The organism is Natrinema sp. CGMCC1.2065, assembly GCF_051225675.1.
Lineage (GTDB): Archaea > Halobacteriota > Halobacteria > Halobacteriales > Natrialbaceae > Natrinema > Natrinema thermotolerans.
On record NZ_JBPJSJ010000025.1, the window covers coordinates 1 to 51909 of the forward strand.

At 65.2% G+C, this 51909-nt stretch carries 47 protein-coding genes and 1 tRNA gene; 22 read left to right on the top strand and 26 right to left on the bottom strand.

What is annotated here, in order from left to right; translation table 11 throughout:
* From ACSBP4_RS17980 to ACSBP4_RS18000, 5 genes are all read right to left on the bottom strand, one after another.
* A partial coding sequence (locus tag ACSBP4_RS17980) for a PAS domain-containing protein (protein WP_435553037.1) occupies positions 1–1928 on the bottom strand: 1928 nt, incomplete at its 3' end.
* A 180-nt stretch (positions 1929–2108) separates the two neighbouring features.
* The gene (locus ACSBP4_RS17985) at positions 2109–2531 is read right to left on the bottom strand and encodes a universal stress protein (RefSeq protein WP_435553038.1); all 423 of its coding nucleotides are present in this window, start codon (positions 2529–2531) and stop codon (positions 2109–2111) included.
* Positions 2532–2667: 136 nt separating this feature from the next.
* Positions 2668–3363 carry a cytochrome c biogenesis CcdA family protein gene (locus ACSBP4_RS17990; RefSeq protein ID WP_435553039.1) on the bottom strand — a complete coding sequence of 232 codons (696 nt, stop codon included), beginning with the start codon at positions 3361–3363 and terminating at the stop codon, positions 2668–2670.
* Between the two features lies 1 nt (position 3364).
* Complete coding sequence (locus ACSBP4_RS17995; protein WP_006650326.1) at positions 3365–3907, bottom strand: TlpA family protein disulfide reductase; 543 nt, start codon at positions 3905–3907, stop codon at positions 3365–3367.
* Complete coding sequence (locus ACSBP4_RS18000; protein WP_435553040.1) at positions 3908–4624, bottom strand: SCO family protein; 717 nt, start codon at positions 4622–4624, stop codon at positions 3908–3910.
* 196 nt (positions 4625–4820) lie between these two features.
* On the opposite strand from ACSBP4_RS18000, the gene ACSBP4_RS18005 reads away from it, so the two are divergent.
* Entirely contained in the window at positions 4821–5951 is a 1131-nt protein-coding gene (locus ACSBP4_RS18005) for a DUF7350 domain-containing protein (RefSeq protein ID WP_049966313.1), read from the top strand.
* Between the two features lie 1858 nt (positions 5952–7809).
* The gene (locus tag ACSBP4_RS18010) at positions 7810–9015 is read left to right on the top strand and encodes a Cdc6/Cdc18 family protein (RefSeq protein WP_006650323.1); all 1206 of its coding nucleotides are present in this window, start codon (positions 7810–7812) and stop codon (positions 9013–9015) included.
* Positions 9016–9196: 181 nt separating this feature from the next.
* Here the strand turns inward: ACSBP4_RS18010 and ACSBP4_RS18015 are convergent, their stop codons facing one another.
* Complete coding sequence (locus ACSBP4_RS18015; protein WP_435553041.1) at positions 9197–10363, bottom strand: M24 family metallopeptidase; 1167 nt, start codon at positions 10361–10363, stop codon at positions 9197–9199.
* Positions 10364–10761: 398 nt separating this feature from the next.
* Between ACSBP4_RS18015 and ACSBP4_RS18020 the strand changes: the two genes are divergently transcribed.
* The 3 genes from ACSBP4_RS18020 to ACSBP4_RS18030 all read left to right on the top strand — a co-directional run bounded on the left by ACSBP4_RS18020 (position 10762) and on the right by ACSBP4_RS18030 (position 13788).
* Positions 10762–12420, top strand: a complete 1659-nt coding sequence (locus tag ACSBP4_RS18020) for an alpha,alpha-trehalose-phosphate synthase (UDP-forming) (protein ID WP_373633367.1) — start codon at positions 10762–10764, stop codon at positions 12418–12420.
* Positions 12421–12423: 3 nt separating this feature from the next.
* Positions 12424–13263: a trehalose-phosphatase gene (otsB, locus tag ACSBP4_RS18025; protein ID WP_435553042.1), complete on the top strand. Its 840-nt coding sequence runs from the start codon at positions 12424–12426 to the stop codon at positions 13261–13263.
* Positions 13264–13440: 177 nt separating this feature from the next.
* Complete coding sequence (locus ACSBP4_RS18030; RefSeq protein ID WP_006650319.1) at positions 13441–13788, top strand: winged helix-turn-helix domain-containing protein; 348 nt, start codon at positions 13441–13443, stop codon at positions 13786–13788.
* A gap of 129 nt (positions 13789–13917) precedes the next feature.
* On the opposite strand, the gene ACSBP4_RS18035 is transcribed toward ACSBP4_RS18030, so the two are convergent.
* The 4 genes from ACSBP4_RS18035 to ACSBP4_RS18050 form a co-directional block, all read right to left on the bottom strand.
* Positions 13918–14667 carry a peptidase M10A and M12B matrixin and adamalysin gene (locus tag ACSBP4_RS18035; RefSeq protein ID WP_435553043.1) on the bottom strand — a complete coding sequence of 250 codons (750 nt, stop codon included), beginning with the start codon at positions 14665–14667 and terminating at the stop codon, positions 13918–13920.
* 54 nt (positions 14668–14721) lie between these two features.
* On the bottom strand, positions 14722–15009 hold the full coding sequence (locus ACSBP4_RS18040; protein WP_373633320.1) for a hypothetical protein: 288 nt from the start codon (positions 15007–15009) through the stop codon (positions 14722–14724).
* A gap of 443 nt (positions 15010–15452) precedes the next feature.
* A complete protein-coding gene (locus ACSBP4_RS18045; protein WP_435553044.1) occupies positions 15453–17549 on the bottom strand; it encodes a bacterio-opsin activator domain-containing protein in 2097 nt (698 codons plus the stop codon).
* A 222-nt stretch (positions 17550–17771) separates the two neighbouring features.
* Positions 17772–18023: an MTH865 family protein gene (locus ACSBP4_RS18050; protein WP_006179648.1), complete on the bottom strand. Its 252-nt coding sequence runs from the start codon at positions 18021–18023 to the stop codon at positions 17772–17774.
* Positions 18024–18398: 375 nt separating this feature from the next.
* Between ACSBP4_RS18050 and ACSBP4_RS18055 the strand changes: the two genes are divergently transcribed.
* The gene (locus ACSBP4_RS18055; RefSeq protein ID WP_006179649.1) at positions 18399–18788 is read left to right on the top strand and encodes a hypothetical protein; all 390 of its coding nucleotides are present in this window, start codon (positions 18399–18401) and stop codon (positions 18786–18788) included.
* Between the two features lie 29 nt (positions 18789–18817).
* On the opposite strand, the gene ACSBP4_RS18060 is transcribed toward ACSBP4_RS18055, so the two are convergent.
* Positions 18818–20461 (bottom strand): cobyric acid synthase, encoded by a 1644-nt coding sequence (locus ACSBP4_RS18060; protein ID WP_435553045.1) that lies wholly within the window; start codon positions 20459–20461, stop codon positions 18818–18820.
* 111 nt (positions 20462–20572) lie between these two features.
* Positions 20573–21151, bottom strand: coding sequence for a hypothetical protein (locus ACSBP4_RS18065; protein ID WP_435553046.1), 579 nt, complete (start codon positions 21149–21151; stop codon positions 20573–20575).
* A 119-nt stretch (positions 21152–21270) separates the two neighbouring features.
* Between ACSBP4_RS18065 and ACSBP4_RS18070 the strand changes: the two genes are divergently transcribed.
* Positions 21271–21681 (top strand): helix-turn-helix domain-containing protein, encoded by a 411-nt coding sequence (locus ACSBP4_RS18070; protein WP_435553047.1) that lies wholly within the window; start codon positions 21271–21273, stop codon positions 21679–21681.
* A gap of 20 nt (positions 21682–21701) precedes the next feature.
* Here ACSBP4_RS18070 and ACSBP4_RS18075 read toward each other — a convergent pair whose 3' ends face one another.
* The 3 genes from ACSBP4_RS18075 to ACSBP4_RS18085 form a co-directional block, all read right to left on the bottom strand.
* Complete coding sequence (locus tag ACSBP4_RS18075) at positions 21702–23183, bottom strand: hypothetical protein (RefSeq protein ID WP_435553048.1); 1482 nt, start codon at positions 23181–23183, stop codon at positions 21702–21704.
* Positions 23180–23935 (bottom strand): ABC transporter ATP-binding protein, encoded by a 756-nt coding sequence (locus ACSBP4_RS18080; protein WP_006649403.1) that lies wholly within the window; start codon positions 23933–23935, stop codon positions 23180–23182. Before ACSBP4_RS18080 ends, ACSBP4_RS18075 begins: the two co-directional genes overlap by 4 nt.
* A 470-nt stretch (positions 23936–24405) precedes the next feature.
* Positions 24406–25095, bottom strand: a complete 690-nt coding sequence (locus tag ACSBP4_RS18085) for a cob(I)yrinic acid a,c-diamide adenosyltransferase (protein WP_435553049.1) — start codon at positions 25093–25095, stop codon at positions 24406–24408.
* A gap of 111 nt (positions 25096–25206) precedes the next feature.
* On the opposite strand from ACSBP4_RS18085, the gene ACSBP4_RS18090 reads away from it, so the two are divergent.
* Complete coding sequence (locus ACSBP4_RS18090) at positions 25207–25566, top strand: winged helix-turn-helix domain-containing protein (protein WP_006649400.1); 360 nt, start codon at positions 25207–25209, stop codon at positions 25564–25566.
* A gap of 20 nt (positions 25567–25586) precedes the next feature.
* Here the strand turns inward: ACSBP4_RS18090 and ACSBP4_RS18095 are convergent, their stop codons facing one another.
* Together ACSBP4_RS18095 and ACSBP4_RS18100 are read right to left on the bottom strand one after the other, a co-directional pair.
* Positions 25587–26804 (bottom strand): FAD-dependent oxidoreductase, encoded by a 1218-nt coding sequence (locus ACSBP4_RS18095; protein WP_435553050.1) that lies wholly within the window; start codon positions 26802–26804, stop codon positions 25587–25589.
* A gap of 101 nt (positions 26805–26905) precedes the next feature.
* On the bottom strand, positions 26906–28237 hold the full coding sequence (locus ACSBP4_RS18100) for a DNA methyltransferase (RefSeq protein WP_435553051.1): 1332 nt from the start codon (positions 28235–28237) through the stop codon (positions 26906–26908).
* Positions 28238–28606: 369 nt separating this feature from the next.
* Here ACSBP4_RS18100 and ACSBP4_RS18105 point away from each other — a divergent pair, with 369 nt between their 5' ends.
* A complete protein-coding gene (locus tag ACSBP4_RS18105; protein WP_373633312.1) occupies positions 28607–30550 on the top strand; it encodes a DNA cytosine methyltransferase in 1944 nt (647 codons plus the stop codon).
* A gap of 471 nt (positions 30551–31021) precedes the next feature.
* Positions 31022–31153, top strand: a complete 132-nt coding sequence (locus ACSBP4_RS18110; RefSeq protein WP_006649395.1) for a hypothetical protein — start codon at positions 31022–31024, stop codon at positions 31151–31153.
* Between the two features lie 55 nt (positions 31154–31208).
* Here the strand turns inward: ACSBP4_RS18110 and msrA are convergent, their stop codons facing one another.
* Positions 31209–31739, bottom strand: coding sequence for a peptide-methionine (S)-S-oxide reductase MsrA (msrA, locus tag ACSBP4_RS18115; RefSeq protein WP_049966299.1), 531 nt, complete (start codon positions 31737–31739; stop codon positions 31209–31211).
* A gap of 133 nt (positions 31740–31872) precedes the next feature.
* Here msrA and ACSBP4_RS18120 point away from each other — a divergent pair, with 133 nt between their 5' ends.
* The gene (locus ACSBP4_RS18120; protein ID WP_049966298.1) at positions 31873–32643 is read left to right on the top strand and encodes an enoyl-CoA hydratase/isomerase family protein; all 771 of its coding nucleotides are present in this window, start codon (positions 31873–31875) and stop codon (positions 32641–32643) included.
* Here the strand turns inward: ACSBP4_RS18120 and ACSBP4_RS18125 are convergent, their stop codons facing one another.
* Entirely contained in the window at positions 32644–33309 is a 666-nt protein-coding gene (locus ACSBP4_RS18125; RefSeq protein WP_435553052.1) for a 2,5-diamino-6-(ribosylamino)-4(3H)-pyrimidinone 5'-phosphate reductase, read from the bottom strand.
* 179 nt (positions 33310–33488) lie between these two features.
* Here ACSBP4_RS18125 and ACSBP4_RS18130 point away from each other — a divergent pair, with 179 nt between their 5' ends.
* From ACSBP4_RS18130 to ACSBP4_RS18145, 4 genes are all read left to right on the top strand, one after another.
* Positions 33489–34184, top strand: a complete 696-nt coding sequence (locus tag ACSBP4_RS18130; protein ID WP_435553053.1) for a metallophosphoesterase family protein — start codon at positions 33489–33491, stop codon at positions 34182–34184.
* Positions 34185–34193: 9 nt separating this feature from the next.
* Positions 34194–36674: a polyphosphate kinase 1 gene (gene ppk1 / locus ACSBP4_RS18135; RefSeq protein ID WP_435553054.1), complete on the top strand. Its 2481-nt coding sequence runs from the start codon at positions 34194–34196 to the stop codon at positions 36672–36674.
* A gap of 226 nt (positions 36675–36900) precedes the next feature.
* On the top strand, positions 36901–37128 hold the full coding sequence (locus ACSBP4_RS18140) for a DUF7511 domain-containing protein (protein WP_006649389.1): 228 nt from the start codon (positions 36901–36903) through the stop codon (positions 37126–37128).
* Positions 37129–37377: 249 nt separating this feature from the next.
* Positions 37378–38373 carry a phosphate uptake regulator PhoU gene (locus ACSBP4_RS18145; protein WP_006649387.1) on the top strand — a complete coding sequence of 332 codons (996 nt, stop codon included), beginning with the start codon at positions 37378–37380 and terminating at the stop codon, positions 38371–38373.
* Between the two features lie 98 nt (positions 38374–38471).
* Here the strand turns inward: ACSBP4_RS18145 and ACSBP4_RS18150 are convergent, their stop codons facing one another.
* The 3 genes from ACSBP4_RS18150 to ACSBP4_RS18160 all read right to left on the bottom strand — a co-directional run bounded on the left by ACSBP4_RS18150 (position 38472) and on the right by ACSBP4_RS18160 (position 42614).
* Positions 38472–38843 (bottom strand): 30S ribosomal protein S8e, encoded by a 372-nt coding sequence (locus ACSBP4_RS18150; protein WP_006649386.1) that lies wholly within the window; start codon positions 38841–38843, stop codon positions 38472–38474.
* Positions 38844–38923: 80 nt separating this feature from the next.
* Entirely contained in the window at positions 38924–40354 is a 1431-nt protein-coding gene (locus ACSBP4_RS18155) for a PQQ-binding-like beta-propeller repeat protein (RefSeq protein WP_435553055.1), read from the bottom strand.
* Positions 40355–40358: 4 nt separating this feature from the next.
* The gene (locus ACSBP4_RS18160; protein ID WP_006649384.1) at positions 40359–42614 is read right to left on the bottom strand and encodes an NADP-dependent malic enzyme; all 2256 of its coding nucleotides are present in this window, start codon (positions 42612–42614) and stop codon (positions 40359–40361) included.
* A 146-nt stretch (positions 42615–42760) separates the two neighbouring features.
* Here ACSBP4_RS18160 and ACSBP4_RS18165 point away from each other — a divergent pair, with 146 nt between their 5' ends.
* Positions 42761–43228, top strand: coding sequence for a phosphopantetheine adenylyltransferase (locus tag ACSBP4_RS18165; RefSeq protein WP_006179674.1), 468 nt, complete (start codon positions 42761–42763; stop codon positions 43226–43228).
* Positions 43229–43377: 149 nt separating this feature from the next.
* On the opposite strand, the gene ACSBP4_RS18170 is transcribed toward ACSBP4_RS18165, so the two are convergent.
* The gene (locus ACSBP4_RS18170; protein WP_435553056.1) at positions 43378–43686 is read right to left on the bottom strand and encodes a transcription initiation factor IIB family protein; all 309 of its coding nucleotides are present in this window, start codon (positions 43684–43686) and stop codon (positions 43378–43380) included.
* A 221-nt stretch (positions 43687–43907) separates the two neighbouring features.
* Here ACSBP4_RS18170 and ACSBP4_RS18175 point away from each other — a divergent pair, with 221 nt between their 5' ends.
* The 5 genes from ACSBP4_RS18175 (at position 43908) to ACSBP4_RS18195 (ending at position 48819) form a co-directional block, all read left to right on the top strand.
* On the top strand, positions 43908–44081 hold the full coding sequence (locus ACSBP4_RS18175; protein WP_006179676.1) for a hypothetical protein: 174 nt from the start codon (positions 43908–43910) through the stop codon (positions 44079–44081).
* A 57-nt stretch (positions 44082–44138) separates the two neighbouring features.
* A tRNA-Leu gene (locus tag ACSBP4_RS18180) sits at positions 44139–44223 on the top strand.
* A 719-nt stretch (positions 44224–44942) separates the two neighbouring features.
* Complete coding sequence (locus tag ACSBP4_RS18185; RefSeq protein WP_435553057.1) at positions 44943–47060, top strand: AAA family ATPase; 2118 nt, start codon at positions 44943–44945, stop codon at positions 47058–47060.
* A 177-nt stretch (positions 47061–47237) separates the two neighbouring features.
* A complete protein-coding gene (dacZ, locus tag ACSBP4_RS18190) occupies positions 47238–48050 on the top strand; it encodes a diadenylate cyclase DacZ (RefSeq protein WP_006649381.1) in 813 nt (270 codons plus the stop codon).
* A 1-nt stretch (position 48051) separates the two neighbouring features.
* Complete coding sequence (locus tag ACSBP4_RS18195; RefSeq protein ID WP_006649380.1) at positions 48052–48819, top strand: mechanosensitive ion channel domain-containing protein; 768 nt, start codon at positions 48052–48054, stop codon at positions 48817–48819.
* A 21-nt stretch (positions 48820–48840) separates the two neighbouring features.
* On the opposite strand, the gene ACSBP4_RS18200 is transcribed toward ACSBP4_RS18195, so the two are convergent.
* Positions 48841–49662, bottom strand: coding sequence for a nucleoside phosphorylase (locus ACSBP4_RS18200; protein ID WP_435553058.1), 822 nt, complete (start codon positions 49660–49662; stop codon positions 48841–48843).
* 59 nt (positions 49663–49721) lie between these two features.
* Here ACSBP4_RS18200 and ACSBP4_RS18205 point away from each other — a divergent pair, with 59 nt between their 5' ends.
* Positions 49722–50147 (top strand): DUF488 domain-containing protein, encoded by a 426-nt coding sequence (locus ACSBP4_RS18205; RefSeq protein WP_049966291.1) that lies wholly within the window; start codon positions 49722–49724, stop codon positions 50145–50147.
* Positions 50148–50229: 82 nt separating this feature from the next.
* Here the strand turns inward: ACSBP4_RS18205 and cdd are convergent, their stop codons facing one another.
* On the bottom strand, positions 50230–50619 hold the full coding sequence (cdd, locus tag ACSBP4_RS18210) for a cytidine deaminase (RefSeq protein ID WP_435553059.1): 390 nt from the start codon (positions 50617–50619) through the stop codon (positions 50230–50232).
* Positions 50620–50682: 63 nt separating this feature from the next.
* A partial coding sequence (locus ACSBP4_RS18215; protein ID WP_435553060.1) for a phosphomannomutase occupies positions 50683–51909 on the bottom strand: 1227 nt, incomplete at its 5' end.

Here is a 51909-nt window from a genome sequence, read left to right on the forward strand (position 1 = left end):
GCCGACAGCGCCGCGAGCGCGTCGGCGTCGACGCCGTCGAACGCCGTCGGCTCCGCGCCGGTCGCGAGGACGATCCCGTCGGAGCCGACCGGCACCGCGAGGACCCGCTCGGCCCGGAGCCCGGTCCGAGCGAGGACGTCCGTGAACGCCTCACGGTCGTCAACCGTCGGCTCGCCCGCCTCGAGGATCGGCTCGAGCCGCGTCCCACGGGGGTCGATCGCCGGCGGTTCGATCGACGCGTCGTCGCTGCCAGTGTGGTCGGCCGTCACGGTGGCTGCCGGCCGAAGGTCGTCGTCGGTTCCGCGGTACCAGACGGCGACGTCGGCCCCGGTCCACTCGCCGACGGCGTCGACGACCGCACGCCGAACGGCCGAGGGGGTTTCCGCACTGGCGAGTGCAGCGGTCGTTCGACGAAGCATCGACGCCGCGCCGTCGCTGGACTCGGCCCCATCGCGCACGACACAGAGCGTTCGATCCGCCGTCGATGGGGCGCGGTCGGCGTCGAAGTCGGGAGACAACGGTGCGATGGAAACGTCGACCGGCCGCGGCGGCTCGGTCGCGAGCGTCCCCGAAACGGGGTCGAGCCACCTGACGACCGGCGAGTCGGCCCGCTCCAGCACCGCCGCCGCGAGGTCGTCGTCGAACACCGATTCGAGGTCCCGGCCGACCAGCGACGCCGCGTCGGCCAACTCCAGCAGCGCCGGGTTCGCAAGCCGGATCGTCGACCCCTCGAGGACGGCGATCCCGACGTCGACGGCGTCGACGACCGACTCGAGGAGCGCGAGCCGATCCCGATCCGTCTCCACGGCCTCGGCGGGCCGGTTCCGGACGTGGATCGTCGCGCCGTCGTCACCGGGATGAACGGCGACAGTGATCGGGTCCTCGAGCGAGGGGGCAGTCGTCTGGAACACGGTGACCGAGCCGGTCCGCTCGGCCTCCCGGACCCGTTCGGAGAGGGACCGACCGAGGGCGTCCGGAAGCCGGTCCCAGAGGACGACGCCCGGCGGGAGCGGGTCGTCGGCCACCGTCGAATCGAACCGCCGGACGAATCGGCTGGCTGCCGCGTTCGCGTACTGTACGTCGTCGTCCGAACCGAGGACGAAAAGCGGGTCCGTCAGCCGATCGAGCCCCGTTCGGACGGCGTCGGGACCGCCGGCGTCGGCGGTCGATTTCGCGTCCGTCCGCGTCACGATGACCCCCTCGAGGGCCGGATCCGCGAGCCGGTTGGTACAGGTAAGCGTCGCGACCCGCCAGGTGCCGTCGGCGTGGCCGAGTCGGACTCGGACCCGTTCGGTCGTTCCAGTCGGTCCCGCGACGGCGGTGGCAACGGCGTCGCGAACCGCCTCACGATCGTCGGGGTGGACGAGCCGCGTCAGCGCCGTTCGCTCGAGTTCGGTGGGCGTATACCCCAGCCGCGACTCGACGGCCGGCGTCGCGTACTCGACGGTCCCCTCGGCGTCGACGACCCAGACGACCGCGTCGGCTGACTCGAGAATCGCGCGGTGCCGCTGGGCGGCCGCGGACGCGGCGCGGCGATACCGCTCGCGATCGGCGGCGTTCCGAACGCGGGTCCGCAGGACGGTCGCCGACGCGTCGCTCGCGACGTCGCTGGCTCCCGCCTCGAGCGCCCGGTCGGCGTCGTCCCCGTCGGCGAGCGCGACGATCGGTACGTCGTCGGCTCGGTCCGCCAGTCGCTCGAGGAGCGAGGGCGAGTCCGAGCGCTCGTCGGGGTCGAAGGGACAGACCAGACAGTGGACCTCGCGCTCGGCCAGTCGTTCGCGGGCAGCCGCGGCCGTTCGCGCCCGTAGCAGCGACTGCTCCGCGAACGCCCCAACGAGGGCGTCCATCGCGTCGTCGGCCGAAGGGGAGTCGCCGACGATCAGCACGCACGGGGAGTCGCCGACGGCGGTCTGCGTGGCGTCGCTCACTCGGCGACCACCTCCGACGAGTACCGCCGTGACGGCGAGACACGCCCCGCTCGAGCGGTCACGATAGCGATCCCGACGGCTCCGGGCGTGTTAAGTATCGATCTCGTACCGGTGGGTAGCACCGGATTAGGTTCGGTTGTCGATGTCGGTCGGCGAGCGGGGGACACCGCGAGGGCACGGTCAGGGTTGCTCGCGGACCGTCAGCACCGGCACCGGCGCGTTCCGGACGATCTCCTCGGCGACGCTGCCCGAAATCAAGTGATCGAGCCCGGATCGACCGGCCGTCCCGACGATGACCATGTCGACCGGGTTCACCTCCGCGTAGTCGACGATCTGTTCCTGGGGAACGCCGTGGCGAACGTCCGTCGTCGCCTCGACGCCGTCGCGTTCGGCCGCCGCTCGAGCGCGTTCGGCGGCTCCTGCGGCCTCGTCTTCCGGATCGTGTCGGAGTCGGTCCTCTTTCTCCGTCGCCTGTGGGCCGTCCTCCGAGACCGAGAGGACGTGCAGCGTCGCGTCGAGTCGGTCCGCGAGTTCGATCCCGTGGTCGGTCGCCCGCTGTGCGGCGTCGCTCCCGTCGGTCGCGACCAGCAGATCCTGATACATGTCCCCCGATTCGGGTGACGGCGGGATAGGTTCCGGACCTGCCGTTGCCTGCCGAGATGGGGGCGGCTCGAGCGAGGTGCGAAAAAGCGACTCGAAACGGCCAGGTCGGAACGCGGCCGGGGCGGGGCGCCGACGGTCAGGGAACCAGCGCGGCGAGGTCGATCGCGTCGAGGACGACGATCGCGAGGTACAGCTGTCCGATCCCGGCGACGATCATGACGACGCCCGCGATCCGTTTGAGCAGCCCGGTGTAGGCCGCGAGCCGGCCCGCGCCAGCGACCAGCCCCATCCCGGTCGCGACGGTCAGCGACACCATCAACACGACGAAGCTCCCGACGTAGGTCCCCAGCAGGACCGCCGCCGAGGTCGTCTGCAGCGAGAGCGCGCGGGTGACCACGCCGAAGAACACCGGCGCGACACAGCCGGCCGCCGCTAGCGCGTAGCCGACTCCGAAGATCCCGAACCCGAGGACGCTCGAGCGCCGCTTGGGAAGCGCGATCGAGGGCGACGGGGCGCGATCGAAGACGATCAGGAGGCCGAACGCGATCAGGACGACGCCGGCGAACACCTCGAACCACGTGACGGCCGACAGCGTCGAGTAGCCGACCCAGAACGTCGCGCCGAGCAGGACGCCGAAGGTGACCAACACGCCGAGGCCGGCGATCAGCCCCCGGCTGAGTGCGCCGCCGAGCGACGCACGGTCGCCGTCGGTCTGGCTGACGTAGAAGCCGACGTAGCCGGGCAGGAGCGGATAGGAACACGGCGAGAAGAACGTCGCGATCCCCGAGGTCAGTCCGAACGCGATCGACGTCGCGAGTGTGGTATCGACCATGTTAGTTTTCGATCGCTCGTTCGATACCGTCGACGAACTCGTCGGCGGATTTCCGCCCCTTGTCCGTCCACTGAACGCGTCCGTCGGCGTCGATCGCGACGGCGTAGGGGAGCCCCTCGATAGAGTACTGGGCGCTCAGGTCCCGGATCGGGTCGATTCCGAGCGTCCAGTTGCCGTCGTGTTCTTCCCACCAGTCGACGACCTCTTCTTTCGTGACCGAGCCACCGACGTTCTCGTTCGTAACCGACATGAACAGTACGTCGTCGCCGACTCGCTCGTGGGCCTCAATGAGATCGGGCATCTGCTTGGAACAGGGCGGACACCACGTCGCGAAGAAGTCGATGAACGTCGGCTGATCGGATGCGGGCACGCGTACCTCGCCGGCCTCGCTGCCCGGCGCGGCGATCGTTTCCACCGTCTGTGGCTCGACGGGGTCGGCGTCTTCGGTATTCCCGAACGAGGGGACGCCGCCGATAGCGACCGCACTCGCGCCACCGACTATACCGAGGCTACCGATTCCGGCGAGTAGCTCGCGCCTGCGCATCTAGCCGTTCACCACCGTTTCGAAATCGTCGATGAGGCTGGATACCTCGATCGAATGGCCCTTGGGATACACACGTTCGACGATCCCCGCTTCGTTGACGAGGAAGATATAGGGGAGATGCGGGAAGGTGTACTCGACGTTTTCGTAATCGTGCTCGTAGTTCTTTTTCAGTGACTCCTCGGGGAGCCCGTAGGTCTCACTGATGATCGATTGGGCTTTCTCGTAGCGCTCGGGCCGCATGAAATGCCAGTTGTCCGCCTCGTAATCGACGCTACGTCGGTCGGCGAACGTCCGTAGTTGCTCCGCGGTATCCCGTTCGGGATCGAACGTCATCGCGAGGAACGCCGCCTCGTCCTCGTAGCCGTTTTCGACCGCAGCCTGCTGTGCGCGTTGCAGTCGTAACGTCAGTGCGGGACACATCCCGTCCGGACAGTTCGTATAAATGAACGTCATCAAGACAGTCCGGTCCCCCTCGAACTGCTCGACGGAAATCGTCTCGTCGGAAAGCGGGTCAGGCAGCGTGACCGACGGGTATTCGTCCCCGTAGCTCGGATGCGTCGCTGCGCTGAGGTCAGTTTCCGGCGGCCCGAGAACGGCATCGGGATGGCCCGCGTCCCCATTGTCGTTCTCGTTTCCCCCCAGCGCCTCACCGAGACAGCCGGCAATACTGGTAAGTCCCGTTATCCCGGCCGTACCGAGGTATGTTCGCCGGTCCATAATCGACTCGAAGGGTGGGCCGATCAAAGGTTCATTGGTTCGGTTCCCGAAGAGCGGGCGATCCTCCGTCCACGGGACACGGATCCGACCACTGACACGACCGGTGAACGAGAGTCACCCTACGACCGGTAGACGAGAGGTCTCTTCGACCCGCGAACCAACAGGCGTTTCATCACCGGTTTCCAACCGTGAGTCAATGAACCGTCGGCGTTATCTCCGCGGCGTTGCCGGGGTTGGAGCGGTCGGAGCCGCCGGCCTCGCCGGCTGTCTCGAGCGGCTGGGCTTCGAAGAGGAATCGGCGTGGGCGAACCCGCCGCTGGTCGAGGACCGCCCGGACGCCGTCTACCTGCCCGCCTCTCGGGAGGAGATGGGCATGTACGGGATGGACAGCGACGGAGATTACGCCCTCGGGCTCTCGTACACGTTTCCGCATCGATTCTGGACCGTCGAGGCGACCAGCGAGGGCAAACAGCTCGTCGAGGTCGACGCCGACGACAGCCTCCATCTCATGCTGACCGTCTGGGACCGGGAGACGGACACCGTCCTTCCGGTGGATCCAGTCATCGAGGTGCGACAGGACGGGTCGCCCGTCGACGCCGGCATCTCGTCGCCGTGGCCGATGATCTCCCAGCGGATGGGGTTTCACTACGGCGACAACATCCGCCTCCCCGGCGAAGGCGAGTACACGGCTCGAGTCCGTGCCGGGCCCGTCTCGGCCGACCGAACCGGTACGTTCGACGGTCGACTCGAGTCGGCCGCGACGCTCGAGGTCGACTTCGAGTACAGCCGCTCGTCGATCAACGATCTCTCGTTCCAGACGATCGACGAGGAGCGGCGAGGGAACCGCGGAGCGTTGCCCCTCATGTCCCACGGTGATGGCGGGGACAGCGACGGGGCCGGAGACGGAAGCGGCGGGATGCCACCGATGGGGCAAGGACCGCCGATCGACGACCTCCCCGGCGAGTCGCTGGGGACCGAACGCAGCGGCGACGCGGCGATCACCGCGATCAGGACCGACGCCGAGCGGTTCGTCGGCAGCGACGGTGGCGAATACCTGGCGGTCTGTCTCAGGACGCCGTATCACGGTATCAGCCTCCCGCTGACGTCACTATCGGCGGCCCTCGAGCGCGACGGCTCGGTCCGCCTGGAAGAGCGATTGACCGAGACGTTAGACGGCGAGTTCGGTCACCACTACGGGCTCGCGGTCGACGATCTCGCCGCCGGAGACCGACTGAGAGTCACCGTCGATTCCCCGCCGCAAGTGTCCCGTCACGACGGCTACGAAACGGCGTTTTTCGAATTCGAAGACGTAACGTATACGGTCTGAGTCGGGACGGGGTTCGCGTCCGCTGAATCGACACTGCGGGTCAACCGCCGGATTCTCCGGCCGTGCTGCCGGAAACAGCTTCTTTCGGGATTCCGGCTCGAGCCGCTGCTATTTTCACGGCAAACCGACGCGGTCCACGTCCGGTCGGACGACTACCGAGTGTCGCGGGGAATCGTTTTCCAAGTAAATCCGATCGTAGCGGGCGAAATCGTTCCGAAACGAACCGCAATAGTTCGGTACGGCTCCGATAACTATCGGGGAGTATCGAATACGACCAAGGCATGTCTCTGTCAACCAATTCGGATATGGATATCGGCTGCCCGGCGTGCGACGCGACGGTCGTTGCGTCCGTGCCGCCGGGGCCGGGAATCCACGCGGAGAGCGATTCGAATCGGCTCCTGGGGAAGGAAACCCGGTGTCGGAACTGCGGTCACGAACTCGAACTCTACTACTATTGAGCGGGCCGTACGGAATCGGTCGACCGAACTGGTCGCCGTCGGATCGGAACCTGAACATCCGGGATCGTGACGACGAGCGAGAGGGCTGCAGTCGTGTGCCACTGGCCCGGACTCGAGGGGGCCGACTACTGGCTCGAGCGGACGTGTCTCACACCGGGTTTCCGGTGAAATTCGAGAGGGACGCTGGTACTGGCTCGACATGGCCATGTGGAAACACACCGAATTTCCGGTGAACAGGACCGAATTTCCGGTGAGCAGGTCCAAGTTTCCGGTGGACAGGACTGAGATGGAGGACAGAATCAGTGCAAGGGACGACTCGGTTCGGCACCGATACGGCTGCGACTCGTTCTGATTCATAGTGGAGTCGGATCGATGACAGCCGTGGGGTCGAATCAGCAGTAACCATGGGTTCGAACACCGGGTTTCCGGTGAATCAGCAGAGCGTTTCCGAATCCCCGTTCCGCGGCGGTGCTGTTCTTTTTGTACCGGTACTGTTCTGTCACCGATTCAGTGACGTGAGAACTACCGACTCGACGGATTTGGCTGGTCCCCGCTCGAGTTCGATCACCCATTGCTCGATGAGGGGCGCTCGATGAACCCGGCAGTTCGACCGGTCGCGCGGTCACACCGTGTTTCCGGTGAAACGGGGCGGCGGCCGCCGCTCGAGAGCGGAGTGGTGAGACACACCGTGTTTCCGGTGAAGCAGTCCGAGACTCATCGACTGATACCGATCCGGTGAATCCGCAAAGCCACTGTAGCCGCCATAGAGGGGTTAATCGACCGCCTCAGTGCCTAAGAGGCCGCTCTGAGTGGAGACGGAGTTAGAGATCGAGTAGAGACCGGGTAGAGACCGGAGAATATCTCGAGGGCAATTGACAGCCCTTGATATCCTTTGACTGCCCTCGTGAGTGGTGATTGGTATCCTGTCATGATTATAGCCACATATAAGTAATAGATATGAGTATAGTCCACTAAGTGAATCAGAAAGTACTCTCGAGAGAGATCGAGAACGGATCCAGTCGAATCGGTGGATCACGCCAGCGGCGTTTCCGAGGGTTAAACCGCTCGTTCCACCCGGCTCGAGCGGGTGTGTACGTCCGGAGCGACCGTATTTCGAGCCGCCCCACACCGTGTTTCCGGTGAAACGCACCCCGACTTCGACTCCACCCCAACCCCCCAGTCGCCCCGTTTCACCGGAAACACGGTGTGTGTGTGTCCGCGACCGATCACCGATCGCAACCGAGGTTCCGGTCTCGAGTCTCCGGACGAGGACGTCCCGATCTGATCGTCAGTTCGGTCCGTAACCGCCCGCTCGGTGCCGAACACGCTCCGTGCGATCGATCCCCAATCCGCCGGGGCGGAACGGAAGTGCTATTTCACCGGAAACACGGTGTCCGACTATGTCGAGTTCCGGCGACGACCTGTTCACCCGCGACGACCCGATCTTCGAGAACAAGGAGCTACTCGAGATCAACCACCTGCCCGAGGAGGGGCGGATCGTCGGCCGGGACGACGAGATCGCCGAACTCGCGAACGCGGTCAATCCGGCGATCTTCGGCCAGAGCCCGAGCAACCTCCTCATTTACGGGAAGACCGGGACGGGCAAGTCCCTCTGTGCGAAGTACATCTCCGAACGGCTCGTCCGGGTCGCCGAGGACGAGGGGATCACGTCGGCCTTCGCCTACGTCGACTGCGCCCAGGACAACACGGAGACACAGGCGGTCCAGACGATCGCCCACACGTTAAACGAGCCGGCGATCACTGATGTCAGAATCCCCGATAAGGGACTAAGTACGTCGACCTACTACAAGCGCCTCTGGACGGTGCTGGACGCCCAGTACGACGTCGCCCTGGTCATCCTCGACGAAGTGGACAAGCTCGACGACGACGACATCCTCATGCAACTCTCGCGCGCGGGCGAGGCCGGCAAGCTCGAGTCGTGCAAGATCGGGGTTATCGGGATCAGCAACAAGATCAAGTACAAAGACCGGCTCGACGAGCGGGTCAAGTCGAGCCTCTGTGAACGGGAGTTCGTCTTCCCGCCCTACGACGCGACCCAGCTCCGGGACATCATGGAGGCCCGCAGCGACGCGTTCAAGGACGGCGTCCTCGAGCCGTCGGTCATCCCGCGGGCTGCCGCACTCGCGGCCCGGGAACACGGCGACGCGCGGAAGGCGATCGACATCCTGCGCTACGCCGGGGAGATCGCCCAATCGGAGGGCCACGAGACGGTTCGCGAGGAGTACGTCGTCCAGGCCCGCGAGCGGGCCGAGACCGACCGGTTCCGGGAACTCATCCGCGGCTCGACGCCTCACTCCCGCTACGTGTTACAGGCCCTCGCGGTCCTGTCGCTCAACACGCCCGACGAGGACGGGTTCCGGACCACCCGGATCTACGACGTCTACGAGGAGATCTGCCGGCAGGAGGGCTCCGATCCACTCTCCCTGCGCCGCGTCCGCGATCTCCTGAAGGAACACGCCTTCCTCGACATCCTCGAGCAGACCCGTCGCAGCGGTGGGAGCGCGGAGGGCAGCTATACCGAGCATCAGTTGCTCGAGGACCCCGAGGTCGTCCGGACCGTCCTCGTCGAAACCGACGAGCCGTAGCCGAGCGACAGATCGGCGGGGCCGCCGTGGAACCGACCCCATACGTGGAACCGACCCCATATCGAATCGAGTTCCGTGCAACGGATCGAACCCTGGAGACCGCAGTCGGCCGACATTTCACCGGAAACCCGGTGTCCCGGCTGCAGGAGCCGATCGTCCGGCACCGAACTCTCCCGCGGCATCACTGCCCCGTCGCCCAGCCCCGCGGGGTGTCGTTCAGCCGTTCGGCTCCGTCCTCGGTCACGGCGACGAGGTCCTCGATTCGAACGCCGAACTCCCCCTCGAGGTAGATCCCCGGTTCGATGCTGAACACCATGTCAGGCTCGAGTTCGCGGTCGTTGCCCGCGGCGATGTAGGGCGGTTCGTGGACCTCGAGGCCGACGCCGTGGCCCGTCCGGTGGACGAAGGCGTCGCCGTAGCCGGCATCTTCGATAACCGACCGCGCCGCGCGGTCGACCGCCCCTGCCGTCACGCCCGGCTCGACCGCCTCGACGGCGGCGTTCTGGGCTTCTCTGACGGTCTCGTGGACGCGTTCGTACGCCGCGGGCGGCTCGTCGCCGACCACGATCGTCCGGGTTTGATCGCCCGGATACCGCCCTATAGTAGCTCCACTTCCCTCGAGGTCGGCCGCGACGAAGGCCCCGAAGTCCAGAACGACGGGGTCACCGTTCTGGATCTCCCGCGAGCCGCTGTGGTGGTGCGGTTGCGCGCCGTTCGGGCCGGCGGCGACGATGGTTTCGAACGCCGGTTCCTCCCCGCCGTCCGCCGCGAGCAAGCGATCGATCTCGGTCGCCAGTTCCGCTTCGGTGGTCCCGATCAGGTCCGTCCCCCGCTCACGGATTTCGAGCGCGACCCGATCCGCGACCGCGCCGGCTCGCCGCAGCGTCTCGAGTTCGACCGCGTCCTTCCGGATCCGGAGCGGCTCGAGGACGGTCCCCGCCAGTCCGAACGCGGCCTCGGGGAGCAACTCACGCAGGTCCTGAGTAAATGTCGCCCACATGCGGTCGTCGACGAGGACGGTCGGCGGCCCTTCGATCTCTCCCGCGAGCGAATACCCATCGATAACGGCCTCGATGGCTTCGAGCGGGTCGTCCGCATCGGTCCAGAACCGCCGCTCGAGGTCCGGAATCGGAAGCTCGGACAGTTGCGCCTCGTACATCGCCGGCGCGACGATCGCGGGGTCGCCGTCTCGAGGGACGAACAGCAGCAGGTGTCGCTCCGAGGGCGACTCCTCGAAGCCGGTCAGATAGGTCAGGTTCGGACTCGGGAAACAGACGACGAGGTCGGCCCCTTCCGCCGTGAGCCGGCGCTTGCAGGCTTCGATGCGGCGCTCGAACGGTGGTTCCATGAACGGGTGTTCGCTCGAGCGGTGAATCAACGTTTGGTTAGTCGGGTGTGAAGGCGGCTCCGGTCGTGAATATCGACTCCTGTCGTGAACATCGACTCAACGATATCGACCGTCCTGCTATCGTGGCAACACGGAGTGGCCACGCCCTCCCCAGCCGATTCGCTCGCGCGGTGTCGTCGGCCGTCCTCGTTGGCACTCGTCCAGCCGACAGCGCACGCCACCGCCAGTCGTTTTCCGATTCCGACGACTCGTCCCATCGCCGACCGCACCAGTTTCCCGACGTGACCGTTGCCGCGGGCGGACGGTCACTCGAGGGCGAACGCCGTCGGAAACGTATTAACCCCCCAGCGACCGCAGGCCGCGAAGCAACCCGTCGGGACGCTGTGTCATTACAGCGAATGCGAGTTCCCGAGCGGTTGTCGTCGACGGCTGTACGGAATCGACAGTGCCGGGCCGACGGTCGAGGCCGAACGGACGACGAGTCCGCGACCGGCGGGCCGAGCTGTCCCGGTTCGCTGATCGTCGTCTCGAACCGGCAACCGTATCGTCACGAGTACGACGACGCGGGGCCGCCGACTGAGACTGACGGCGGTGCCCACTCGAGCGCTACTGCCCAGACCCGGTCGATCACGGTCGACGAGCCGACCGGCGGGCTGACAGCCGGGCTCGATCCAGTCGTCAAGCGGACCGACGGGACGTGGATCGCCTGGGGCGACGGCGAGGCGGACTTCGACGTGACCGACGAGCGAAACTGCGTCGCCGTCCCGCCCGGGGAGGAGGACTACACCCTCCGCCGGCTCGATCTCTCGGAGGAAGCGGTCGACTCCTACTACTACGGCTTCAGCAATCGCGTCCTCTGGCCGCTCTGTCACGGCTTTCCCGATCTGATCGAGGACCGATCGAACGACTTCGAGTGGTACCGGACGGTCAACGAGCGGTTCGCCGACGCGGTCGCCGACCACGCGACGGCCGACGCCGTGATCTGGCTGCAGGACTACCATCTCGCGCTCGCGCCGCGGATGATCCGGGAGTCCGTGCCGGCCGGCGCGACCGTCGCCCACTTCTGGCACATTCCGTGGCCGTCGCCGCCGACGTTCCGGCAGTGTCCCGCCGGTGGCCACGTCCTCGAGGGACTGCTCGGCAACGACCTGCTTGGCTTTCACGTCGAGCAGTACGCGGATCGGTTCCTCGAGTGCGTCGACCGGTTCCTGCCGACGGCGACCGTCGACCACGAGCGCCGAACGGTCCGGTACGATGGGGGGCGAACTCGCGTCGTCGCGACGCCGATGGGAGTCGACGCCGCGGCCTACGACCGGGACGCTCGGTCGGTCGACCCCGACCGCCTCGCCGACCTGCTCGAGGAGTACGACATCGCCCCCGACACGACGCTCGGGCTGGGCCTCGACCGACTCGACTACACCAAGGGGATTCCCGAACGGCTGGCGGCCATCGAGCGGTTCTTCGAGCGAAACCCCGGCTGGCGCGGCGAGTTCACCTTCCTCCAGAAGGCGACCCCCTCGCGGACCGACATCGAGACCTACCAGCGCCACGGCGACCTCGTCCGCAGCGAGGTCACGCGGATCAACCGCCGCTTCGAGACCGACGACTGGCGGCCGATCGCCTACACCGAGGACTACCTCTCGACGGACGACATCTGCACGCTCTATCGGCGCGCGGACGCCATGGTCGTCAGCCCACTGGTCGACGGGATGAATCTGGTCGCCCAGGAGTACGTCGCGGCCAGCGTCGATGGCGACGATACGCTGGTGTTGAGCGACCGGACCGGCGCGCACGAACGACTCGGCTCCCACGCGCTGACGATCGATCCGATCGACACCGACGGGTTCGCGGCCCAGCTCGAGGCGGCGCTCTCGATGCCGGCCCACGAGCGCCGGCGTCGGATGAACACGCTGCGCCAGCGCGTGTTCGCCGGCGACCTCGAGTCGTGGATGGCTACGCAGTTCGACTGGTTCCGGCGGCTCCGCGACGAGCGGGGTCGGACCGACGCGGGCTCGGACAGCGATTCCGACTCGCGGGAACCCACGCCGCCGGTCTAACGGATGACCAGCTCCGAATCCGGAACCGCCGCTGCCGAGTCGTCGCCCCGGCCGCTCGAAGACGGATTCCCGGCCGTTCGGGAGACACTCGCGGACGCTGAGCAACTGCTCGTCTGTCTCGATTTCGACGGGACGCTCGCGCCGATCGTCGACGATCCCGACGCGGCCCGACCGACCGAGGACAACCGCCACGCCGTCGCGAGGCTGGCCGCCCACCCGGACGTGACGACGGCGGTCGTCAGCGGCCGGTCGTTGCAAGACGTCCGCGGTCGCATCGACGGGCCGGCGATCTACGCCGGCAACCACGGCCTCGAACTCGAGCGGCGGGGATCGATCGCCGTCCATCCCGTCGCGCGGAAACGGGCCGCTCGGATCGACCGCCTCTGTACGGTCCTCGAGACGACGCTCGCGTCGATCCCGAACGTACGGATCGAGAACAAGCGCCTGTCCGGGACGGTTCATTTCCGGTCCGTGCCGACGGCCGCCCGGCCGGTCGCTCGCCGGCTCACGACCGCCGTCTTCGAGGCGTTCAACGATGGCGCGCTCGAACTCTCCCGCGGGAAGCGCATCCTCGAGATCGGGCCGTCGATCCCGTGGGGGAAGGGGAACGCCGTCGAGTTGATCGCGGCCGACGAACCGCGGGGGACGGCCGCCGTCTACGTCGGGGACGACGTCACCGACGAGTCGGCCTTTCGTGCCGTCGAGCCGGACGGGATCGGGGTCCGGGTCGGCGGCGACGGCCCGTCGGCTGCCTCCCGTCGGGTCGAGTCGCCGGCGGGCGTCGCGTCGTTGCTCACTCGACTCGCGGACGGCATGTCGTCCGGTCCCGAGCGGCGACCCTGAGCCGGGCCCGAATCGCCGGGGGCCGTGCGGACATCCCGTCGTCGGCAAGGGGACCGGTTTCGCCACCCGAATAGACCACTCGAACCCTCCGAAACCAACACAAATAAGAAATTTGTTGTCCGGGGCCGAAAGTATTAGTTACCACTGGAAATACAATGGGGACGAGTGTGAACGTGTGTGAAACTCCGACAGCCAACTGATTTCCTGATCCTCGAGGCGCTCGAGGACGAGGGGCGAAACGTCGCGACGAACCTCGCGGCGCATACGGGAAAGAGTCGAAAGAACATCAACACCAGACTCCCGGTTCTCGAGGACTACGGGCTGGTCCGGAAGATCGGCCCCGCGGAACGCTCGGGACTCTACGAGATCACGTCGGCGGGGAAGGCGGCACTGGTGTATCGCGATCAGTACGATGAGGTCGACGACTTCGAGGCGCTGATCGAGGGGCCGAACGCCGGCACTGATGGAGAGGGGGAGCGGGCGAGTTTCGTCCGGGGGAGCGACGACGCCGACGACGGGGAGTAACGCTCGTTCTCCGCGCACCCGCTCCGTACCGATCGGACAACCCAGGGTTCCGTAGCCTGCGGACCGGAAAGCCTGCGAACCGAGTCGTCGCCGACTCGAGCGTCGGTCAGTCGCTGGCCTGGTGACGCGTCACCGGTCGGCCCCATCTCGTCCGTCGGCGGCGAGTTCCTGCCTGGCACACGCGGAAAAGGCGAAATCGAGTCGTCGCTCGCGACCGTCCGTCGGCGGAATCGCGCCTCCACACCGCGTCGGGGAGGGATCGAACCCCGGGTCCCAGGCGTAGGAACTCAGCATCGGCGTCGTGACGATCGCATCACCCGATCGAACGGCGACGCCGTGGCGGTGGGCCAGTCCGAGCGCGTGCCCGACTTCGTGAAGCAGTACGTGCATCGTCCGCGCCGCCGTCGTGACCGGGACGATCCAGTCGTCGCCGAGCAGGTCGTCGACCGACTCGAGCCGTCCGATGTGTCGCGCGCCGCCGACCGACGCGACGTGGGGGACCCCGTAGCCGGTCGGCGCGTCCTGCATTCCGTCGTCGGTCACCAACAGGTTGACGCCCGAGACGGGGTCGATGTCACGGCGGCCGAGCCGCCCCGACGCGAGCGCCAGCGGCCATTCACCGCGACTGGTGAGGCGTGCGGCATCCTCGGTCGACACCGCGACCGTGCCCCCCACGGTCGGCTCGACGCGCCGCCGCTCGAGCGCGAGCGTCCGTGCGAGGAACGCGCGAACGCGGTCGGCTACCCCGTCGTAGCGACCAGCCCGCTCGGAGAGCCAGATCCGGACCGCGAGGGCGTCGTCGTCGGCCCGCGTCGTATACGCCAGCGTGCCGAGCGACGCCATCGAGCCGACGGCCCCCAGAAACACGCGGCGCTTCACGGCGACGACTTTCGCCGCCGCCGTTCAGATTCTGCGGGTGAACAGAGACACGCATTAGGGTCGATCAGTGACACCGCGTCCGCCCGGCGGCCGTCGGGTATCGACCACGCGGGCGCGGCGACCGGTGACTCTGATCTCGAGTCCGGCCGGCAGTGCGGTCGGCTCGACCGGACGGAGCATGAGCAAGGCGTCCTCGGCGGTTTCGACCAGCCGTCTGTCCGGCTCTCGTTGGCGCAGACAGAGCGCCCACTCGCCGGACCGGAGCCGGGTTCGGACCTGCCAGTCGGTGTAGTACCGACCGTTCGATCCCCTGAGGACGGTTTCATACGGCGACGTCACCACGGAACGCCCACCCTCACTCGGCCCGCGAGCAGCCGCCCGGAAACGGATCTCGGCATTCTCGTCCGAGCCGACCGGGGCCAGCCCCGTCGCCGCTTGGCTTCATATACGCGACTGTTAAGCGATCATGAGTGTCGTGCAAACGAGAACACGGGACACCGAGATCACGGAGTATAGTAGCGGCTCCCGATCATGTCTGTGGATACCATTATCAGGATCGAGTGACTGGGTTCGACCGGCGTCAGTCGGAGTCGCCGCGCGATTGTGACACCATTCGAAACACCACCACCACCTACCGCGTCGGGATGCGGCGTCGCGCGGTTCCGCTGGTGTCCCGGGACCGAGCGGGTCGAAGACCGGCCCGTCAGTGCCCGGCCCCGTCTCCCGACGCCGCGGTTCCGTGTTCCGCCCGAGTGAGATCCCCCACTCGAGCGGCGGCTCGACGCTCACTCGGTGCTGCTGCCGCCCTCGAAGAACTCGCTGAGGATCGATTTGAGCCCCTTTCGCAGGTGCTGGTGCATCGTCGGCGGCGAGATGTCCATCGCTTCGGCGATGTCCTCGCCAGTACTCTCCCGGGGCCAGTCGAAGAAGCCGCCGTAGTAGGCGAGTCGCAAAGTCGTGAGCTGTCGGTCCGTGAGTTCGTCGAGGATCCGATCGCGGCGCTCCGCTGCCGTCCGCACCGGTCGGTCGACCTCCCGCCTTGCGACGAGTTCGGTGTTCGCGTAGACGACGGTCAACGCGTCCGCGATCTCCCGGATGTCGGCGTCCTGTGAGACTTCGACCAGACAGCGTCCCACGCCGTTCTCGACGACGACGTCACAGATCGTCGCGCCGTGGTTCACGAGCGTCCGAACACCCGATTTCGCGAGTCGGATCTCGACCGTACACTGGTCCTCGCCGTCGTGGATGAGTCGACACTCCTCGACCGAATCGTGGGCGTCGGCCTCGTCGCGGACCGTCTCGCCGTCGAGACCCTCGATCGTGACGTACTGGAACGTTCGCCCGCCAGCGGTCGTCCCCGCCCACTCGAGCGAACAGGTACAACCGTACTCCTCGGAGAGATCGAAGGAAAACGTGTCGCCGCCGTCGATGCGGAACTCGAGTTCGACGACGGTGTCGGCAAAGAGCAGTTGGCGGTTCTTGACGGCCATGATCGTAAAGCCGATCGTCTCGCCGAGCAGGCGGAACCCAGCCCGTTCGCGTTCGCTGAAGGCGTCGTCCCGACTGGCGAGTACCGTCAACACCCCGTAGGTCGCGTCCTCGTGGGTGATCGGGACGGCGATCGCCGACCGGACGTCGTCCTTGCGGGCCGCCTCCCGAAGCGGCTCGGGCGTCGTTTCGTCGTCGAGGATGTGGTTCGTCGTCTGAATCTCGCCCGTTCGGGCGGCTCTGGCGACCGGTCGCTCCCGACTGGTGGCGTACTCGATACCGTCGCTGACCCGATCGAGGTAGGTATCGGCCTCGCCCGTCCCCGTTCGATAGGTGAGTCGGCCCTCGCCGGTTCGTTCGGCGATCCACGAGCCACAGTACAGTTCCGAGTCGACGAGCTGTGTACAGACCTCGCGCTCGATGGCGTCGCGAGCGGGTGCCTCCACCAGCGTCTCGATCACCTGCCGAACCACCGCGTTGATCCGGTTTAACGTCTCGAGTTGGTCCTGTCGGGATCGGAGCCGCCGTTCGCGTTCGACCCGCTCGGTGATGTCCCGGGCCAACCAGACGACGGCGCGTCGCCCCCGGATCCGCTCGTCGATCGGGACGACGCGGGCTTCGAACCGTCGGCGGCCGTCGGTCGTCTCGGCGTCGTACTCGACCGACTGGACCTCGTCCGTTCGGAGGGCCCGATCGAGACAGTCCTGTAACTCCGCGGCGACCTCGTCCGGAAAGGCGTCGTCGAGTCGGCTGCCGCGCAGTTCGTCGACACTGGTCCGGTACAGTTCTGCCGACTCCGAGCGTACTTTCGCTTCCAGATAGGTCCCGTCCTCGCCGATGACGAAAGCCTCGTCGGGCAGTTCGTTCGCGAGGATACGGTGCGGCCGCTCGTCCGTCGTCACACGGTCCCGCGACCCGATCGTCGAGACGATCCGATCGATCGGGTCTTCGTCGCGCTCGCTCGGGACGTAGTCGGTCGCCCCGGCACGGAGTGCCACCGTAGCGAGTCGCTCGCTGCCGTCCTGTGGGGCGACGATCGTCGGCACGTCCGGCGTCTCGGCGTGGACCCGTTGTAACAGCGTCTGGATTTCGCCGGGACAGTCCAGTTCGAGGACCACCGCGCCCGGTGGCGATACCCCCGCTTCGTCTGCGGACGTCAGAGCCGCTTGCTCCGTCGCCGTCGACTCGTCGTCAGTCGCGGGACCCGAGTCGTTCCCCCCGTCCGTTTCGGGCTCATCGACCGACGACTCGAGGATCGACCCGATGTCGTCGGCCGTCGACACCGCTCGAACGGCGCGGTCGGTCGCCTGTTCGAGTCGGGGTCGAAGGCGACTCCGTTCGCTTCGAGCGTCGATCACGACGACGATCGGTCGTTGACAGTCTCCAGTGGCCATCCGTATCTCTCTCGTCGCGTCCGCCGACACCGCTACCGCCTCGCTCCTTTCTGTCACATCGTGACTGTGAAATAAAAGCTTGCTGGTCAGACGGGGTCGATCGGCGCGAACTCGACCGGGCGTGAATGCGCCACGTCGACGCCGGGCGACTCCCTCGAGCGGAGGCCCGCCGAGGGAGCTACGACGAAACCCAACCCCCCTATCCCGGCGTCCCGCGACCGATTAGAGTTCGCCTCGTTCCCGCAGCGCATCGATCAGATCGTCCACGAGGGGGTCGACGCCCTCGTAGGGGAAGTCACCGCCGTCGGTCTTGGTGTACAACTCCATCGCGGTCATCGAGAACTCCCCGGTCTCGAACCGCGTACTCGGGCCGTCAGGGAGCGCCGGGATCAGCGTCATGGGGTCCGAAACGGGATAGTCAGCGCCCTCGAACGCGTCGACCAGCTGTTCTCGGAGGTCTGCTTCGACTGTCATGTTAGGTCGTGATTATCCCGCGGGCGCATTAACTTCCGGGTGCGATCGCGGTCAGAGCCGGCGCATGCACTCGGAGCGGAGTCCCCGCTCGGTCGACTCGCCGGCCTGAACCGCGATCGAACCCGTCAGGGCGGTCGTTCGGTTGACGTCGGTCTCGTCGAGCGCCATCCCGAACACCAGCACCGCGAGCTGGATCAGCGGGGCCGCGAGCTACCATGGGAGGAAACTGAGGAGAACGCCGGGATTTTCGAGCTTCGATCCGCCGACAGGAACCGATCCCGTGGCTCGAGGATCGCCCTCACTTGCGACCGAAATAGTAGACCCCCAAACATATAGTCGAAACAGTGATTAATCAGCGGGGACGAGTGTTCCCCCATGGCGAAGGATACCGTCAGGTACCCCGACGACGTGGTCGAGGAAATCGACGCACTCGTCGACGACGGTATGTTCGAGAGCAAATCCGAGTTCTATCGCTTCTCCGCGGAATACGTCCTAACCCTGATCAACGACGACCACGACGTCAAGACGTTCAACTTCGACGAGATCAAGGGCGAACTCGATATCAGCGACCGCGACCACGCCGAAGCGCTCGGGGCCGACGGCGGGACCTTCTTCCTCGATGCCGTGATCAACGTCCGCAAACACGGGCTCCGGGGCAACTACGAGGCCGCGGAACGCTTCATCGACACCCACTACGACGAGACTGACCAGGAGTGTATCATCCTCGAGGAACTGCTCGGGACCTACCGCGACGAATCGGCGTAGCTGTCCGTTCGAAGCCCTTCTCCGGGTTCTCACTCACTCGAGAACGGCTCGCCGAGCGCCGCCAGATCGACGTTCTCGGCGACGAGCCGCGCCGCTCGATCGGACGGCGTCGCGCCAGTCCGTTCGGCTCCTCCCGACGGTGATCCGCCACCCACTCCGTTCGTCGGCCGGTCGACGCCGGCCGTCTCCGCGACGTACTCGAGAAAGGCCGCCCGGACCGACTCGTTGTCGAACAGGCCGTGCAGATAGGTCCCCAGCACGTGCCCACGGGCCGCGCTCGAGTCCCCGAGCGGCCGCGTCACGTCGCCGACCGCCTCCGTCCGTCCCGCGTGGATCTCGTATCCCGTCGCGGGGCCGTCCGCACCGGACAGCAGCGGCGACGCCGACCCGTCGACGGGCACCGCGGTCTGCTCGAGGCGCTTCTTACCCTCGAATCGGGTCTCGACCGGCAGCAGGCCAAGTCCCTCGACGACGTCGTCCTCGCCGGTCCCCTCGAGCGCGGCGTTGGTGATGCGCTCGCCAAGTAGCTGGTAGCCCCCACAGAGGCCGACGATCGGGCCGTCGAAGGCCGCGAGCGCGTCGGCGTAGCCGGCGGCCCGCAGTGCCAGCAGGTCGTCGACCGTGTTCTTCGTCCCCGGAAGGACGACTGCGTCGGCGTCGACGCCCGCGAGCGGATCGGTCGCGGCTGGGTCCCCGTCGCGGCCGCCCTCGTCGACCGGGAGATACACCACCGAGACGCCGGGTACCTCCGCCAGCGCCTCGAGGTCGGTCGCGTTCGAGATGCGGGGGAGCCGCGGGACGGCGATCCGGAGTCGCCGGTCGGCCGGCACGCCGTCGTCGTCCCCGACGACGCCGCGTTCCTCGCTGCCGGGGAGGCCGACGCTGTCCTCCTCGGGGAGTCCGGGGTCGTCGTACGGGAGTACGCCCAGAATCGGCACCCCGGTACGGGATTCGATCTCCTCGATGCCGGGCTCGAGCAAGGACGGGTCCCCGCGGAACTTGGTGATGACCGCGCCGACGATGCGGTCCCGGAGGTCGTCGGGGACGAGTTCGATCGTCCCGTAGAGACTGGCGAAGGCCCCGCCGCGCTCGATGTCGACCAGCAGGAGGATCTCGGCGTCGGCGAAGTCGGCCGTTTCGACGTTCGCGAGGTCCCGATCGTGGAGGTTGATCTCGCCGATGCTGCCCGCACCCTCGGCGATAATCACGTCGTTGTCGGCCGCCAATCTGCGGTACGACTCCGCGGCAGCTTCGCGCGCGCGAGTCCAGTACTCTTCGTAGTAGGTGCCGGCCGGCACGTGGTCGTGGGCCTCCCCCTGCAGGACCAGTTGGCTCTCGCCGTCGCCGCGCGGTTTGAGCAGGACCGGGTTGCAGTCGGTGGTCGGGGTAGTCCGGGCGGCTCGAGCCTGCACGAACTGGGAGACGCCGATCTCGCCCCAGCGGTCGCCGTCGGCGTTCGCGTTCGGATCACCGTCGCCGCCCGGGTCGGCGTCGGTTCCGCCCTCGCCCTCGGCGTCCGGCCGCACGACGACGCGGGCGTTGTTGCTCATGTTCTGGCCCTTGAAGGGAGCGACGTCGACCCCGCGGTCAGCGAGCAGTCGACAGAGCCCGGCCGCGACCGTCGACTTGCCGACGTGGCTCGCGGTCCCGGCAACGAGAAGCGTTCGTGTCATCCGCGTTGGCGGTAGTCGGGAAGCCGAGGGTATCGTCCTATCGGTTCGCGTTCAGCGTCCGATGCTGTCGCGACTCGCGGTCGTTTGCGGCCATTCCCGCAGGAACCGTCGTCATGGAAGCTCGGACGCACACTCGAGCAAATCGTCCTCCGTTTGCCAGGTGCGGAGTCGATCCGCGTCCGCGAGCATCTCGAAGATAGACGTCTGCATCCCGCTGTAGGGGCTTTCCGGGTCGGCTTCCGTTTCGATCTCGTCCGGTTCCAGGCCGTCGTACGTCCGCTTGAAAACGTACGTCTTTTCGAAGTACTGCTCCAGCGCAGTGAAATAGCCCTGTTCGACGAGAAACCCGCCGCTGTCGTGTTCGCACACGCCGACGATGTAATCGGCGTAGTCGGCGAGGAGACGGAACTTGAGGTAGGTATTCGTCCACTCGTTACGGATGTCGACCATCAGGAACGCGTAGCTATCCGTCCGTCGGTTGAGCCTGTCTTTGACGAGTTGCAGGCGATGGATCTCCGGCCGACCGTAGCTGCCGAGAACGAAATACGACCGCCCGATCGTGAGAAGCGGCGCCAGTTCCGTGACGCTGTGTTTGAGCGCTTCGTACTCCGCCGGCGTCAGCGACGACTCGTGGAGATACGACTCGGCCTTCGCCGCGAGGTCGTCGACCGTCACCGGCTCCTCGCTCATCGCTCGGTTTCACGCCCCTTCGAAACTTCAATTTGCCGACCGAACGAGGGACCGAGTCGTATACGACCGATTCGTATTTGAGCGAAACGCTTTTGCACGCACCGAACGAATCCATAGGTATGAGTACCCCGGACCGGCCGCCGGCGGACCTCCAGCGCGTCCGCGAGCGACTGAACGTCGTGACACAGGAGACGCGGTTCGCGCTCGTACAGGACCTCCTGGGTCATCCCGAAGGGCTACCGACGCTGAAGGAACTGGATTACGTGAACCCCAGTAAGAGTCGGACGACGATCCGACAACACCTCCAGCAGCTCATCGAGGCGGACATCGTCGAGGAGGTAACGCTCCCGAACGATCGTCGGCGGAACGATCTCCCCTACAAGTTCTACGGGATCAGCGACGAGGGGCGGGCGTTCCTCGAGGCACACGACCTCCTGCGGGCCGAAGAGACGTTACGGTCCGTCTACAATCGAGTCGAGAAGACCGACGAAATCGAGCGGTACGAAGCCGCACCACGACCGGAGCGATAGGGTCGGCGTCTCCGTAGCAGCTACTCCGTTCTGTATCTCGCGTCCCAGCGCGGTCCGGCTCGGCTCGAGAGGACGATCCCCACTGCCCCCATGACGAGCCCGCCGAGGACGAGGACCGCGGCCAGTTCCACGGACGGTGGGACGACGACGAAGCCGGCCACGAGCGTCGGCACGAGCGCGACGGCGACGCCGATCGTGAACGTCGCGAAGCGGACGGCGTCGAAGAGGAACTCGTTGGGATCGAAGCCGGCGATGAAGACGGTGAGTCCGTAGTAGTACAGCGCATAGCCGGCCAGCAGCACGGCCCCGACGACGGCGTCGAGTGGCGTCGCGTCGAACCAGACGACGGCGGCGAGATACGGGATCACGGCCGTCGGCGCGCCGACCAGGAGAAAGGCCGTTCGCTTGGCCCGGAAGACATCCGCGATCGAGACGGGGTAAGTGAGGTAGGCCTCGAGCGAGTCGAACTGGGTGAGCCAGTTGTAGGTGGTAAACGCCGAGAGCCCGAGGACGCCGCCGAAGAAGATCCCCGGCGCGGGCGCGACCCCGGTGATCGAGTCGACGACGCCGACCAGAGCGGCCACGAGCGCCAGCAGGATCGTCGACGAGACGAACGGCTTCCAGACCCCGCCCGAGGAGCGGGCGAGATCGAGCAGCGATTTCGTCACGAGGGGTGAATCGGCGACCGGTAGGGCCGCACTGAGCCGGGCGAACCGGTCGGTCGCGGTCCGCGAGGGCCGGCCGTAGGTCGGGTCGTACAGCAGGAGCGAGCCAGCCGCGACGACGAGGGTCGCGGCGGCCAGTCCGCCCGCGGCCGGGACGGTGCCCTCGATCGGGACGAGGAGGCGGCGAAGGACCCCGCCCGAGCCGAGCGCCCAGCCGCCGACGGCGGCGAGCCCGATTCCCAGCCCGATGGTCCACGGCGGCACGCCCCGCGTCCGAACCGCGATCAACGCGACGGTCGTCGCCATGCCGACGGTAAAGACCAGAAACAGCGACGCCCAGAACGCGACGAGCGAGAGCGGCGTCGTCGCGGAGAGCCCCTCGGCGACCGCGCCGCCGAGCGCCATCGGCAACACGAACGCGACCCCGTAAAACAGCGCGTCCTTCAGGAGGAAGACGCCGAGCAGCCGCCGGCGCGAGAGCGGCAACGTCGTCGACGAGGACAGCAACAGCGAGAGTCGGCCGAAGACGTTCTCGAGCATGTCCGAGCCGGCGAATCCGGCGGTGCCGCTGTAGAGTCCGAAACCGGCCGCGAGGACGTGGAGACCGACGACGACCGTCCCGGACGCGGTGCCGGTCTCGACGAGCGCGACCGAGCCGCCGACCGCGAGAGCGGCGATCACGAGCGGGAAGAGGGCGAACCGCCAGCCGCCGAACAGCTCGGTGTGCATGCGCCACTCCTCGCGAAAGAGGATCGCGAGCAGTCGACGCGTCGACAGGCCCGAACCGGAACGGCCCGTCCCCGTCGGGCCGGCCGGGTCCGTCGTCTCGCCAGTCATACGTCCAATTGCTCGAGCGTCGGCGTGTCTCGCGCGTCCTCGCCCTCGACGCGGTCCAGGAAGACCTCGAGCAGCGACTCGTCGGCCCCGTCGTCGGCGACGGACCGCTCCGTGACGAGTTGACCGTCGGCCACGATGCCGACGCGGGTACAGATCTCCTCGGCGACGTCGATGTTGTGCGTCGAGACGAAGACCGCGTTGTCGCCGGCCGCGTAGGAGACGAGGAACTGCTTGACCTGTTCCTGGACGAGCGGGTCGAGGTTCGCCAGCGGCTCGTCGATGAAGACAACGTCGGGCTCGTGGAGGAACGCCTGCGCGATCATCACCTTCTGTTGTTGGCCCCGGGAGAGATCGGTGTGTAGGGTATCGAGTTTGCTCTCGAAGCCGAGCCGCTCGGCCCAGCGGTCGGTCCGCTCGGCGACCCGCTCCGCCTCGAGGTTTCGCACCTCACCGACGAACTCGAGGTACTCGCGCGGCGTGAGAAAGCTCGGCGGCGACTCCTGTTCCGGGAGGATACCGACCCGCCGGCGCGTCTCGATCGGGTCCGTCGTCGGATCGGTCTCGAGAACGCTGACCTCGCCCGAATCGGGCTCGATCTGGCCGGTCAACACCCGGATCGTCGTAGTCTTGCCCGCCCCGTTCGGTCCGAGAAACCCGTACAGCTCCCCTCGCTCGACGGTGAACTCCATGCCGTCCACGGCGTCGACGGCGCCGTAGGACTTCTCGAGTCCGGCTACGTGAATCGCACCCATTGAACGCGAAACCGTTTGGAGGATTTGATAATAACTGTGTTGGTAGGGGAATAGTGACAGTGGTAGGGGGCAGAGACTCTTTATTCGGGATTGCGTCTGAAACTGAACGAGCCCCGCGGTAACTACGCGTGCATATGTATCAGCGTATGGTTTTTTACACGCTCTTGTTCAAGCAACATCATAGCGATGGTGTTGGACTCATACTATCGTTTGGAGGCGTGGGCCGAAGACCTCCCCCGACTGAAATTTGCCATCGCCGTTGGTATTGCGAGCTTCTTCGGGGTGTTCGTTGGGAGTCTGTTATTGCAGGGACTGACAACTGTCCACGCAGTGATGATGGGAGTTACGGTGGTAATCGTCTACTATGCGTTTGACCCACGATAGACTCACCCTCTGTACTGAACGCGGGTTTCAGGAACGCAGTTAAATACGGAAATCACAGTACAATTACGGGTACCGAAGATACAGTATCAGAACTCGGTGCCCTGTCGCGCTCGCTGGCCGTCGTCGATCGGGTGTTTCTCCTTGCGGACGTTCGTGATCAGGTCCACGCTGTCGGCGAGATACGCGGGCTCGGTGTGGCTCCCCGAGAGGACGAGTTCGAGATCGTCGGGCTTGGCTTCGACCAACCCCAGCACGTCGTCCTCGGACAGCAACTCCCGGTCGGCGGCGTAGAGGACTTCGTCGAGGATGAGCATGTGCATCCCGGCCTCCGGCTCCGCCTCGAGATCGATCGGTGCGCCGAGGTCGGCCTCGCTGGCCGCCTCGAGCAGTTCGTGGGCGCGCTCGAGTCCGGCCTGCGCTTCGGCCTCGTGGTCGGCCTCGTCGCTGCCGTCGGCCATCCCGTGCCAGCCGTAGTGGCCGAGGTTCTCGTAGCTGATCCCCGGCAGGGCGGCGATGGCGTTGTACTCGCCCCGGACCGCGTCGACGCTCGAGGCCCCGCCTTTCATGAACTGGAGCATGTGGACGCGGTAGCCGTGGCCCGCGGCGCGCATCCCCATCCCCAGCGTCGCGGTCGTCTTCCCTTTCCCGTCGCCCCACCAGACCTGCACGCGGCCGAACTCCTCGGGCGCGGCGGGTTCGATCCGCTCGGCTTCGGGCGTTCGACCCTTCCCGGGCGTGTTCTCGATCGCGGACTCGACTGGCTCCTCGTCGCTCATACGCGGGCGGTCGGGCCGCGCCCACATGTACGTTGCTCCATCGCAGGCGGCATTCTGTGACATACGTAACCAAACGTGTCTTCCGTGTTCGCTCCTAACTCGCGGTCACCGATGTCCCTCGAGTTCTCCTCATCCGACGAGACGCCCGGCTTCGAGTGCGTGATCGCCGCGCTCGACGACTGTGCCTGTCGGGAAATCATCGCGATTCTCGAGGAGCCGATGACCGTCGAGGCGATCGCCGAGGCGACGGAGCGCCCGCTCTCGACGACCTACCGGAAACTCGATTGCCTGACCGAGGCCGGTCTCGCCGAGGAGGCCGTCGGCGTCCGGGAGGGCCGCCACCGGAAAGCCCGGTACGTGGCCAACCTCGAGCGGATCTCGATCGGGCTCGACGAGGACAACGAGTTGCGCGTCGACGTCGATTACGCTTCGGGGGCCAGCATCTGGTCCGAACTGCAGGGCGGCCACTGACCGATGGTTCTCACCTCGCGTTAGCTCCCGACGAGATCCGTGTCCGTCGGTCCCTGTCCGTCGAACTCCCGGACGAACTCGTCGAGCCGGTCGGGATCGGACGCCGCCGGCAGCCGCTCGTCCGCGGTGGAACAGTCCGCGTCGACCTCGAGTCGCTCGCAGACGAGGTCCGCGGTCGCCTCGGCCATCCGCCGATAGGTCGTCAGCTTCCCACTGACGATGCTACAGCAGTTCTCGACGCCCGCCTCGGCGTGATCGAGCAGGTGGAATCCACGCGAGATGCCGCGCCCACCCCGCGTGGCTTCGTCGGGTTCGTACAGCGGGCGGACCCCCCACCACGTCCGGACGTGGTCGGCATCGGCCACCGGCGGGAGCATCGCCGCACACTCCCGGACCGTCTCGGCGATCTCCCAGTCGGCCCGCTCGTAGTCGTCGGGATCGTCGACCGCCACGCTCGTCGTCCCGAGGACGACCTCGCCGTCGTGGGGGACGACGATATCCCCGTCGGCCGGCTCGCGACACCGGTTGAGAACCGGCTCGAGGCCCGGGTATTCGACCGAGACCATGACGCCGCGAGTCGGTCGCATCTCGACGGCAGCGCCGGCCATCGCCGCGACCCGACCGGCGTGGGGCCCGGTCGCGTTCACGACGTACTCCGGACTGAGCGTCGCCTCGGCGTCGCCGCCGAGCGTGACGGACCTGATTCGGCCGTCCTCGGTCGTCATCGACGTGACCGGTGTGTGCGGACGGATTCGCGCGCCGTGGTCGCGGGCGTCGGCCGCGTTCGCCGCGACCAGTCTGGACGGGACGACGACCCCGTCCGGGACTTCCATTGCGCGTTCGACGTCGGTCGCCAGCTCCGGGACCGCTTCGCGGGCGGCCGCGCCGTCGACGACGTCGGTCGGGATACCGACGTTCTCACAGGCCGCTCGCTTCGCCTCGAAGTACGCCGGATCGTCGGCTGCGAGTTCCACGAAGAGTCCGCCGGTGTCCCGAACGCACTCGCCCGCGATCCGGCGGACGATCCGGTTCTCCTCGAGACACGCCCGGGCCTCCGGCCCGTCGGCCTCGGCGTAGCGTGCGCCGCTGTGCAACAGGCCGTGCGACCGGCCCGAGGTACCCGACGCGAGCCCGTCGCGCTCGACGAGCGTGACGTCGACGCCCCTGCGTGCGAGGTCTCTTGCGATTCCCGCCCCGGTCGCGCCGCCGCCGATTACGAGGACTGTGGGTCGCTCCATACCCGATCGAGGGCGTCCACACTGACGTAGCTTTCACCGATCGAGCGAGACGAAGAGCGAACGGGTCGTGATCCGCTGTAGTCTCTCGACTCGAGGACACCCTACACCCGGTCCTCGAGGATCGACGCCAGTTCTTCGACCCACTCGCGCGTGGGCTCGTTGACCGGAGCGCGGTCCCGTCGTCGCTGACAGAGCGTCTCGGCGTAGGCCTCGAGCCAATCCGTCGCGGCGACGCCGCGGTCGTCCAGCGCCGACCACCAGCGCCGCCAGAACTCGTCGAAGGTCGTCACGCTCACGGTCACGCCGAACTCCGCCTCGAGGGCCGCGAGCCGGTCCTCGATGGCGTCGTCCCGGACCGGCTCCGAACTGGTCACGAACGCGACCGACTCGGTTTCCGGGTGGGCCTCGAGCTTCCCCCGGATCTCCTGGAGTTCGTTCAGCAGGTACGCCTTGCCGTACTTCGCGTCGTAGGCCTCCCGAACCCTGAACTCGTCGTCGGGGTCGACGACCTCGATGTCCGCGATGTTACCGTGTTTCTTGTCGGCCGAGCGCATCTGCGTGAGCGGCTTCAGGCGGCCGTCGAGCAGCCCCTCGTCCTCGAGGACCTGTGCCAGCGCGTGCATGGCGACCTCGTAGATGCGGGCCCCGTGCTGAGACTGCGCCAGGTGAATGTCGATGACCTGCTTGACCGTTTCGGGGGACGGCTCACCGGCGACGAACCGATCGACCAACTCCAGGGCGTCCTCGTAGACCTCCTCGGCGCGCTCGCCGCGGTTCGAGAGGCTGACGATCATGTACTCGAGCGCCTCCAGCGCATCGACCGGGTTGTCGTCCTCGAGGGCCTCGACCAGGTCGCCCCACTGTCGTTGGGCTCCCCGAATGTTCGCCTTGTACTGTTTCGAGTAGGGGTAGTTCTCCGCGAGCGAGCGGGTCATCATCACGCCGTCGGCGTTGACCCGCAACAGGTCTCTGTCCCGGAGCGCCGGGGCGACGTAGTCGCTGTCGATCGTCCGCATCGACAGCCCCTCCCGCCACGAGAAGTGCGCGCTGTTCCGGCTCCCCTTGTGGAGTCGGACGCTCTGTGCGGGCTCGAGGGACTTGATTACCAACTGAGTAACGGTCAGCCCGGCGATCGCACGCCCTCGCTCGCTGGTGATCGACTCGACGATCTCGTCGATGAGGGGCCGGATCTCCCCGTCCAGCGCGATCTCGTTCTCGGTTCCGGGATCGGTGACCCGGTCGAGGACGTCCTCGAACCAGCCGTCCTCGAGGTCGGCTTTGATGCGGTTGTACCGTTCTCTCGCGGCCTCCGACTGCTTTCCTTCCCGATACTCGGTGGTGGTCCCGTCCTCGTCGACGAACACGACGCGGTCGGCGTAGTACCGCACGTGCGGCTCGACCCCGTCGTTCGCGTTCGATGCACTGTCAGTCATCTCTATGTGTCTGCTATGTTCCCCAATATAACTTAAACGTAATGTCCACTGTAACTTCCGGATTAGTATATAAGTGCATAGTAGTACAATAACCACGCCTACTGATTACAGCGCAGTGTCGTCGGCGAACGGACCCGGTTGCTATCGACCGACCTGCGGTCGTCGCGACAGCCTCCACGTGGCGCGAGACTTCGTGGCTCAGAGCCGTGAGAGACGGCTTCGAGGGTGAGATCGACGGCTCGACCGAGCATGGTGAGGCGACGCTAGGTCCGTCGGATTCGACCGGTCCTCGAGGTGCGAAACCACAAGCACTACACTCTTTCAACGCCGGAAACCTATCAACGATGACGCTGCTACCGGGTGGTGGAGATGAGTGACCGGATTCGTGTTGCCAGTCTGTTTACCGGCGCCGGCGGTCTCGATATCGGCTTTAGCACGCTTTCGGAGTTCGACGTCCGCTTTCATACCGACATCGACGATATCGCTATCGACACGCTTCGGACGAACGCCGAGCGGGGCTCCTACATCGACGACGACGCGATCATCGAACGAACGGACATCACGGAGTACGATGGCGGCGACCTCGAGCCCGACGAGGTCGATCTCGTCATCGGCGGCCCGCCGTGTCAGCCGTTCTCCGCGGCGGCTCGCCGTTCCGGCGGCTTCGCCGGTGCCGACAGCGAGGACGGACAGCTGTTTCGCGCGTACGTGAAACTGCTCGAGCGGTGGCAGCCGACGGCCTTCCTCTTCGAGAACGTCTACGGGATCACCTCCGACGAGGAGGACTGGCAGATGATCGTCGACGCCTTCGAGAACGAGGCTGGCGATCCCGGGTATCGCCTGACGGCCCGGACGCTCGACGCCGCGGACTACGGCGTCCCACAGCACCGCGCCCGGACGTTTATCATCGGCGTCCGGAAGGACGTAGACGAGGAGTTTCGCTTCCCGCGACCGACCCACGGTCCCGACTCGCCCGCCGACCGCGACCTCGTGACGGCTGGCGAGGCCCTCGCGGATCTGGAGACGGCGGGCGCGGCCGAAGATCCGACCTACGAGATCACGTCGAAACACGCCCATCTGCTGGCCGATATCCCGCCGGGGCTCAACTACAGTTTCTACACGGAGAAGCTCGGCCACCCGGAGCCGGTCTTCGGCTGGCGCTCTCGCTTCTCGGACTACCTCTACAAGGCCGATCCCGACCGGCCCGTTCGGACCCTGAAGGCACAGCCGGGCGCGGCGTCGGGCCCCTTCCACTGGGAGAACCGGAAGTTCACCGAAGCGGAACTCAAACGCCTGCAGGCGTTCCCCGACGACTACGTCCTCGAGGGTTCGTACGGGCAGGTCGTCAAACAGATCGGCAACTCGGTCCCCCCGCGGATCGCCGAGGTGCTGGCGAAAGCGATCGCCGAGGAACTGTTCGGGGCCGATGGGTACGACGACGTGGTGCCGATGCCCGACGGGTACGACCTGAACTTCCGCTCGAGAAAGCGGACCAGTACGGAGGAGTACCGCCGGAAGGCGCGCGAACGGCTCGAGGAACTGGGGCTCTGGGACCCCCGCAACGAACGAAGCGGCCAGCAACGCGGGTTAGAGGAGTACGGCGACTCGAGCGACGACGAGACGGAGCCGGAAGCGACCCGCCGACGGGCCACGCTGCACTACCGCGACCACTTCGAGCGCGAGCGGTTGAGCTACGGCACCGCCGTCGAACCGGACGGTGCGGGCCGGACCTTCGATACGGAAAGCGACGTGGACGGCGCGACCCTCCGCGTGGACATCGAGCGACAACACGGCGGCGAGGGGACGATCGAGATCGTCCTCGAACCGGACGACGGCATCTGGAACGGGATCGGCTCTCTCGAGGTGACCGCGACTGGAGTCGATCTCGACGATGTCTTCTACGTCTGGGATATCGCCGCAACGGACGTAATCGAGCGAACGCGATACGAGAAGTTCATCGACGTCGTCGGGCACTACTCGACCACCCGGCTGGACTACTCGTCGTCGCTCGAGTTGACGGGCGTCGACGCGGGGCTGGTCCCGCGGACGCTTCAGTTTTTCAGCCGAGCGAGCAACTGCAACACGGAGTTTACCCTGGACGAACTCGGCCGTCAGTTGAACGCGACCCACGAGGAACTCGTGGACGCGCTCCGGCAACTTCGCGGGTGGCGCTACGAACTCCGGACGCCGGCGACTCACGAAACGATGCCCGAGGGGAAGGTCCTCTGTACGTACCCGTTCCCTGACATGAACGAACGGTCCCATTTCGATTCCGAGATCGAACTCGACGCGCTCGAAACGCGAACGAACTAACCCCCGACTGCGAGGACGACTCGAGTCCCTGCCACTGGCTGTTCGCGGGTGCATCCAACTACCGGCTAATATTACAACGGCGAACGCCACGTCTGACCCCCGCTAAACTGGGTCCGGATCGCGGTTCGTCCGACAGGGGGCGTGGCGCAACTCCCGCGCTCAATATCGTCGCAGCGAGCGATCGTGATGACACGGCGATCGACCCGGACGATGGAGTCACCGTCGCTGTAACCGGTTACTCCCCCGAAGACTGCCATCTTCTTTCGACAGAGATAGCGGCAGTAGTTTCCGAAACGCCCGAGTCGAGGTATCGCTTGCTCGGGAACCCGTCTTTATCCGTCCGACCGCGTAACCCGAACCCATGACAGCAGACGCGACGAAAAAACGGGGCTCCCGAACCGCGGCCACACCCGCTTTGCAAACCGGACCGGCCGCAATCACGTCGAGCCCGCGGTCGGAGGTGCCCGCGGAATGAGCGACACTGCCGAGTCCGGCGGTTCGGACGAGGAGTCCGATCGAGACGACGGCCACCTCGAGGACGTCGACGTCGGTGCGGGGTGTACCGAGATCTGGGAACACCTCGCCGAGGAGCGCGAGGACTGAGCGCGCCCGTTCACGATCGATTGCCCCCGAACCGCCCCGTGACCGAGCGGTCTCGCTATTGGTTCAGCGCGATTTTCTCCTCGAACCGCTCGCGGACCTTCTCGACTTTCGGGGCCGCGTGCATCTGGCAGTAGGCGTCGGTGGGGTTCTTCTCGAAGTAGTCCTGGTGTTTCTCCTCGGCGCGGTAGAACGTCTCGAGAGGCTCGAGTTCGGTCACGACGTCGTCGTCGTACTCGGAATCGAGGGCCTCGATGTAGGCCTCGGCCTGCCGGTGTTGCTCGTCGTCGTGAGCGAGGACGATCGAGCGGTACTGGGTTCCCACGTCGGGGCCCTGTCGGTTGAGCTGTGTCGGATCGTGCGTGGCGAAAAAGACCTCGAGCAGTTCGTCGTACGCGATGGCGTCGGGGTCGTACTCGACTTGGACGACTTCGGCGTGGCCGGTGTTGCCGGAACAGACCTCCCGATAGGACGGGTCCTCGACGTGGCCGCCGGCGTAGCCCGAGGTGACGGCGTCGACGCCTTCGAGTTCCTTCATCGCCGCTTCGGTACACCAGAAACAGCCGCCGCCGAACGTGGCTCGTTCCATACCCCACAGTAGGGCACGACCGAGGAAAGATGTGACGGGTGGGTTCGTTCGGGCTCCGCGACCCGACCGCTGCTGACCTCGCGAGCCGAATCGCGTGCCAAGGGATTTGACGGTGGCCGACGAACGCCGGGATATGTCCTGGGACACAGTCTCCCTCGAGTACGACGACGATGTCGCAACGCTGACCGTCGACCGACCGGACGCCCTGAACGCCCTGAACGTCGAGACGCTCGAGGCGATGGGGGAGGCGATCGAAACGGCCGCCGACGAGGGCGCACGCGCGCTCGTCTTGACGGGGGCCGGCGACGCGTTCATCGCCGGCGCGGACATCAAATACATGCAGGATCTCGGTCCCGAGGCGGCCCAGAAGTGGGGCGAACTTGGCCACGACGTCGCCGACGCGCTCGAGGCGTTCCCCGCGCCAACGATCGCCGCGGTCAACGGCTACGCGTTCGGCGGGGGCTGTGAGATGGCGCTGGCCTGTGACCTCCGCGTGGCGAGCGAGTCGGCGCTGATCGGCAACACCGAGATCGATCTGGGAATCATCCCCGGCTGGGGGGCCACCCAGCGGCTGCCGCGGCTGGTTGGCGACGAGACCGCTCGCCGGATGATCTTCCTCGGTGAGCGCCTCGACGCCGCGTCGGCCGCGGAGGTGGGGCTGTTCGGCGAGGTCGTGGCGGACGACGAACTCGAGGGGGTCGCCGCGGAACTGGCCGATCGGCTCGCCGCGAAACCGGCCTTCGCGATGCGAACTGCAAAAGCGGCGATTAATCAGGGCTACGAAGGCTCACAGGAGAGCGGCCTCGCGTACGAGCAACGCGCCTTCGCGAGCCTCTTTGGGACCCCGGACCAGCGCGAGGGGATGGCCGCGTTCGTCGAGGACCGCGAGCCCGACTTCGAGTGATCAGCGGTCTTCGACGCGCCACGTGAGCAGAACGCCCTCGTCGAGCCGGTCGACGGCCTCGAGCGCGAGTTCGGGGAAGTCGGCGACAAAGCCCTCGCCGTCGGCCAGCGTCGGGGCGTCCCGGCCACCGATAATCGTCGGGCCGATGAACACCCGTAGCTCGTCGACCAGCCCGGCCTCGAACAGCGAGAAGATGAGTTCGCCGCCGCCCTCGACCATGACCTGCTCAAGGCCCGCCTCCTGCAAGGCCGCGAACGCCCGTAGGAGATCGACCCGCTCCTCCCCCGCGGTGATCAGTTCGGCGGCGTCGGCGAGTGCCGCGCGGCGGTCGACGGGCGCGGCCTCGCTCAGACAGCAGTAGGTCGTCGCCGCGTCGTCGAGGACCGCGGCGTCGGTCGGGGTCCGCCCGCTCGAGTCGACCACGACCCGTGCGGGGGTTTCAGGATCGCCCCGCTCGCGCCGTCGTTCCCGCAGCCGCTCGTCCTTGACCGTCAGGTGCGGATCGTCCGCGAGGACGGTCCCGACGCCGACGACGACGGCGTCGCTTTCGGCCCGGACCCGATCGACGCGGGCGAAGTCCTCGTCGCCGCTGATCGCGAGTTGCTCCCGGCGTCGCGAGGAGAGTTTCCCGTCCGCGCTCATTGCGGCGTTGACCACGACGTGCATACCGCTGCTGCGGGCGGCCGGCTAAAGAAATCCCCGCCTCGCGGGCCGCTGCCGTCGCGTCGGGCGCTGCCGCCGGGGGCCGGCCCGTCTCTCGTGTCGGCTATACGGCGCTATATAGCATCGCGTACCCAACATATAAACGACTTATCCGGTCTCGCCGGACGATTCGGACGATACGCGTGACGACCGCCACCACCCCGTCCGACGACGCGGTATCGTTCGACCACCGCCATCTCGACCTCGAGAACCACGGCGACGTCTACGTCATCGGCGACGTTCACGGCTGTCCGGACGCGCTCGATGCGCTGCTCGAGCGACTGGACCTCGGCGGCAACGACCTCGCCGTGTTCGTCGGCGACCTGGTCCGAAAGGGACCCGACAGCAAGGCCGTCCTCGACCGGGTGCGCCGGTCGCCGCGACTGCTCTCCGTTCGGGGCAACAACGAGCGAAAGCTCATCGAGGGGGCGGCCTCGCTGTCGGCGCTGGGGCCGGCCGACTACCAGTACGTGGAGTCGCTGCCGACCGCGATCTCGTGGGACGGCGGCCTCGTCGTCCATGGCGGGGTCGACCCGGCCCGCTCGCTGTCGGCGCAGTCCCGCGAGGACGTACTGACGATGCGGTCGCCCGAGGGTGACGGCTACGACGGCCCCTTCTGGTTCGACGCCTACGAGGGGCCGCCGCGGGTCTTCTTCGGTCACACCGTCCTCGAGACGCCGATCGAACGGGAGTGGGCGGTGGGGCTCGATACGGGGTGTGTCTACGGCGGCAGTCTCACTGCGTACGACGTCGGGAACGAGCGGTTCGTCAGCGTCGACGGCCCCGACCACGTCGAGCGATCGTCGTCGAAGATCGTCACGCCGGACGGCAGTTGCTAGGGGGTCGGGATGAACGAACGAGATGCGACAGCCGACGACGAGCGGGGTGGAACGACCCCGGAGGAACAGGCAAACGACCAGTCGACCGCCGACGGCTCCGAGTTCGCGTTCCGATCGCTGCTCGACGACGAAGGTGTGACCGCCTCGAGTCCGGCCGAGCGGACCGACGGCGGCGCCGAATCGGAGACCACTGATCGCGCCGGAGACCAGGAGTCCACAGCGGACACCGTGATCGAGGCCGAGTCGGACGCGGGAGCGGGCGCGCCCGGCTCGCGGACCGACGGTGCCGCGGAGACCGACGACGGCAACGCCGAGACGCTGCCTCTCCCCGAGCCGATCGGCGATACTTCGGCCGACGGCGACGGGACCGATCCAGTCGAAGGGAACGACCCGTCGTCCGGCATCGCCGACGTCGACCTCTCGAGCCCGGAGTACTACCTGAATCGCGAACTCAGCGAACTGGCCTTCCAGCGGCGGGTCCTCCACGAGGTCCTCGATTCGGACAACCCGCTGTTGGAGCGCGTGAAGTTCTGCTCGATCGTCACGCGGAACCTCGACGAGTTCTTCCGCAAGCGCGTCGGCGGCCTGAAACAGGGGATCGCGGCCGGCGTCACCGAGGAGACGCCCGACGGGCGCACGCCCCGCGAGCAGTGGGACGCCGTCCTCGAGGCGGCCCGGCCGCTGCTCGAGCGGCAGGCCGAGTGTTACTGCGAGGAGATCCGTCCGGCGCTGGCCGACGAAGGCATCGCCATCGTCGATTACGACGACCTGAGTGCGGCCGAGCGGACGACGCTTCGCGAGTACTTCGAGAGTTCGGTGTTGCCGACGCTGACCCCGCTGACGTTCGATCCGGCCCATCCCTTCCCGTTCATCTCGAATCAGAGCCTCTCGCTGGCGGTGCTGACGCGGGAACGACCCGACGCGGAACTGACCTTCTCGCGGGTGAAGATCCCGCGCAACCAGCTCCGGTTCGTCCAGCTCGGCGACGACCGGCGGTACGTCCTCCTCGAGGACGTCGTCCGGGCGAACCTCGATCTGCTCTTTCCGGACGTCGAGGTGGTCGACACTGCCCTGTTCCGCGTGACCCGCAACGCCGAGGTCCGGCGCAACGAGGAGGTCGCCGAGGACCTGATCGAGACCATCGAGGAGGTCATCGAGGAGCGGCGGTTCGCGGCCGCCGTCCGCCTCGAGATCGAACCCGACGCCCCGCAGGAAGTGCGCGAGATCCTCACGCGGGAACTCGAACTCGACGACCGGGAGGTGTTCGAACTCGCCGGCCCGCTCGATTACCGGGACTTCGCCGACCTGACCGAACTCGACCGCCCCGACCTGAAGCTTCCCGAGTGGTCGCCACAGCCCCATCCGCGGCTGGGCCGGTGTGACGACGCGACGAACGTCTTCGACGCGATCAGCGACCGCGACGTCCTCGTCCATCACCCCTATCACTCCTTCGAGGGAACCGTCCAGCGGTTCCTCGAAGCCGCGGCCAACGACCCCGACGTACTGGCGATCAAGGCGGCGATCTACCGGACCGCCAGCGACTCACGGGTCATCGAGAGCCTGATCGAGGCCGCCCACAACGGCAAGCAGGTCGCGGTCATGGTCGAGTTGAAGGCCCGCTTCGACGAGGAGAACAACCTCGAGTGGGCGAAGAAACTCGAGGAGGAGGGGATCCACGTCGCCTACGGAACGATCGGCTACAAGACCCACACCAAGACCTCGCTGGTCGTCCGCGAGGAGGCCGACGGCGTCCGGCTCTACTCTCACGTCGGGACCGGTAACTACCACTCCGAGACGGCCAAGAGCTACGAGGATCTGGGGTTGCTGACCGCCGATCGGGACATCGGACAGGACCTCGTCAGGCTGTTCAACTACTTCACCGGCCACTCGATGTATCGGGACTACCGGGAGCTGTTGATCGCGCCGGGGAACATGCGCGATCGGTTCGTCGAACTGATCCGGGCCGAGGCCGAGCGGGCCCGCAACGGCGAGGACGCCCGGATCGTCGCCAAGATGAACCGGTTGGAAGACCCCGAACTCGTCCGGGAACTCTACGAAGCCTCAATGGCCGGCGTCGACATCGATCTGATCGTCCGCGATATCTGTCGGCTTCGACCCGGCCTCGAGGGCATCAGCGAGACGATCGACGTCTACAGCGTCGTCGGCCGCTTTCTCGAACACTCGCGGATCTTCTACTTCCGGGCCGGCGGCGAGGACCGGTACTACATCGGGTCGGCCGACTGGATGACCCGTAATCTCGACAACCGGGTCGAGGCGGTGACGCCGATCGAGGATCCGCGGCTCCGGGAGCGACTCGAAACGATCCTCGAGACGCTGCTCGAGGACGATCGGAACAGGTGGATAATGCGGTCGGACGGGAGCTACGATCGCTGCCGATCGACGGACGGTTCGTCGACCGACGTTCACGAGACGTTCATGCGGTCGGCGTTACGCCCCGCGGGTCGGGGGCGGATCGATCTCGGAGACTGAACGGTGGGGCGATCGCCGACTGCTGATTGCCAGTTTCAGACTACCAATCGCCGACTACCGATCACCGACGGTTCCCTTTTCCATTTCCGAAACGAGTGCCACCAGCGACGCGGCCCGTCCCTGCCGATACCGAGTCGTTCGAGGCCGTACGGATCCCTCAATAGCACAACTAGCAGCGGCTTTGTACGTTCCGTCGGTCGACTTCGATACGCGCTCTCCCCCGACCATGAACGGATCAACCGGCGGCTACGGCGATCGTTCGACGCGGCAACGGCTCTCGACGGCGACGCAGTACGCGACCGAGACGGCCACCCTCGAGTCGATCGTCGTCCGATACGAGGACCGGGCGGACCGATGTACGATTACGCCGCGTGAGTGTCCGGCCGACGATCAGCTGACGACGTGGCTGTCGGCCGATATCGAGGCGTTCGTCGATCTCGAGGACGTTCGCTGACGACGACCGGCCCGGCGAATCGATCACGATTCGCGCCGACTGTACCCCCCTCTTCGTCGGAGTGATCCCACTCGATATGTATCTCTACAATTTCTATATAGCACTATGTTTGATAACTATTGTCGATAGATTCGTACTGATGAATAGTTATCTGAGACGGCCTAAAACGTCCGATAGTGGCACTATCTCCCTGGCTAATTCTCTCTATAGACTAGTGGATTTATATTGTTGTAATCAAAATCGGCCCGTATGGAGACGCGAAAGGTCCAGGTGACCGGTGGGTCGACGTATACCGTTTCGCTGCCGAAGACGTGGGCGACCGACAACGGTGTCAGCAGCGGTACGACCGTCGAATTCTATCCCGAAGACGACGAACTGCTTCTCACGCCGGAACGCGAGACGCGCCGGCAGGAAGGCACCCTCGACGTCTCCGGCCTCGAGGGCGAACAGCTCACGCGGGCCGTGATGACGATGTACGTCAGCGGCTTCGACGTGATTTCGCTCGAGGCCGGCCGGATCACGACCGAGCAACGAAGCGCGATCAGGAGTGCGACCCAGCGACTCGTCGGCGTCGAGGTCTTGGAGGAAACCAGCGATAGCGTCGTCATTCAGGACTTGCTCGACTCATCGGAGCTGTCGATCGTCAACGCCGTCACCAGGATGCGGCTGATCGCCCAGTCGATGCTCGAGGACGCGGTGACGGCCCTGATCGAGAACGACGACGCGATCGCCGAGGACGTGATCGAGCGCGACGACGACGTCGATCGGCTCTGGCTGGTCGTCTCGCGGATCTTCCGCGCGACGTTGCGCTCACCACGCGCCGTCGAGGAACTCGGCGTCTCCCGGGAGGACTGCTTCGACTTTCACTCGACCGCCCGGCAACTCGAGCGGATCGCCGACCACGCCGTCAAGATCAGCGACATCGCGCTCAAACTCGACGACCTGTCGGCCGACGTCGCTGATGCCGTCCACGGGCTCCACGCCGAGGCCGCGTCGGTCCTCGAACAGTCGACCGACGCCCTGTTCGCCGAGGAGTCCGACGAGGCCACCCGCCTCGGCCACGCGGCGCTCGAGGCCGTCGTCGAGATCGACGAACACACCCGCAAGATCGACGACATGCTACGGGATCTCGAGCCCGCACAGGCTCAATCGCTGGGGCTGATCGTCGACTCGCTCTCGCGGAGCGCCGACTACGGCGGTAACATTGCCGAAACTGCGCTGCAGAAGGCCGCCCCACGGCCCTGACGACCGCGGACGATCGATTATCGGGGGACGGTACGCTCGTGGTGTAAACGGCAGAGCCGCAGCTGACCGCGCTGGCACAACGGAAGAATCAGCGGGCGTTACTCGAGGAGAACGGCGTTGACCTGACCGGTCTGTCCGGGTCGGGACGTAACGCGGGCCTGCCCTTCGCTCGTCTCGATGACGGCACCCTTCGTGATGATGTTTCGGCGGACGTAGTTCGGGTTGGCGTCGTTCTCGACGACGTCCTCGATGTCGGCCGAAACCGTCTCGTCGCCCTTGTTGACGCTTGCGACGTTGGTCGCCAGCGCACGGGTCTTCGTCTCGTTCCCGCGGGCATCGACGGTGCGGAACCGCGGTTCGCCGACCTGCGTCTCGGTGGGCAGCCGACCGAGTTCGTTCTTCCGGCGCTTTCGAACGTTCTTCAGTCGACCGCCGGTTCGCTTGCGCGTAGAGCGTCCCTGATCCTGCATACACGTACCCAGCCCCGGCGCGTATTTATATGCAACGAGATACACCCCGGCTGCAGGCCACCGGCGCAGTCGCCGGCCGGTCACTCGTCGGCGACAAGACAGTACGCGCGGCCGGGCTCCTCGAGGATCGTCTCCTCGTCGGCGTAGTAGTTCGAGAAGACGCCGCGCTCGGCGTAGTAGATCCGCCCGTCGCGGGGGATCGCACCGCTCGTGACGTGCCCGCGATTCCGGACTCGCCAGCGTCGGTCGCCGGTCTCGCGATCGAGCGCGTACAGGTGCGTGTCGTAGGAGCCGACGAGAATCGTCTCGGCGGTGGCCGTGATCGAACCGATGACGTGTCCGTCCACGTCGGCCGACCACAACTCCTCGCCGGTATCGGTCTCGAGCGCGTGGACGTGGTGGTCGTCGCCCCCGACGTAGACGATCCCTGCCTCGGGGTCGATCGCCGGGTTCGACATGACGACGTCGCCGGTGTCGAACGACCACTCCTCGCTGCCGTCCGCGAGGTCGAGCCGGTAGAACCGACCGTCCCACGAGCCGACGAACGCCGCGCCGTCGTAGACCGGGATCGTCCCCTTGATCTGTGCGCCGAGGTTGAACCGCCCGCCTGCCATCGACTTCCCGTCGGGGCCGCCCTCGCCGCCCGCCTGAAACGACCACGCGAACTCGAGGGAGGGGAACTCCCAGCAGTAGACGACGCCGTCGTTCGACCCCGTGACGAGCCGGCCGGCCTCGCAATCGATCGCGGGCGAGGGGTGGGGCATCCCCCAGAGGCGGTCGTCGCTCCAGACCGGCGTGCCGGTGGCGGCGTCGACCGCCCAGAGCGTGCCGCTTGCCGGGTCGCTGTACTCGGCGAGCAGGTAGAGCGTTCCGTCGACGTACGCGGGACTCGAGCCGATCGCGATCGCGCCGCCGAACTCGCGGGCGGTGGTTCGCCACTGCAGGTCGCCGGATGCGATATCGACGGCGTAGAGCGCGCCGTCGTAACCGCCGATGTAGGCGGTCCCGTCGACGATCGCCGGCGTCCCGTGAAAGCCCAGGCTCCGGCCGGCGCCGGTCTCGAGGTGCCAGCGCTTCTCGCCGGTCGGCGTGACGGCGTCGATCCGGCCGGTGTCGCTGGCCACGAGGACCGTCTCGCCGTCCGGCGTCGGTCGCGGCGTCGACTTGGCCGCGGTGTGTCCGATCCGGTTGGTCGAGAACGACCAGTCGACCCGCACCGCGTCCGGGACGGTCTCCTCGGGGTAGTAGCCGTACCGGCGCAGGCCCCGACGGAACATCGAGGTGCCATCGTCGGCCGGCAACGGAACGTAGCCGTCCGCGTCGCTCGCGGCGGCAGTGATCGCCGAACAGTCCGTCCGCGAGCGGTACCGCCGGTCGGCACAGCCGGCCAGTCCGACGATCCCGGCCGTGCCGGCGGTGCCGAGCAGTTGCCGTCTGGTGACGCGCGCAGCCGCGGCTGTCCCGCCGTCGTGATCGGCGTCGGCTCGAGGGTCCGCGGCGCGGTCGCTCACGCGTCTACTCCTGTTGGGCGTCGACGACCGCCACGCCCGCGAGGTTCACGATGTCTTTGACCTCGTCGCCCCGCTGGAGGACGTGGACCGGCTTGTCCATCCCGACCAGCATCGGCCCGATGGCGTCGGCACCGCCCAGTCGCTGGAGGAGTTTGTAGCCGATGTTGCCCGACTCGAGGTTCGGGAAGACCAGCACGTTCGCGGGTTCCTCGAGTTCGGAGAAGCCGTACGTGCCCTCGAGGATGTCCTCGACGACGGCGGTGTCGGCCTGCATCTCGCCGTCGACCGTGAAGTCGACTTCGGGGTCGTCCTGCAACATCCGCGCCGCCTTGCGCGGTTTGCGGGTCCCCTCGTTGTCGACGCTCCCGAAGTTCGAGTACGAGAGCAGTGCCGCGCGGGGTTCGATGTTGAACCGCCGTGCCAGTTTGCCGGTCTGTTTGGTGACCTCCGCGAGGACCTCCTCGTTGGGGTCCTGGTTGACCGTCGCGTCGGCGACGAAGATCACGCGGTTCTTGAACGTCAGCATGTAGACGCCGGCGGCGTAGTCGACGTCGTCGTCGGTGCCGACGACCTGCAACGGCGGTCGCAGCGCCGAGGGGTAGTGGTGGGAGAGGCCGGTCAGTAGGGCGTCGGCGTCGCCCTGTTCGACCATCACGCTCCCGAAGTAGTTCGAGTCGCGCTCGACGAGTTCGCCGGCCTCGCTGCGCGTGATCCCCTTGCGGGCCCGCAGTTCGTGGAGCCGGTCGGCGTACTCCTCGTAGTCGCCGACCGAGGGGTCGGCGACGGTCGGATCGAAGTCCAGCCCGAGGTTCGCCGAGGTCTGCTTGATCTCGTCCTCGTCGCCGATCAGGACCGGCAGGGCGATCCCCTGCTCCTGAATCTGGTAGGCCGCGCGGATCATCTTCTCGTTTTCGCCCTCCGCCAGAGCGACCGTTTTGGGGTCGCTCTTGGCCTTGTTGAGGACGACCCGCATCATCTCGCGGGACTTGCCCAGCCGGGCTTCGAGTTCTTCCTCGTAGGCCTCGAGGTCGATCTCGGTACGAGCCGCACCGGACTCCATCGCGGCCTCGGCGATCGCCGGCGCGACGCGGAAGAGGACGCGCGGGTCGACGGGCTTGGGAATGATGTAGTCGGGGCCGTACTGGATCGGGTCGTCGCCGTAGGCCTTGACGACCGCGTCGGGAACGTCCTGGCGGGCGAGTTCGGCCAGCGCCTCGGCACAGGCGACTTTCATCTCCTCGTTGATCTCGGTCGCGCGCACGTCGAGGGCCCCGCGGAAGATGAAGGGGAACCCGAGGACGTTGTTGACCTGATTCGGGTAGTCCGACCGGCCGGTGGCCATGATGACGGTGTCGTCGCGAGCGGCCTTGGCCTCCTCGTAGCCGATCTCCGGATCCGGATTCGCCATCGCGAAGACGATCGGGTCCGACGCCATCGACTGGATCATCTCCTGGGAGACGATGCCGCCGATCGAGAGCCCGACGAAGACGTCGGCCCCCGCCATCGCGTCGGCCAGCCCGCCCTCGGGCACGTCGCGGGCGAACTGCTGTTTGTACTCGTTGACGTCGCCGTCCGCGGCGCGGTCCTCGGTGATGATTCCCGAGGAGTCACACATCGTGATGTTCTCCTTCCGGACGCCCAGCGAGACGTAAAAGCGCGCCGTTGCGATGGCACTCGCGCCGGCTCCGGAGAAGACGACCTCGAGTTCCTCGAGGCTCTTGCCGGCGATGTCGGCGGCGTTGAGCAGCGCGGCCCCGGAGATGATTGCGGTGCCGTGCTGGTCGTCGTGGAACACCGGAATGTCGATCTCCTCGCGCAGCCGTTCCTCGACGGTGAAACAGCCGGGTGCTTTGATGTCCTCTAAGTTGATCCCGCCGAAGGTCGGCTCCATCATCTTGATGGCCTCGACGAGCTTGTCGGGGTCCGAATCGTCGAGTTCGATGTCGAAGACGTCGATGTCGGCAAAGCGCTTGAACAGCACGCCCTTGCCCTCCATGACGGGTTTGGAAGCCTGTGCGCCGATGTCACCCAATCCGAGAACCGCCGAACCGTTCGAGACGACGCCGACGAGGTTGCCCTTGGCCGTATACTGGTAGGCGTCAGTCTCGTCCTCGTCGATCTCGAGACACGGCGCGGCGACGCCCGGCGAGTACGCCAGCGAGAGGTCACGCTGGGTGTTCGTCGGCTTCGTCGTCGAAATCTCGATCTTGCCCGGTGGATCCGTTCGATGGTACTCGAGTGCGTCCTCGTCTAATCCCATATCGGGGACACTGTGGGCGACTACAAAAAACAATGCGAAGGGGAGTTTCGACGGCTGTCGAAATAAACTGTTCCGCGGCCGCAGTTCGCCCGGACAAAAGACGGGGATTCGACCGTTTTATACACTCCGCGGAAGTGTGGTGGGGTATGGACGTCGCGCTTGGTGGGACCTTCGACCCCGTTCATGACGGCCATCGGCGGCTGTTCGAACGGGCGTTCGAACTCGGGGACGTGACTGTCGGCTTGACCAGCGACGACCTCGCCCCGAAGACACGAGACGTCGACCGGCGGGTTCGGTCGTTCGACGAACGGAAACGAAACCTCGAGTCGGAACTCGAGTCGATCGCGGCCGATCACGACCGCACGTTCGAGGTCCGGCTGCTCGAGTCGCCGACGGGGATCGCAACGGAACCGCAGTACGACTATCTCGTCGTCTCGCCGGAGACCCGCGAGGGCGGCACGCGGATCAACGAGATCCGCCGCGAACGCGGCCACGACCCGCTCGAGGTCGTCGTTGTCCCCCACGTACTGGCCGACGACGGCGACATCATCTCGAGTACCCGGATCGTCCACGGCGAAATCGACGAACACGGAAACGTCGTCGACGGGGAGTAAGCGTCGTCGCGGAGACCAACCCGTCGACGACGGGCGTCAAGCCAACGGCCGATTGCCGTCGGACAGTACCGGCCGATACGGCTTCGTATCGTACAATTACGCCGGGACAGCCCGCTTCTGAGTCGTGGAACGGTCGTGCTACGAAACGATTACCAGCGCGGCGGCTCGAGACCCGCCGCCTCGAGCAACTCCTTCCAGCGCGATTGGACCGAGAGCCGGGAGACGTCGGCGGCGTCGGCGACCGCGCCCTGAGTGCGGCCGTCGCCGGCGACGAGCGAGCCGGCATAGAGGCTGGCGGCCAGGACCGCCCGCTTCGATCGATCCGACTCGGGCACGTCGGTCAGAAAGAGGTCGACCGCACACGAGCGAGCCTCCGTCGACAGCTCGAGGCGGTCGGCGATCGTCTCGAGTTCCGCGAGCCACGGCTCGTACTCGACCCGGTCCCGGGCACTGTGCATACTTCCGAGTACCTGCTGAGCCGATATAAACGTGCGGTCACGGCGAGCCGTTCGACGAGCGGCCGATCGGCTCGCCGCCCCAACGAGAGACTACCGACGCAACGGTCGGCTACGATTCATGGAGTGTGTGGACCGTTCGCGGCGGATTCGACTAGGAGCCGACTACTAAACCGCGTGTCGCCCCAACGGTCCGTCGACGTGCGGCGTGTCGAGTCCACCTCATGACAGAGCCAACCTGCAAACTCGTCTGTACCGGCTGCGGGCTCGAGTTGGCCTACCGGGAGCGCTCGCTGGCCGAACGGGCCGCGGAGTTACACCAGCTTCGGGATTCGGAACACGTGACGTTTATCGTCCCACCGGACTGGTCGCCCGAGGAGCCGGTGACCCACTGTTGAGCGCCGCTTGGCGCGGACCGACAGGTACTTACTCGATTCGTGAAAACTCGAGAGCGAGCGCGGGTAGCCAAGCCAGGCCAACGGCGCAGCGCTTAGGACGCTGTCCCGTAGGGGTCCGCCGGTTCGAATCCGGTCCCGCGCATTCTCCGCGAACAACTTCGTGAGCGAAGAATGCAGTCAGCGGATTCGAACCCTGCAAGGAACGCGCAGCGACCACCGGGAGCGAGCATTTCTTGCTTCGGTTCGAATCCGGTCCCGCGCACTTCCAACCCTGTGCTATCATTCGGTTTTCGCTCTGCATATTGTAATCGTCCCATTGGATAACGAAGACCGACTGTCTGAGAAGAAGTTCGTGGGCTACCACAGCTACCGCGAACAACTTTAGAATGGTTACTCCACTTGGGGAAGTCCGGACAAGGCCCTCCGCTACTCAGCAGACTATGAGAGTGGCTACAGGCCGCCGCGTTCGACTGATGGTCTGGGATTATCACAACGAATATTGGATAGAAGAGGAGAATCAAGGGAATACCGAAATAGTATTTCAAATATCTGGCCAACAAGTACGGGAATAACCATGTTTGGGAAATCATCATCATCATCATCATCATCATTGTTGGCAGAAGCCTTTCACTACTCCCCGAATATCGCGTAAATATTTTAATGAGTCTAAAACTCAAGTATAGTAAGATGGTTTAAAATCTATTTACAAATCTAGCTGTTCAGATTTCTTTCTTCCTAGCTAGCATACATAAAATCTATTCAAATATTTTATTATTGTTTTAGGCTGTATTTCAATACTGAAGAATCGCTTCTGACGGTAGATGGAAATGACTTTCTGCTATAAGATATTTTGATGCCCATATGCTAAAGTCAACAAAGGTACAGAACTACCGTTCAATAGTGGATTCTGGGACTGTTGAGTTAAACCAGAAAATGACCACTATTGTCGGTGGAAACGAAGCAGGGAAAACAAACTTCTTAAAATCGCTGACTTTACTGGGAGATCCGAACGAAATACCTAGAGAGAAGTTATGTGACTACAATAGTGAAAAAATAACTTCAAAGAAAATGGGTGATATACAGGTATTAGAGGTTGAATTACCTTCACAGTCATTAGCGTCAGACTCTAATGCTCATCTCTTCCATCGGAGAAGATATGTACGCGAGGAAGGTTCGAATGATGCCTATTTTATAGAACCGTCAGAGAGCGATGGGTCTTTGGCAACTGTTAAAAGGTATGCTGATGGTACTCATAAGGCAACATTCAACGATCAAGAGGTTGAAAAGAGATATCTTACATCTCTTCTCACAAGTCGAACCCAGCAGTTGGGTAATCAAATCACGGTGGAACAGATCTCGTCTGAATTAGGAATGAGAATCCGTCGCCTAAGAAGAACACCTTTTGAAGAAGACGCTGAGACAGACTTTCAAGATTCATTAGATGATTTGCAGAATTATATTCGTGAGAATAATGAGGTGATTGCAGGGCAGTATGATGAGGAAGAGTCAGCTGGTAGTCATAATGCCGAAAAGCTTATAAGTGAAATAATAGGCATAATAGAATCGTCTCGTGAAGAAAGTGGTATACGAATATATGAGTCTGATTTGCGCCACCTTCCAGATATCCACTACTATGGAGAGATTGATGAGATAAAAGATGAGGTCGCTATTGAGGAACTTAGAGAGAACCCAGAAGAGAATGCTGCCTACTCCGCGATACTGAGTTATGCAGGATTAGAACCGGAGGAATTAGACGACCTATCGTCTGGAGAAATAAGGGATAGGAGACAACGTGCTGGAGAAGAATTTTCGGACCTATTTAATCAGTATTGGAACCAATCAACTATTGATATTGAAATTGAACTTTCAGGTGGTAGGGTCTCACTCCAATTCTATGATGAGTCAAATAAACGAAAAGCGGCATCTGATAGGAGTAGGGGCTTAAGGCGGTTTGTCTCCTTCCTCGCACAGGTCATCTCACAATCAGACTCTCAGTTGGAGAATTCAATAGTTTTGTTAGATAGTCCTGGAGTCCATTTACATCCAGAAGGACACAGAAACTTGCGGAATTCACTAAGTAGATTAGCTGAATCTAATCAGTTAATATTTGCTACACATGCACCATATATGATTGATACGCAAAATCTCACAAGAATTAGAGTTGCACGCCGTCCGGGAGACGGGTCAGGGACAAAAGTACAAAAGTTAGGCCACCAAGAGACACCAAGTGACGATTCATTAGCCTCCGTGAGAGCATCATTGGGGGCAACCTTTTCGGATTCACTCTTTTCCAGTTCGAAGACAGTCTTGGTGGAAGGGTTTGAGGACCGTCTATATCTGAATAGTTTCTCGAAGCTATTCGACAAATTAAATGATGGTGAGTCTTTCCATCCGAATATCCAGATTATAGATTGCGGAGGTGCAACTAAAACGACTTACATGGGTAGATTAGTTGATGCTGAAAATTATGAATATGCTGTTTTCTTAGACGGGGATGAGGAGGGTCGGGTTGCGAATGACCAATTAATAGAAGACGGAGTTCCATCTAAGCATGTCCTCACAGTTTCGGATATACTAACTACTGATGCTGAAGTTACAGTGGAGGACCTATTCTCTCGGGAATTTTTCTCTAAAATTACTGCGGAAGTACATGGACTGTCCTTAGACGACATTGAAGAAGAATTTTACAACTCCGACAAGAGTGTCGTAGAATCGTTGAATGGTGAAATCAAACGAATCCAGGGCATCTCTGACGGCGGTCTGGTAGTGAAAAAGAAAGAAATAGCGAAGCGGATAAGCGAGAAGATATTAGAAAAAGATGATATCGGCCTCGATGATGAAACGATTGACAACTTTTCCAACCTGATATCGGAAATAAATCGAATTGTTGCAGATGAAGACGATATTAGTAGTGGTGAACAAACTGGTGAGGGAGAAGAGGATGAAGAAACCAGAACTGAGCTCGAGAACGAAGAATAGGGCCAACATCGGAGGATGAGGCGAATACTACCGATCGCAATAGCGGTCGGCGACCGTCGACTACCGTACGTCTGACGGCCGCTTGGATCGTTTCGACCGCTCACTGCAGAGAGAAACGACGGACAAGCGTCAGACGCTCCATAACGCTTATTCGGGCAGAAACAGGTTGTATGTTCAATGGCCGGGTTAGACGACGTCTTCGGGGACCTCTTTGCGAGTGTCGATGCGGTCGTACTCTTCTCACCCAGCGGCTCCTACTACGAGCAGTTCGTGGACATCGAGGACCTCGACGTGATCGTCGTCGGGACCGAAAACGCCGTCGGTGCGGAGACGTTCGTCGAACTCCCCCTCGAGTTCGGGAACATCTCCGAACGGATCCGATACGGCCTCGAGGGGGCTCTCGAGCAGGGCGTGATCGAGGACGGCGACGAGTTGGCCTGTGCAAGCAGCGTCTTCAGCGATGGAATCGATACCGTCTCCCGAGTCCGGGCCGACGCGGAGACCCGGACGGGGATCTACGACCTGTTCGTCAAGTCCCGGGCCGATCCGGAAGTAGTCAAGTCGGTGCTGGAAGTGGCGATCGAACTAGGCAAGAAGGGCCAGAAGGGCAAGCCGGTCGGCGCGCTGTTCGTCGTCGGTGACGCGGGCAAGGTGATGAACAAGTCCCGCCCGCTTTCCTACAACCCCTTCGAGAAGTCCCACGTTCACGTCGGCGATCCGATCGTCAACGTGATGCTCAAGGAGTTCTCGCGGCTCGACGGTGCCTTCATCATCTCCGACGCGGGCAAGATCGTCTCGGCGTATCGCTACCTCGAGCCCTCCGCGGAGGGGGTCGACATCCCGAAGGGGTTGGGCGCGCGGCACATGGCCGGCGGCGCGATCACGCGCGATACCAATGCGATCGCGATCGTCCTCTCGGAGAGTGACGGCCTCGTCCGGGCGTTCAAGGCCGGAGAACTCATCCTGGAGGTCGATCCGGAGGCGTACTGATATGGTAGAGTGGCAGCCGCTTCTGAACGAACCGGCCGTCATAGCCGCGGCGGTACTGACGCTCGGCCTCGCCGTCGGCTATCTGGTCGGTCGGCTCAACGAAGAACTGCTCTCGGCGTCGGGCGTCCCGGAGGCCGTCGAGGGAACCCCCTTCGAGCGGACCGCCCAGTCGATCGGTACCTCGACGGTCGAGATCGTCGCCCGCCTGAGTTCGTGGTTCATCTACGGCATCGCGGTGTTGACCGCGATCCACATCGCCCAACTGCTCGACACCGACGCCTTCTGGCTGCGGGTCACCGAGTTCGTCCCGCAGCTGTTTATCGCCGTCCTCGTCCTCATTCTGGGGTTTATCGTCGCTGACAAGACGGAACTGATCGTCAGCGAGTACCTCCGTGGCGTCAAGCTCCCCGAAGTATCGGTCATCCCGAAAGTGGTCAAGTACTCCGTCCTCTATGTCACTTTCATCATCGCGCTCGGGCAGGTCGGCGTCCACGTTCTCGCGCTCTTGATCCTGCTGACCGTCTACGCCATCGGCATCGTCATCGTCGGTACCGTTGCGTTCAAGGACTTCCTCGTCTCGAGCGCCGCCGGAATCTATCTGCTTCTGAACCAGCCCTACGGGATCGGCGACGAGATCCGGATCGGCGACCAGACCGGTATCGTTCAGGAGGTCGATCTGTTCGTCACCAAGATCGAGGACGACTCCGAGGAGTACATCGTCCCAAATCGGAAAGTCTTCGAGGACGGGATCGTCCGGATGCGGGACTGACTGGGCCGACACGGGAACCGACTACTCGAGCGAGAGGCCGGCGTGCCAGCGGTCGGCACCCGCCTCGCGTTTGACGGCATCCATCTTCGCCAGCAAGTGCGTCGCGAGCGTCGCGGTCTCGGCGGCACGGGACTCGCCTTCGGTCCGGAACGCGCCGGTCTCGCGGTTGGCATAGACGGTACAGACCGCGCCGGCCCGGAGCCCGTAGAGGTTCGCGAGGGTCAGGATCGCGCTGGCCTCCATCTCGATGTTCTTCACGTTCGCCGCTTTGAGTTCGTCGACTAACTCGTCCGAACCGGCGGCCTCGAAGCCGTCGAACCCGGGCCGGCCCTGGCCCGCGTAAAAGGAGTCTGAACTCATCGTCACGCCTGTGTGGTAGTCGTAGCCGAGCCGTTCGGCGGCGGCGACCAGCGCCGAGACGACCTCGCCGTCGGCGGCGGCCGGGTAGTCCTCGCGGACGTACTCGTCGCTGGTCCCTTCCTGACGGACTGCACCGGTCGTGATCACCAGATCGCCGACGGCCATCTCCGGTTGGATCGCCCCGCAGGAGCCGACCCGGAGGAACGTGTCGACACCGATCCGGGCCAGTTCCTCGACGGCGATCGCGGCCGACGGGCTACCGATCCCCGTCGAGGTGACCGAGACCGGCGTCCCCTCGTAGCTCCCGGTCGCAGTGCGGTACTCGCGGTGCCGAGCCACGAGGTCGTGGTCGTCCCAGAACGCCACGATCTTCTCGAGGCGTTCGGGATTGCCCGGCAACAACACGGTGTCGGCCACGTCGTCGGGGCCGACCTCGAGGTGGTACTGTTCGTCGGCGTTCGGGTCTTCGCTGTCTCGAGTCATCGAATAGCGGCGGTTCGGTGCGACGCTGTATATAAACCCGGGGCGGCCGTAGCGACGGTATGGCACGCGGGACGCTCACGGACACCTATGTCGCGGCGATCCAGCACGACCTGGCGGAGCTGCCGGCCGACGCGACCCGGGTCGGCGTCGTCCGCCGGCCGACCTCGTGGTTCCACGCGGCCGTCGACGAGAACCTGCCCGAACTCGGGCCCCCGGAACCGCTCCTCGAGTCGATGCGCGACGCCGAGGAGGACATGAAGATACAGGGGCTTTGCGAGGAGGGTGCCCACAACGCCGCGTGGGAGCAGGTCGGGTTCGGCGAGGCCTACCGGGACCATCTCGAGAGCGACGACAGCGCGCGGGCGGCGATCGAAACGCTCTCCGAGCGGTTGGCAGCGGGCGAGTCGCTGGCGCTGGTCTGTTACGAAAACACCGAGAAAAAGCGGTGTCACCGGACGATCCTCCGGGAGTACCTCGAGGGGTAAGTCGAATCCGTCTCGGGGCCGGCATCGATCGACCGGCGGCTCCGAGCCGCGACGGCGGGTTCGACGGCAGTGGCCCGAGCCGTCACTCGAGCGTCTCTTCGGTGATCGTGTTCGGCAGCAGTTCGCCAAGCGTGTACTCTGTCACCTCGTTCCCGCCCTCGTCACAGATCACGGCGAGGTCGTCGTCGCAGAACTCCGCCAGCGTCTGCCGGCACATCCCGCAGGGCGTGACGCCGTCGCGGCGGTCGGAACTGACCGCGAGCCGGGCGAACTCGCGGTGGCCGTTCTTGACCGCCTCGGCGACCGCGACCTCCTCGGCGTGGAGGCTGTTGCTGTAGTTGGCGTTCTCGAGGTTGCAGCCGGTGAAGACCTCGCCGTCGGCCGTCTCGAGGGCGGCACCGACGCGGTACTCGGAGTAGGGGACGTGGGCCCGTTCCTGTGCGTCGCGGGCGGCCGCGATCAAGTCGTTCATGGGACCCGATTCGACCGGCGGGGACCAAAGGATGTCGGCTCCGACGCCGGTCGTCGACGACCGCTACCGGACGTCCTCGATTGCCGCTTCAATGACCCCGCTGGCCTCGTCGACGAGGTCGTCGACCGACTCGCTCTCGGCGTAGAGACGCACGTAGGGTTCGGTGCCGCTCGGGCGGACCAGCAGCCACGAGGCGTCCGCGAACTCGAGGCGGACGCCGTAGTCGGTGTCGACGGCGGCCTCGGGGAACGCGTCGGGCAGATCGCGCTCGAGGGCAGACATGGCGTCGCTTTTGGCCGTGTCGGGACAGTCGAGACTGACCTTTCGGTAGGGGCGTTCGGTGACCGGCTTCCGGAGCCGGTCGGTGTCGCCGGCCGCGGCGACGAGCGCGGCAACGACCGCCGCGCTTGCGACGCCATCGATCCAGCCGCCAAAGGCGGTGTGGATGTGTTTCCAGGGTTCGGCGGCGAAGGCGATTTCGGTGTCGTCCGAGCCGCGCTCGCGCTCCCGCGCGATCCCCTCGTGGAGTGCCCCGAGCCGGACGCGCTCGACCCGGCCGCCGGCCGCCCGGACTCGCTCGTCGATACGGGCGGAAGCGTTGGGTGTGGTGACGACGACGGGGTCGTCGGCGTCGCTGTCGGCCGTGTAGCGTGCCGCGACCACCGCGAGGACCGTGTCCTCGTGGATCACGTCGCCGTCGGGATCGAGGGCGACCAGCCGGTCGGCGTCGCCGTCGTGAGCGAGCCCGAGATCGAACTCGCCGTCCGCGACGAACGCCGAGAACTCCGAGAGCGTCTCCGGGGTCGGCTTGCTCCCCCGGCCGGGGAAGTGGCCGTCGACGGAGGCGTTGACCGCGACGACCGTCGCGCCGAGGCGCTCTAAGACCTGCGGCGTCGCGAGCGCGCCGACGCCGTTCCCGCAGTCGACGGCGATCCGGAGCCCCGCGAGCGGGTCCGCCGGGGTCGCGGCCTCGCCGTCGGTCCCGGCGTCGGCGAACCGCTCCCGGACGTAGTCGGTGACCGCGTCGCGATAGCGATCCACCACCGCGAGGCGTTCGCCGTCGCCCCACTCGTCCCAGTGGACGGGGCCGTCGTCGGCCGCGACGGCCTCGTCGACGGCCCGCTCGGCGTCGCTGTCGTACTCGACGCCGTCGGCGAAGAGCTTGATCCCGTTGTCCGCTGGCGGGTTGTGGCTGGCGGTGAGCATCACGCCCCGCCGGCCGCGCGAGGCGTAGGCGAGCGCGGGCGTCGGGACCTGCCCCACGCGGCGGACGTCCGCCCCGGCGCTCTC

Coding starts and splice junctions, on each gene's coding strand:
- ACSBP4_RS17995 (WP_006650326.1), bottom strand. CDS start 3,907: ATGCGCAGGCGCGAGCTACTCGCCGGAATCGGTAGCCTCGGTATAGTC.
- ACSBP4_RS18170 (WP_435553056.1), bottom strand. CDS start 43,686: ATGCACAGTGCCCGGGACCGGGTCGAGTACGAGCCGTGGCTCGCGGAA.
- ACSBP4_RS18125 (WP_435553052.1), bottom strand. CDS start 33,309: ATGCACGTCGTGGTCAACGCCGCAATGAGCGCGGACGGGAAACTCTCC.
- ACSBP4_RS18060 (WP_435553045.1), bottom strand. CDS start 20,461: ATGACACGAACGCTTCTCGTTGCCGGGACCGCGAGCCACGTCGGCAAG.
- ACSBP4_RS18090 (WP_006649400.1), top strand. CDS start 25,207: ATGTCCCTCGAGTTCTCCTCATCCGACGAGACGCCCGGCTTCGAGTGC.
- ACSBP4_RS18100 (WP_435553051.1), bottom strand. CDS start 28,237: ATGACTGACAGTGCATCGAACGCGAACGACGGGGTCGAGCCGCACGTG.
- ACSBP4_RS18085 (WP_435553049.1), bottom strand. CDS start 25,095: ATGAGCGACGAGGAGCCAGTCGAGTCCGCGATCGAGAACACGCCCGGG.
- ACSBP4_RS18010 (WP_006650323.1), top strand. CDS start 7,810: ATGTCGAGTTCCGGCGACGACCTGTTCACCCGCGACGACCCGATCTTC.
- ACSBP4_RS18200 (WP_435553058.1), bottom strand. CDS start 49,662: ATGACTCGAGACAGCGAAGACCCGAACGCCGACGAACAGTACCACCTC.
- ACSBP4_RS18045 (WP_435553044.1), bottom strand. CDS start 17,549: ATGGCCACTGGAGACTGTCAACGACCGATCGTCGTCGTGATCGACGCT.
- ACSBP4_RS18120 (WP_049966298.1), top strand. CDS start 31,873: ATGTCCTGGGACACAGTCTCCCTCGAGTACGACGACGATGTCGCAACG.
- ACSBP4_RS18005 (WP_049966313.1), top strand. CDS start 4,821: ATGAACCGTCGGCGTTATCTCCGCGGCGTTGCCGGGGTTGGAGCGGTC.
- ACSBP4_RS18050 (WP_006179648.1), bottom strand. CDS start 18,023: ATGACAGTCGAAGCAGACCTCCGAGAACAGCTGGTCGACGCGTTCGAG.
- ACSBP4_RS18015 (WP_435553041.1), bottom strand. CDS start 10,363: ATGGAACCACCGTTCGAGCGCCGCATCGAAGCCTGCAAGCGCCGGCTC.
- ACSBP4_RS18095 (WP_435553050.1), bottom strand. CDS start 26,804: ATGGAGCGACCCACAGTCCTCGTAATCGGCGGCGGCGCGACCGGGGCG.
- ACSBP4_RS18110 (WP_006649395.1), top strand. CDS start 31,022: ATGAGCGACACTGCCGAGTCCGGCGGTTCGGACGAGGAGTCCGATCGA.
- ACSBP4_RS18000 (WP_435553040.1), bottom strand. CDS start 4,624: ATGGACCGGCGAACATACCTCGGTACGGCCGGGATAACGGGACTTACC.
- msrA (WP_049966299.1), bottom strand. CDS start 31,739: ATGGAACGAGCCACGTTCGGCGGCGGCTGTTTCTGGTGTACCGAAGCG.
- ACSBP4_RS18140 (WP_006649389.1), top strand. CDS start 36,901: ATGAACGGATCAACCGGCGGCTACGGCGATCGTTCGACGCGGCAACGG.
- ACSBP4_RS18075 (WP_435553048.1), bottom strand. CDS start 23,183: ATGACTGGCGAGACGACGGACCCGGCCGGCCCGACGGGGACGGGCCGT.
- ACSBP4_RS18145 (WP_006649387.1), top strand. CDS start 37,378: ATGGAGACGCGAAAGGTCCAGGTGACCGGTGGGTCGACGTATACCGTT.
- ACSBP4_RS18020 (WP_373633367.1), top strand. CDS start 10,762: ATGCGAGTTCCCGAGCGGTTGTCGTCGACGGCTGTACGGAATCGACAG.
- otsB (WP_435553042.1), top strand. CDS start 12,424: ATGACCAGCTCCGAATCCGGAACCGCCGCTGCCGAGTCGTCGCCCCGG.
- ACSBP4_RS18185 (WP_435553057.1), top strand. CDS start 44,943: ATGCTAAAGTCAACAAAGGTACAGAACTACCGTTCAATAGTGGATTCT.
- ACSBP4_RS18195 (WP_006649380.1), top strand. CDS start 48,052: ATGGTAGAGTGGCAGCCGCTTCTGAACGAACCGGCCGTCATAGCCGCG.
- ACSBP4_RS18205 (WP_049966291.1), top strand. CDS start 49,722: ATGGCACGCGGGACGCTCACGGACACCTATGTCGCGGCGATCCAGCAC.
- ACSBP4_RS17990 (WP_435553039.1), bottom strand. CDS start 3,363: ATGGTCGATACCACACTCGCGACGTCGATCGCGTTCGGACTGACCTCG.
- ACSBP4_RS18160 (WP_006649384.1), bottom strand. CDS start 42,614: ATGGGATTAGACGAGGACGCACTCGAGTACCATCGAACGGATCCACCG.
- ACSBP4_RS18165 (WP_006179674.1), top strand. CDS start 42,761: ATGGACGTCGCGCTTGGTGGGACCTTCGACCCCGTTCATGACGGCCAT.
- ACSBP4_RS18105 (WP_373633312.1), top strand. CDS start 28,607: ATGAGTGACCGGATTCGTGTTGCCAGTCTGTTTACCGGCGCCGGCGGT.
- ACSBP4_RS18175 (WP_006179676.1), top strand. CDS start 43,908: ATGACAGAGCCAACCTGCAAACTCGTCTGTACCGGCTGCGGGCTCGAG.
- ACSBP4_RS18070 (WP_435553047.1), top strand. CDS start 21,271: ATGAGTACCCCGGACCGGCCGCCGGCGGACCTCCAGCGCGTCCGCGAG.
- ACSBP4_RS18055 (WP_006179649.1), top strand. CDS start 18,399: ATGGCGAAGGATACCGTCAGGTACCCCGACGACGTGGTCGAGGAAATC.
- ACSBP4_RS17985 (WP_435553038.1), bottom strand. CDS start 2,531: ATGTATCAGGATCTGCTGGTCGCGACCGACGGGAGCGACGCCGCACAG.
- cdd (WP_435553059.1), bottom strand. CDS start 50,619: ATGAACGACTTGATCGCGGCCGCCCGCGACGCACAGGAACGGGCCCAC.
- ACSBP4_RS18150 (WP_006649386.1), bottom strand. CDS start 38,843: ATGCAGGATCAGGGACGCTCTACGCGCAAGCGAACCGGCGGTCGACTG.
- dacZ (WP_006649381.1), top strand. CDS start 47,238: ATGGCCGGGTTAGACGACGTCTTCGGGGACCTCTTTGCGAGTGTCGAT.
- ACSBP4_RS18080 (WP_006649403.1), bottom strand. CDS start 23,935: ATGGGTGCGATTCACGTAGCCGGACTCGAGAAGTCCTACGGCGCCGTC.
- ACSBP4_RS18065 (WP_435553046.1), bottom strand. CDS start 21,151: ATGAGCGAGGAGCCGGTGACGGTCGACGACCTCGCGGCGAAGGCCGAG.
- ppk1 (WP_435553054.1), top strand. CDS start 34,194: ATGAACGAACGAGATGCGACAGCCGACGACGAGCGGGGTGGAACGACC.